This is a genomic window from Burkholderia sp. BE12 (assembly GCF_002959955.1).
GTDB lineage: Bacteria > Pseudomonadota > Gammaproteobacteria > Burkholderiales > Burkholderiaceae > Burkholderia.
Genome location: NZ_PREY01000023.1, coordinates 55,626 through 112,907, shown reverse-complemented (window position 1 = coordinate 112,907; position 57,282 = coordinate 55,626). Strand labels below are relative to the sequence as shown.

General features: G+C 69.1%; 49 protein-coding genes and 1 pseudogene (1 of these 50 cut by a window edge). 25 read left to right on the top strand and 25 right to left on the bottom strand.

Features of this window, described 5'->3' with window-relative positions:
* Together C4B30_RS24290 and C4B30_RS24285 are read right to left on the bottom strand one after the other, a co-directional pair.
* Window positions 1-2,986: pseudogene (locus C4B30_RS24290) on the bottom strand (DNA translocase FtsK); the annotation flags it as partial.
* 177 nt (window positions 2,987-3,163) lie between these two features.
* A complete protein-coding gene (locus tag C4B30_RS24285) occupies window positions 3,164-3,709 on the bottom strand; it encodes an META domain-containing protein (protein ID WP_027785050.1) in 546 nt (181 codons plus the stop codon).
* A 216-nt stretch (window positions 3,710-3,925) separates the two neighbouring features.
* On the opposite strand from C4B30_RS24285, the gene purT reads away from it, so the two are divergent.
* The 4 genes from purT (at window position 3,926) to C4B30_RS24260 (ending at window position 7,794) form a co-directional block, all read left to right on the top strand.
* Window positions 3,926-5,140 carry a formate-dependent phosphoribosylglycinamide formyltransferase gene (purT, locus tag C4B30_RS24280; RefSeq protein ID WP_027785049.1) on the top strand — a complete coding sequence of 405 codons (1,215 nt, stop codon included), beginning with the start codon at window positions 3,926-3,928 and terminating at the stop codon, window positions 5,138-5,140.
* 18 nt (window positions 5,141-5,158) lie between these two features.
* Window positions 5,159-5,344, top strand: a complete 186-nt coding sequence (locus C4B30_RS24275; protein ID WP_027785048.1) for a DUF6726 family protein — start codon at window positions 5,159-5,161, stop codon at window positions 5,342-5,344.
* A gap of 92 nt (window positions 5,345-5,436) precedes the next feature.
* A complete protein-coding gene (locus C4B30_RS24270; protein ID WP_027785047.1) occupies window positions 5,437-5,817 on the top strand; it encodes an MliC family protein in 381 nt (126 codons plus the stop codon).
* Window positions 5,818-6,210: 393 nt separating this feature from the next.
* Window positions 6,211-7,794: a DEAD/DEAH box helicase gene (locus C4B30_RS24260; RefSeq protein ID WP_034185431.1), complete on the top strand. Its 1,584-nt coding sequence runs from the start codon at window positions 6,211-6,213 to the stop codon at window positions 7,792-7,794.
* A gap of 260 nt (window positions 7,795-8,054) precedes the next feature.
* Here the strand turns inward: C4B30_RS24260 and gluQRS are convergent, their stop codons facing one another.
* Window positions 8,055-8,951, bottom strand: a complete 897-nt coding sequence (gene gluQRS / locus C4B30_RS24255; protein WP_027785045.1) for a tRNA glutamyl-Q(34) synthetase GluQRS — start codon at window positions 8,949-8,951, stop codon at window positions 8,055-8,057.
* A gap of 25 nt (window positions 8,952-8,976) precedes the next feature.
* Window positions 8,977-9,831 carry a sulfurtransferase gene (locus tag C4B30_RS24250; RefSeq protein ID WP_027785044.1) on the bottom strand — a complete coding sequence of 285 codons (855 nt, stop codon included), beginning with the start codon at window positions 9,829-9,831 and terminating at the stop codon, window positions 8,977-8,979.
* A 216-nt stretch (window positions 9,832-10,047) separates the two neighbouring features.
* Between C4B30_RS24250 and dnaE the strand changes: the two genes are divergently transcribed.
* From dnaE to C4B30_RS24235, 3 genes are all read left to right on the top strand, one after another.
* A complete protein-coding gene (gene dnaE, locus C4B30_RS24245) occupies window positions 10,048-13,581 on the top strand; it encodes a DNA polymerase III subunit alpha (protein WP_027785043.1) in 3,534 nt (1,177 codons plus the stop codon).
* Between the two features lie 313 nt (window positions 13,582-13,894).
* Window positions 13,895-14,983, top strand: a complete 1,089-nt coding sequence (locus C4B30_RS24240) for a glycosyltransferase family 9 protein (RefSeq protein ID WP_027785042.1) — start codon at window positions 13,895-13,897, stop codon at window positions 14,981-14,983.
* Between the two features lie 127 nt (window positions 14,984-15,110).
* Window positions 15,111-16,289, top strand: coding sequence for a glycosyltransferase family 9 protein (locus tag C4B30_RS24235; RefSeq protein ID WP_027785041.1), 1,179 nt, complete (start codon window positions 15,111-15,113; stop codon window positions 16,287-16,289).
* A 137-nt stretch (window positions 16,290-16,426) separates the two neighbouring features.
* On the opposite strand, the gene C4B30_RS24230 is transcribed toward C4B30_RS24235, so the two are convergent.
* From C4B30_RS24230 to C4B30_RS24220, 3 genes are all read right to left on the bottom strand, one after another.
* Window positions 16,427-17,707 carry an O-antigen ligase family protein gene (locus tag C4B30_RS24230; protein WP_027785040.1) on the bottom strand — a complete coding sequence of 427 codons (1,281 nt, stop codon included), beginning with the start codon at window positions 17,705-17,707 and terminating at the stop codon, window positions 16,427-16,429.
* A 133-nt stretch (window positions 17,708-17,840) separates the two neighbouring features.
* The gene (locus C4B30_RS24225) at window positions 17,841-18,683 is read right to left on the bottom strand and encodes a glycosyltransferase family 2 protein (protein ID WP_027785039.1); all 843 of its coding nucleotides are present in this window, start codon (window positions 18,681-18,683) and stop codon (window positions 17,841-17,843) included.
* Between the two features lie 119 nt (window positions 18,684-18,802).
* Entirely contained in the window at window positions 18,803-19,555 is a 753-nt protein-coding gene (locus C4B30_RS24220) for a glycosyltransferase family 2 protein (RefSeq protein ID WP_027785038.1), read from the bottom strand.
* 225 nt (window positions 19,556-19,780) lie between these two features.
* Between C4B30_RS24220 and msbA the strand changes: the two genes are divergently transcribed.
* Both msbA and C4B30_RS24210 read left to right on the top strand, forming a co-directional pair.
* Window positions 19,781-21,532, top strand: coding sequence for a lipid A export permease/ATP-binding protein MsbA (gene msbA / locus C4B30_RS24215; RefSeq protein ID WP_034185430.1), 1,752 nt, complete (start codon window positions 19,781-19,783; stop codon window positions 21,530-21,532).
* 93 nt (window positions 21,533-21,625) lie between these two features.
* The gene (locus C4B30_RS24210) at window positions 21,626-22,018 is read left to right on the top strand and encodes an RcnB family protein (RefSeq protein WP_027785036.1); all 393 of its coding nucleotides are present in this window, start codon (window positions 21,626-21,628) and stop codon (window positions 22,016-22,018) included.
* A 71-nt stretch (window positions 22,019-22,089) separates the two neighbouring features.
* Here the strand turns inward: C4B30_RS24210 and C4B30_RS24205 are convergent, their stop codons facing one another.
* From C4B30_RS24205 to upp, 14 genes are all read right to left on the bottom strand, one after another.
* On the bottom strand, window positions 22,090-22,656 hold the full coding sequence (locus C4B30_RS24205; protein WP_027785035.1) for an FUSC family protein: 567 nt from the start codon (window positions 22,654-22,656) through the stop codon (window positions 22,090-22,092).
* A gap of 41 nt (window positions 22,657-22,697) precedes the next feature.
* Window positions 22,698-23,957, bottom strand: a complete 1,260-nt coding sequence (locus C4B30_RS24200; protein WP_027785034.1) for an MFS transporter — start codon at window positions 23,955-23,957, stop codon at window positions 22,698-22,700.
* The gene (locus C4B30_RS24195; RefSeq protein ID WP_027785033.1) at window positions 23,954-24,919 is read right to left on the bottom strand and encodes a PRC-barrel domain-containing protein; all 966 of its coding nucleotides are present in this window, start codon (window positions 24,917-24,919) and stop codon (window positions 23,954-23,956) included. The genes C4B30_RS24200 and C4B30_RS24195 overlap by 4 nt, the downstream gene beginning before the upstream one ends.
* A 647-nt stretch (window positions 24,920-25,566) precedes the next feature.
* Complete coding sequence (locus tag C4B30_RS24185) at window positions 25,567-26,796, bottom strand: collagen-like triple helix repeat-containing protein (protein ID WP_027785032.1); 1,230 nt, start codon at window positions 26,794-26,796, stop codon at window positions 25,567-25,569.
* Between the two features lie 529 nt (window positions 26,797-27,325).
* Window positions 27,326-27,661 carry a YggL family protein gene (locus C4B30_RS24180; RefSeq protein ID WP_027785031.1) on the bottom strand — a complete coding sequence of 112 codons (336 nt, stop codon included), beginning with the start codon at window positions 27,659-27,661 and terminating at the stop codon, window positions 27,326-27,328.
* 127 nt (window positions 27,662-27,788) lie between these two features.
* Window positions 27,789-29,258, bottom strand: a complete 1,470-nt coding sequence (gene rng, locus C4B30_RS24175; protein WP_027785030.1) for a ribonuclease G — start codon at window positions 29,256-29,258, stop codon at window positions 27,789-27,791.
* A gap of 8 nt (window positions 29,259-29,266) precedes the next feature.
* Complete coding sequence (locus tag C4B30_RS24170) at window positions 29,267-29,899, bottom strand: Maf family protein (RefSeq protein ID WP_027785029.1); 633 nt, start codon at window positions 29,897-29,899, stop codon at window positions 29,267-29,269.
* Window positions 29,900-29,950: 51 nt separating this feature from the next.
* The gene (gene rlmH, locus C4B30_RS24165; RefSeq protein ID WP_006478222.1) at window positions 29,951-30,421 is read right to left on the bottom strand and encodes a 23S rRNA (pseudouridine(1915)-N(3))-methyltransferase RlmH; all 471 of its coding nucleotides are present in this window, start codon (window positions 30,419-30,421) and stop codon (window positions 29,951-29,953) included.
* Between the two features lie 18 nt (window positions 30,422-30,439).
* Window positions 30,440-30,883, bottom strand: a complete 444-nt coding sequence (gene rsfS, locus C4B30_RS24160; protein ID WP_006484266.1) for a ribosome silencing factor — start codon at window positions 30,881-30,883, stop codon at window positions 30,440-30,442.
* A gap of 4 nt (window positions 30,884-30,887) precedes the next feature.
* Window positions 30,888-31,544: a nicotinate-nucleotide adenylyltransferase gene (locus C4B30_RS24155; RefSeq protein WP_027785028.1), complete on the bottom strand. Its 657-nt coding sequence runs from the start codon at window positions 31,542-31,544 to the stop codon at window positions 30,888-30,890.
* 85 nt (window positions 31,545-31,629) lie between these two features.
* Complete coding sequence (hemF, locus tag C4B30_RS24150) at window positions 31,630-32,553, bottom strand: oxygen-dependent coproporphyrinogen oxidase (protein WP_027785027.1); 924 nt, start codon at window positions 32,551-32,553, stop codon at window positions 31,630-31,632.
* Window positions 32,554-32,671: 118 nt separating this feature from the next.
* On the bottom strand, window positions 32,672-33,949 hold the full coding sequence (gene purD / locus C4B30_RS24145) for a phosphoribosylamine--glycine ligase (protein ID WP_027785026.1): 1,278 nt from the start codon (window positions 33,947-33,949) through the stop codon (window positions 32,672-32,674).
* 102 nt (window positions 33,950-34,051) lie between these two features.
* Entirely contained in the window at window positions 34,052-34,780 is a 729-nt protein-coding gene (locus C4B30_RS24140; RefSeq protein ID WP_011352741.1) for a YebC/PmpR family DNA-binding transcriptional regulator, read from the bottom strand.
* 220 nt (window positions 34,781-35,000) lie between these two features.
* Window positions 35,001-35,651 carry a uracil phosphoribosyltransferase gene (upp, locus tag C4B30_RS24135; protein ID WP_006478229.1) on the bottom strand — a complete coding sequence of 217 codons (651 nt, stop codon included), beginning with the start codon at window positions 35,649-35,651 and terminating at the stop codon, window positions 35,001-35,003.
* Between the two features lie 209 nt (window positions 35,652-35,860).
* On the opposite strand from upp, the gene C4B30_RS24130 reads away from it, so the two are divergent.
* The 3 genes from C4B30_RS24130 to C4B30_RS24120 all read left to right on the top strand — a co-directional run bounded on the left by C4B30_RS24130 (window position 35,861) and on the right by C4B30_RS24120 (window position 38,247).
* A complete protein-coding gene (locus C4B30_RS24130) occupies window positions 35,861-36,640 on the top strand; it encodes an SDR family oxidoreductase (protein ID WP_027785025.1) in 780 nt (259 codons plus the stop codon).
* A 64-nt stretch (window positions 36,641-36,704) separates the two neighbouring features.
* Window positions 36,705-37,097 carry a methylglyoxal synthase gene (locus tag C4B30_RS24125; RefSeq protein WP_027785024.1) on the top strand — a complete coding sequence of 131 codons (393 nt, stop codon included), beginning with the start codon at window positions 36,705-36,707 and terminating at the stop codon, window positions 37,095-37,097.
* A gap of 175 nt (window positions 37,098-37,272) precedes the next feature.
* A complete protein-coding gene (locus C4B30_RS24120) occupies window positions 37,273-38,247 on the top strand; it encodes a quinone oxidoreductase family protein (protein WP_027785023.1) in 975 nt (324 codons plus the stop codon).
* A 172-nt stretch (window positions 38,248-38,419) separates the two neighbouring features.
* Here C4B30_RS24120 and C4B30_RS24115 read toward each other — a convergent pair whose 3' ends face one another.
* Window positions 38,420-38,887 carry a T6SS effector amidase Tae4 family protein gene (locus C4B30_RS24115; protein ID WP_027785022.1) on the bottom strand — a complete coding sequence of 156 codons (468 nt, stop codon included), beginning with the start codon at window positions 38,885-38,887 and terminating at the stop codon, window positions 38,420-38,422.
* 15 nt (window positions 38,888-38,902) lie between these two features.
* Window positions 38,903-39,256: a Rap1a/Tai family immunity protein gene (locus tag C4B30_RS24110; RefSeq protein ID WP_051421403.1), complete on the bottom strand. Its 354-nt coding sequence runs from the start codon at window positions 39,254-39,256 to the stop codon at window positions 38,903-38,905.
* Between the two features lie 830 nt (window positions 39,257-40,086).
* Here C4B30_RS24110 and kdpF point away from each other — a divergent pair.
* The 13 genes from kdpF to C4B30_RS24045 all read left to right on the top strand — a co-directional run bounded on the left by kdpF (window position 40,087) and on the right by C4B30_RS24045 (window position 54,690).
* Window positions 40,087-40,179, top strand: coding sequence for a K(+)-transporting ATPase subunit F (gene kdpF, locus C4B30_RS24105; protein ID WP_006752209.1), 93 nt, complete (start codon window positions 40,087-40,089; stop codon window positions 40,177-40,179).
* Window positions 40,176-41,981: a potassium-transporting ATPase subunit KdpA gene (gene kdpA, locus C4B30_RS24100; RefSeq protein ID WP_027785019.1), complete on the top strand. Its 1,806-nt coding sequence runs from the start codon at window positions 40,176-40,178 to the stop codon at window positions 41,979-41,981. The genes kdpF and kdpA overlap by 4 nt, the downstream gene beginning before the upstream one ends.
* A 54-nt stretch (window positions 41,982-42,035) precedes the next feature.
* Window positions 42,036-44,120, top strand: a complete 2,085-nt coding sequence (gene kdpB, locus C4B30_RS24095) for a potassium-transporting ATPase subunit KdpB (RefSeq protein ID WP_027785018.1) — start codon at window positions 42,036-42,038, stop codon at window positions 44,118-44,120.
* Window positions 44,121-44,145: 25 nt separating this feature from the next.
* Window positions 44,146-44,727 (top strand): potassium-transporting ATPase subunit KdpC, encoded by a 582-nt coding sequence (gene kdpC, locus C4B30_RS24090; RefSeq protein ID WP_027785017.1) that lies wholly within the window; start codon window positions 44,146-44,148, stop codon window positions 44,725-44,727.
* A gap of 152 nt (window positions 44,728-44,879) precedes the next feature.
* Window positions 44,880-47,759, top strand: coding sequence for a sensor histidine kinase (locus tag C4B30_RS24085; protein WP_027785016.1), 2,880 nt, complete (start codon window positions 44,880-44,882; stop codon window positions 47,757-47,759).
* A complete protein-coding gene (kdpE, locus tag C4B30_RS24080; RefSeq protein ID WP_027785015.1) occupies window positions 47,752-48,450 on the top strand; it encodes a two-component system response regulator KdpE in 699 nt (232 codons plus the stop codon). The genes C4B30_RS24085 and kdpE overlap by 8 nt, the downstream gene beginning before the upstream one ends.
* 152 nt (window positions 48,451-48,602) lie before the next feature.
* Window positions 48,603-48,884, top strand: a complete 282-nt coding sequence (locus C4B30_RS24075) for a DUF333 domain-containing protein (protein ID WP_027785014.1) — start codon at window positions 48,603-48,605, stop codon at window positions 48,882-48,884.
* Window positions 48,885-49,037: 153 nt separating this feature from the next.
* A complete protein-coding gene (sugE, locus tag C4B30_RS24070) occupies window positions 49,038-49,358 on the top strand; it encodes a quaternary ammonium compound efflux SMR transporter SugE (protein WP_006497024.1) in 321 nt (106 codons plus the stop codon).
* Window positions 49,359-49,557: 199 nt separating this feature from the next.
* A complete protein-coding gene (locus C4B30_RS24065) occupies window positions 49,558-50,175 on the top strand; it encodes a DUF4126 domain-containing protein (RefSeq protein ID WP_027785013.1) in 618 nt (205 codons plus the stop codon).
* The gene (locus C4B30_RS24060) at window positions 50,172-52,787 is read left to right on the top strand and encodes an ABC transporter permease (RefSeq protein ID WP_027785012.1); all 2,616 of its coding nucleotides are present in this window, start codon (window positions 50,172-50,174) and stop codon (window positions 52,785-52,787) included. Before C4B30_RS24065 ends, C4B30_RS24060 begins: the two co-directional genes overlap by 4 nt.
* A 42-nt stretch (window positions 52,788-52,829) precedes the next feature.
* On the top strand, window positions 52,830-53,240 hold the full coding sequence (locus C4B30_RS24055; protein WP_027785011.1) for a group II truncated hemoglobin: 411 nt from the start codon (window positions 52,830-52,832) through the stop codon (window positions 53,238-53,240).
* A gap of 104 nt (window positions 53,241-53,344) precedes the next feature.
* Entirely contained in the window at window positions 53,345-54,076 is a 732-nt protein-coding gene (locus C4B30_RS24050; protein ID WP_027785010.1) for an alanyl-tRNA editing protein, read from the top strand.
* Entirely contained in the window at window positions 54,073-54,690 is a 618-nt protein-coding gene (locus tag C4B30_RS24045) for a DUF924 family protein (protein WP_105133099.1), read from the top strand. The genes C4B30_RS24050 and C4B30_RS24045 overlap by 4 nt, the downstream gene beginning before the upstream one ends.
* A gap of 145 nt (window positions 54,691-54,835) precedes the next feature.
* Here the strand turns inward: C4B30_RS24045 and C4B30_RS24040 are convergent, their stop codons facing one another.
* Window positions 54,836-56,728 carry an ArnT family glycosyltransferase gene (locus tag C4B30_RS24040; RefSeq protein WP_027785008.1) on the bottom strand — a complete coding sequence of 631 codons (1,893 nt, stop codon included), beginning with the start codon at window positions 56,726-56,728 and terminating at the stop codon, window positions 54,836-54,838.
* Window positions 56,729-56,955: 227 nt separating this feature from the next.
* On the bottom strand, window positions 56,956-57,282 hold the end of the coding sequence (locus C4B30_RS24035; protein WP_027785007.1) for an SDR family oxidoreductase. It continues 435 nt past the right edge of the window; 327 of the gene's 762 nt are visible here — the last part of the coding sequence; its start codon lies beyond the right edge, outside the window; it ends in the stop codon at window positions 56,956-56,958.

Sequence of the window (57,282 nt, the reverse complement as noted above, 5' to 3'; positions counted from 1 at the left end):
GGGCGGGGGCGACCGGGGCCGGTTCGGCTGCCTCGATGGCTTCGGTGGCCGGTGCGCCAGTCGACGGGGTAGCGGGCGATGTCGGCGCGGAAACCGCGGCTGCCGGCATGGGCGAGAGGTTCGCGCCGGGGATGGGTGTCGCGTGCGGTGTCGCGGCCGGCGTTGCGCTCACGTCATGCAACATCGACCAGCTTGCCGACGACGCGGCAGGGGCGGGCGGTGTCGTGAACGTCTGGGCTGCGACTGCCAGGGGGACGGACGCGATCGCCGGAGCCTGCGTCGCAGCGGTTGCACCGATCGACATCGGCGATCCGGCCGCACCGGCAGGCGAGCCTGCGATCGGGTGAGCCGGAGCGGCGGCGGCCGTGGTCGTCGGCGAGATCACGCTGAAGGACGGTGACGCCGGGGCGGACGCGGTTGGCGACACGGGCAGGCTGACGGCCGGCTGCGGCGCGACCGTGCCCGATGAGCCGGATGTAGCGAAGATCGTCGTGCCGGTCGACGGGGTTGCCGTGTCGACCGGAAAGGCCGATCCCGACGCGGACGACGGTGCAGTGACGGGCGCTGACGTGAAAGTCGCGGGTGTCGCGGTGGCGGGCGCCTGCTCGGTCGAACCGAACGTCGAACCCGATGCGCCGGTCGCCGATGGCGTCACGGCGGGCGCATCGGTCGATGCGGGCGTCGAAGCGCGGGAGAGCGAACCGTAAGTCATGCCCGCGACACCGGCCGGCGCCGCCGACGCGGCGGAAGTAACGGGCGGTGCCGATGCGGCCGGTTGCGACGGCGAAGCGGACGCCGTGCCGGTTACGCCGACCGGTGCAACGGCGGCGACGACGGGCGCGATGCTCGATGCGGAAGCCGGTGCGGACGCTTGTGCGGTCGAACCATGAGCCGTGCCGGCCAGCGGCGATGCAGCGACGGCCGACGCTGTCGATGCCGCGGCAAACGGCTGAACCGCCGGTGATGTCGGCAATTCGGCGGAGACGGTCGTCTGTGTCGGGGTGGGCTGCGCCGACGAAGGTGTCCAATACGTGGGGGCGGGCGTCGCGCGTTGAGCGATGGCCGACAGCGGTGCAGCAGGCTCCGGCTCGACCGGCTTGCCGGCTTCCGGTGCGGGATTCGATACGGCCGGTGCGGACGTTGCCGCAATCGACGAAGAGGGCAGGGCAGCGAACGGAACGATGCCGTCGGCCGGCGGCTTCACGTCGGCGTGCGCATCGGCAGCCGGTTGACGCAGGTAGGCCGGTGCAACGCGATCGATTGCAGGCGCCGATCGTGCGTCGTCCTTGTCGTCAATATCGACCGACCCGGTCGGCTTGCCGGTGCCGAGGTCGCGAACCGCTGCATTGCCTGCTTGTGCGAACGCCGAATGAGCGGATATCGATTCCGCGGTATGTGCCGGCGACTCGGCAGTCGGGTTGTCGGTCGACACGTCGAGCGCGGAAACCGGCCGGCTGACGACATCTTCCCAAGGCGCGACGTCGATGGGGGCGTCGAACGACGGCGCGGCTGCGAACCCGAATGCCGGCGCGGCGGCCGCATCGTCGACGCGACGGATTTCGTCGTCGGCGTGATGCGCAAATGCGCGATCGTCGATGCTGGTATCCGGTCGCGCGGGCTGTGTTGCGTCGTCGGACGCCGGGGTGGACGAATCGACACCCGAAGCCTGCGCGATGCCGGATTCCGCCGGCATGAAGGCGTCGAGCACGATCGGCGCGCCGTCGTCGTAAGCGGGCGCGGCATCGTGTTCGGCCGGGCCATTGGCGTCCCGGGCTGCGATGTCGTGCGCCGCGGGGACGAACGCGTTCGACGCGGCCGCCGATGCCGGCGCGGCCGTGCTGCCAGCTGCCGCGGCTACGCCGGCCACGGCAACGGCTGCCGCCGCCGCGTGCGTGGCATCGGCCGGCGCGCCGCCGAGCGACGCCCATTGCGCGGTGCTGGCCTCGATCGAGCGCAGCGTGTCGTGAACGCTCGGCGCCGGCGTGATCGGCGCGGCCGGCTTCTCGGTCCACGCATAGAGCGGCGCGCGCGCCGGCGCCGGCGGCGCCTGGCGGCGTCGTGCCGCGTCCGGCGTCAGACCGGCTGCCGCCGATCCCGCGACCGGGCGCACCGGCGCACGCTGCGGCTGCGTACCGGCCGGTCGCGGCGTGACCGTGGCGCGCGGCGCCGTCTGCGTCAGCGTGGCGGTGGCCGGCCGCGCGGCGGTCGGACGCGGCCGGACGGGTTCGAATCCGACCGGAAGCGGAGCGGGCGCGGGGCGCGGCACTTGCGCGTTCGCCGCGGCGCGCGCGAGGCTGGCGGTGCTGCCGGTAGTCGGCGGCGGCATCGCGCTGGCCGGGATCGGCGCGGGCGTCGCCGGCGTGCGCTGCGGTGCGGTCGGCTTCAGCCAGCCCGACGGCGCGACGGGCTCGGCAAGGGGGCGGGGCGGCGTCTTGCTGCGCGGCTTCGGTCGCGCCTGCGGATCGGGTTTCCACACCGTCGGGCGCGAATACCGGCCGTTCTGGCGCGGCGCCATCGAGTTGACGGTGTGCGCGGTGGTCGGCTGCACGACGTCGTCGTCGCGATGCAGCGCGCTACGCGGCAGGTCGGCGATCCCGCGCGCGTCGTCGTCGCCGCCGTCGCGCGACAGCTTGACGCCGAACGACGTGTCGACCCACGCGGCGAACTGCCGCCAGCCGATGCCGGTCAGCCACGGCAAGCCGGCGAAGAACAGCACGACCATCGCGACCGGCGTGCCGATCGGGCCGAGCAGGTGAGCGAAGCCGGCCGAGCATGCATGGCCGAGCGCGTTCGTGTCGGGCCCGGACAGCGGGCTCGTCAGCGTGCAGCTTGCGACGAATACTGCGGTGAAGCCGAGCCACAGACGGATCGAGCCGCGGCCGGCGAGCCCGCCGCCGCCGGGCAGCATCGACTGCACGAGACGCCAGAAGAGAAGGAGGAACCAGACGGCGGAGATGCCGAACCAGCCGAAGACAACCGTGTGCATGCTTTGAAACTGGAGAGGGGCGGGGCGCGCGGGGCGCGACCCGCCGAGTTTAACCGGCCGGCGAACAAGACTCTAACGCGGCGTGATTTCGATTCACGCCGCGCGACGCACGTGGGTTGCACGTGCGCGTGGCGCGCCACGCGAAGGCGGTCGGTCGGCCTTCGCGCGCGCCTTACATCAAGGGCTCCGGTGCGTGAACGTCAGCGTTGCGCCGGCTTGGGTCACGATCTGCAATTGCTGGGGGGCGCGCATCTGCACGCCGGTCTTCTCGACGTGAGCGAGCGCGTCGAGGTACGCGGATTCGAGCTGGCCGCCGAGCGTGTTCGGGCAGGCCATTCGCGTACCGGCGAGCGGGCCGAAGCTCAGCAGGCCGTTCTTGATCGCGTAGGTGCCCATGTAGCGGTTGCAGCCCGAGAACCCGCTTGCGCGCCGGATGCCCGAGTCGGTCGACAGCGCGAGCTTGATCGGCTCGCCGTTGTCGCCGTGCGGGATCGTGCGTTGCGTGCCGTCGGCGTTCACCCAACTGGTGAGCTCCCAGTTCGTGTCGTCGAGCAGCTGGACGGCGGCCGGGTTGTACGGGTCGGGCGCGGGGGCGGCGGAATCGGGATGGGTCGGCATCGCACAGGCGGCGAGAAGCGTGGCAAGCGTCAACGCGCAAAGCGGCGCGCGCAACGGGCGAAGCAGGCCGGTGCGTGCGCGTGCGGCCGCGGACAGGTGGGACATGAGCCTCGTTCCTCTTCGGATTCTGATCAAGGCGTAAGAGTAACGCACCCGCCCCGCGGCAGGCGAGCCGACACTTCGCGCATGAAAACGTTCGCGGCCCGCCCGCGGGCCTCGCGCGACCCGGCGCGGGCGGGGCCAAACCGCCCAAACCGGCCCGGATGCCCGTGTTAACATCGAAGCCGTTTTCGTCCTCCAACAGAACCAGCGGGAAATCACATGCAGATCGGTCAGCGGCTCGGTACGCCGCTTTCGCCCTCGGCCACGCGCGTCATGCTGCTCGGCGCCGGCGAACTCGGCAAGGAAGTCATCATCGCGTTGCAGCGTCTCGGCGTCGAAGTCGTCGCGGTCGACCGCTATCAGGACGCGCCGGGCCATCAGGTCGCGCATCGCGCGCACGTGATCGACATGACGGACCCGGCCGCGCTGCGGGCCGTCGTCGAAGCCGAACGCCCGCACCTGATCGTCCCCGAGATCGAGGCGATCGCCACCGACGCACTCGCGGCGATCGAGGCGGCCGGCCTCGCCGAGGTGATCCCGACCGCGCGCGCGACGCAGCTCACGATGAATCGCGAAGGGATCCGCCGGCTCGCGGCCGAGGAGCTCGGCCTGCCGACTTCCCCGTATGCGTTCGCGGATTCGTTCGAGGCCTTCAGCGCGGCCGTCGCGAAGATCGGCATGCCGTGCGTCGTGAAGCCCGTGATGTCGTCGTCGGGCAAGGGGCAGTCGGTCGTGAAGACCGACGCCGACGTGAAACCCGCGTGGGACTACGCGATGGCGGGCGGGCGCGTGAACCACGGCCGCGTGATCGTCGAGGGCTTCGTCGATTTCGACTACGAGATCACGCAACTGACCGTGCGCGCGATCGATCCGGCGACGCTCGACACGCGCACCTATTTCTGCGAACCGGTCGGCCACGTGCAGGTGGCGGGCGACTATGTCGAATCGTGGCAGCCGCAGCCGATGAGCGCGGCGGCGCTCGAGAAGTCGCGCGAGATCGCACACAAGGTGACCGAGGCGCTCGGCGGGCGCGGGATATTCGGCGTCGAGCTGTTCGTGCGCGGCGACGACGTATGGTTCTCCGAGGTGAGCCCGCGGCCGCACGATACGGGCCTCGTCACGCTCGCATCGCAGCGCCAGTCGGAATTCGAGCTGCACGCGCGTGCGATTCTCGGGCTGCCGGTCGATCCGGCGCTCGGCACGCCGGCCGCGTCGGCGGTGATCTACGGCGGCCTCGACGAGCGCGGGATCGCGTTCGAAGGCGTGCGCGACGCGCTTGCGGTGCCGGGCGCGGACCTGCGCCTGTTCGGCAAGCCGGAAAGTTTTGCGAAGCGGCGCATGGGCGTCGCGCTGGCGACCGGTGCGACCGTCGACGAAGCCCGCGAACGCGCGAAGCGCGCTGCCGCGGCCGTCCGACCCGTGTCGGCGCGCTGACGGAACGAGGAGAGGACGATGACGTCGCGATGGTTGCGTATCGGAAAGCTGGGCGCCGCGCTGGCGCTCGTCGCGAGTCTCGCGGGCTGCGGCGTCGCGGCCGCGCCGTGCCGGGTGGCGTCGGCCGGGCTCAAGATCGTGCCGCTCGTCGGCCATATCGCCGCGGCGCCGACCGACGCGTGCGCGGACGTGATCGATCCCTGATCCCGGCAGCCGGCGCGATTTCCCGCCAATCCAGTCAACAATAACCGCGCCCCGCGAGGGCGCGTTTCCACCCGTCTCGTGAGAGGACCTGCATGATTCGCCAAACCGTCGCCGCGCTTGCGTTCGCCGGCACCGCCGTTTCCGTCGCGCATGCCGCGCAACTGACCGTCGAGGAGATCGACGCCGACGCGCGCCAGCAAACCGTCTACCAGTGCGCGAACCACAAGCCGCCCGTGCGCGTGTCGTACTGGCTCGCGGGCAACGGCCAGAGCTTCGCGCTCGTGCCGGTGGACGGCAAGCAGATGCTGTTCGTCGATACGGTGTCGGCGTCGGGCGCGCGCTACCAGGCCGGCCGCTATACGTGGTGGACGAAGGGCAAGGAAGCGACACTGCGCGACGAGATCGCCGACCCGCAGTCGCCGCCGCTGCTGGGCGACTGCGTGCAGATCGAGAAGAAAAAGAAGAAGGGCTGAGCGGCGGGCGCGCTCGCGGAGCGTATTCGGACCGGTTGTCCGGTTGTCCGGCTGCCGGGCTGAAGGCCCGATACGGGGCGGGCGACGGGCATGTCGGTACGGGATGTCTGGATCGAGCCCCTAATATTGTTCGCCGGCCGGTACGGATAGCCCGATCGGCCAGTTACCCGGCCGCACGGGCCCGAGGGGCACGCCGCGCGTGCGGCGGTCGTGGTCGTTCGCGGCGTTGTCACGGACAGATGCCCGCACGGTGCTACAATACGGCCCTTTCCGCCGGCATTCGCGCCGAACGGAGTCCGCACGGCTTGGCGTCCAGCGTTCGCATTGAACCGGTCCCAAACGCCAGAGCGGCGCCGCGCGGCGCGCCGCGGTTCCGTCTATTTCCGAATTGTGATGAGCGCAGGCCCGGCCGGCCTGACGCACGATGTCCCCGCCGCGCCTTTTGAGCGAAACGCCACCATGTCCGATTCTGTCGCCAAGCCCGTCGACGCAACCTTCGACCAATTCGGCCTTGCCGCCGATATCCTGAAAGCCATCGTGGAGCAGGGCTATACGACGCCGACGCCGATTCAGGCCCAGGCCATTCCGGTCGTGCTCGCCGGCCGCGACGTCATGGGCGCCGCGCAAACGGGCACCGGCAAGACCGCGAGCTTCTCGCTGCCGATCATCCAGCGCCTGCTGCCGCAGGCCAGCACGAGCGCGTCACCGGCGCGCCACCCCGTGCGGGCGCTGATCCTCACGCCGACCCGCGAACTCGCCGACCAGGTCGCCGCGAACGTGCACGCGTATGCGAAGCACACGCCGCTGCGCAGCGCGGTGGTGTTCGGCGGCGTCGACATGAACCCGCAATCGGCCGAACTGCGCCGCGGCGTCGAGATCCTGATCGCGACGCCGGGCCGCCTGCTCGACCACGTGCAGCAAAAGACGGCGAACCTCGGCCAGGTGCAGATCCTCGTGCTCGACGAAGCCGACCGGATGCTCGACATGGGCTTCCTGCCCGATCTGCAGCGCATCCTGAACCTGCTGCCGAAGGAGCGTCAGACGCTGCTGTTCTCGGCCACGTTCTCGGGCGAAATCAAGAAGCTCGCGTCGACCTACCTGCGCAACCCGCAGACGATCGAGGTCGCGCGCAGCAACTCGACGAACGCGAACGTCACGCAGATCGTCTACGACGTCGCCGAAGGCGACAAGCAGGCGGCCGTCGTGCAGTTGCTGCGCGATCGCGGCCTCAAGCAGGTGATCGTGTTCTGCAACAGCAAGATCGGCGCGAGTCGCCTCGCGCGCAACCTCGAGCGCGACGGCGTGGTCGCGTCGGCGATTCACGGCGACAAGACGCAGCTCGAGCGGATGCAGGCGCTCGACGCGTTCAAGCGCGGCGAAATCGAGGCGCTGGTCGCGACCGACGTGGCCGCGCGCGGTCTCGACATTGCCGAGCTGCCGGCCGTGATCAACTTCGACCTGCCGTTCAGCGCGGAAGACTACGTGCACCGGATCGGCCGTACCGGTCGTGCGGGGGCGACGGGTGACGCGCTGTCGCTGTGCAGCCCGAACGAGCGCAAGCAGCTCGCCGATATCGAGAAGCTGATCAAGCGTCCGCTCGAAGTGCAGACGCTCAGGCTCGACAAGCCGGCGCGCCAGCGTCACGACGAGCGCGGCGGTGAGCGCGGAGGCGAGCGTGCCGGTGAGCGCAGCAGCGAGCGTGGTGGCGAACGCGGTGGCGAGCGGGGCGGTCGGCGCGAGCGCGACGAGCATCGCGGTGCATCGGGTCGCCGGTCGGGCAGTTCCGAGCGTGGTGGCCATCATCGCCGCCACGAAGCGCCGGTCGACGATTTCTTCCTGAAACCGTACGAGCCGTCGGCGTCGGCGAAGCAGCCGGACGACACGTCGGCCGAGCAGCAGCCCGAGAAGAAAGGGCCGAAGCGTCAGGTCGCCGCGCTGCTCGGCGGGTTCGGAATGCCGCGCAAGCCGTCGGCGTAAGCGGGACGAAGCGGCAGGGCGGCACGTGAGTGCTGCCGGACAGGCGGGTGCATGCGACAAGCATGTGCCCGTTTTTCATTGGGCCGGACGATCGGGGCGGAGCGTGCGTGCGGGGGCGATTGCTTGTCGCGGGCTGGATATTTCGATGCGGTGTCGTGGCGGATGTGGCGCTCAAGTTTCCATCACGCGTTCATGCGATCGGATTCGACGCTGACCGATGCGGGAACGTAGTCGGCATGGGCCGGTGCCGTGCCCGCGATTCAACCGGCGCGCGGCCCGAAGCGACGCGCCCACGCATCGGTCGCGGCCGCGTGGAACGCGTCGATCGTATCGCCCGGTAGATCGCCATCGTTCGACAGTCCGAGATGTGCGGCCGCGGCCCGCAGCGCCGGCAGCGGATCGTTGCGTTCGAGCGCCGTCGCGCCGGTCTGCTTGCTGAGCTTTTCGCCGTTGGCATCGACGACGACCGGCACGTGCAGGTACTCGGGAGTCGGCACGCCGACGCAGCGCTGCAGATAGATCTGGCGCGCGGTCGAATCGAGCAGGTCGGCGCCGCGCACGACGTGCGTGATGCCGGCGTCGGCATCGTCGACGACGACCGCGAGCTGATACGCCCATTGGCCGTCCGCGCGTTTGAGCACGAAATCGCCGACTTCGGTCGCGAGGTTCTGCGATTGCGTGTGCTGCCAGCGATCGTCGAACGCGATGAGCGCGTCGTCGCCGTCCGGCACGCGCAGTCGCCATGCGCGCGCGGGCTTGCCGTGCAGACCGGTGCGGCAGGTGCCCGGATACGCGAGCGTCGTGTGGCGTTCATGGGCGGAGCGCAGCGAATCGGCGATTTCCTTGCGTGTACAGCCGCACGGATACACGAGCCCCGCCGCGACGAGCCGCTCGAGCGCGGCCGTGTAGGCCGCGTCGCGCGTACTCTGCCAGACGGGCGGCTCGTCGGGTGTCATGCCGAAATGGGCGAGCGTCGCGAGGATGTCGTCAGCCGCGCCGGGCGCCGTGCGGGGGCCGTCGAGATCCTCGATGCGCACGAGCCAGGTGCCGCCGTGCGCGCGTGCGTCGAGCCAGCTCGCGAGCGCGCCGACCAGCGAGCCGAAGTGCAGCGGGCCGGTGGGCGATGGCGCGAAGCGGCCGCGATAGCCGTGGTTCATCGGCGGGGCGCGGTGCGACGCGCCGTTACGCGGCGCTGGCTGCCGGTGCGCAGGCCGGGCACGACTTGCCGGACACGTAGCTCGGCGATTGTTGCGCTTCCGGCGTGACGACCGCGCGGCACGCGAAGCACGTGACGTTCTCGGTGGGCTGGAGCTGCGGGTTCAGCGCGGTGCGGTAGTCGAACACGAAGCAGTCGCCGTGATAGTGCGCGCCGCCGACTTCCTCGAAGTACTTCAGGATCCCGCCTTCGAGCTGGTACACGTTGTCGATGCCGATTTCCTTCATGTGGATCGCGGCCTTCTCGCAGCGGATGCCGCCGGTGCAGAACGACACGACCGTCTTGCCTTCGAGGTCGGCGCGGTTCGCGTCGATCACTTCCGGGAATTCGCTGAACTTGTCGATCCGGTAGTCGAGCGCGTTGTCGAACGTGCCGACGTCGACTTCGAACGCATTGCGCGTGTCGAGCATCACGACCGGGCGGCCGGTATCGTCGTGACCACGGTCGAGCCACGCCTTCAGCGTGCGCGCGTCGACGAACGGCGCACGGCCGAGTTCCGGCTTGATCGCGGGCTTCTTCATCGTGATGATCTCGCGCTTCAGGCGCACGAGCATGCGGCGGAACGGCTGCGAGTCGGACAGGCTTTCCTTGAACTGCAGCGTCGCGAACTTGCCTTCGAACAGCGGATCGTGGCGGATGTATGCGATGAACGCGTCGGCGGCTTCGCGCGTGCCGGCGACGAACAGGTTGATGCCTTCCGGCGCGAGCAGGATCGTGCCGCGCAGGCCGAGTTCGTTGCAGCGGGCGGTGACGAGCGGGCGCCATTGCTCGTTCGCGTCGAGCGAGACGAAGTGGTAGGCGGCGAGGTTGACGATGGTCATGATGGTCCGACGGGAAAACGGCCGCACGGCGGCCCGCAAAAAAGGGTGCGAAGCCGGGGCGTTGATTCGAAAAACCGTATTATCCCGCAAACGGCGCGGGCATCGGTACCCGGCCGATCGGCCAACCGCGCGACGCGTCGCCGCGTGCATCGGCCGAACGGCCAAAGCGGGCATTTTTTGGGCAGCCTGCGCGGCGAGGCGGCTACAATAGCGCCCATGTCAGATCCTCGCTTCGTCCATCTTCGCGTTCACTCCGAATTCTCGATCGCCGACGGCATCGTGCGCATTGACGACATCGTCAACGCGGCGGCCGCGGACGGTCAGGGCGCGCTCGCGCTCACCGATCTCGGCAACGCATTCGGTCTCGTCCGTTTCTACCAGGAAGCCCGCGGCAAGGGCATCAAGCCGATCGCCGGCTGCGACGTCTGGATTGCCAATCCCGACGACCGCGACAAGCCGTCGCGATTGCTGCTGCTGGTCAAGGACAAGGTCGGTTACCTGAATCTCTGCGAGCTGCTGTCGAAGGCATGGCTCACGAACCAGTACCGCGGCCGCGCGGAACTCGACGCGAGCTGGCTCGACGGCGAGCTCGCGCAGGGGCTGCTCGCGCTGTCGGGCGCGCAACAGGGCGATATCGGGCTCGCGCTGGCCGCGGGCAACGAAGACGCCGCGCGCCGTCACGCCGAGCGCTGGGCGCGGGTGTTTCCGGGCGGCTTCTACATCGAGCTGCAGCGTTACGGCCAGCCGGGCGCCGAGGCGTACATCCAGCAGGCCGCGACGCTCGCCGCGTCGCTGAAGCTGCCGGTCGTCGCGACGCACCCGACGCAGTTCATGACCGACGACGATTTCACCGCGCACGAGGCGCGCGTGTGCATCTCGGAAGGCGACATCCTCGCGAACCCGCGGCGCCAGAAGCGTTTCACGACCGACCAGTATTTCCGCACGCAGGACGACATGGTCGCGCTGTTCGCCGACCTGCCGTCGGCCATCGCGAACACGGTCGAGATCGCGAAGCGCTGCAACCTGAAGCTCGAACTCGGCAAACCGAAACTGCCGCTGTTTCCGACCCCCGACGGCATGTCGCTCGACGATTATCTGGTCCAGCTGTCGAAGGAAGGGCTCGAGACTCGCCTCGCGCAGTTGTATCCGGTCGAAGCCGAGCGCGACGCGCAGCGCGACACGTACTACAAGCGCCTCGAATTCGAGTGCGGGACCATCACGAAGATGGGCTTCCCCGGCTACTTCCTGATCGTCGCGGACTTCATCAACTGGGCGAAGAACAACGGCGTGCCGGTCGGCCCGGGCCGCGGCTCGGGCGCCGGCTCGCTGGTCGCGTACGCGCTCGGCATTACCGACCTCGATCCGCTGCGCTACAACCTGCTGTTCGAGCGCTTCCTGAACCCGGAACGCGTGTCGATGCCCGACTTCGACATCGACTTCTGCCAGCACGGCCGCGATCGCGTGATCCAGTACGTGAAGGAGAAATACGGCGCGGACGCCGTCTCGCAGATCGCCACGTTCGGCACGATGGCCGCGAAGGCGGCCGTGCGCGACATCGGCCGCGTGCTCGACCTCGGCTACATGTTCACCGACGGCGTCGCGAAGCTGATTCCGTTCAAGCCCGGCAAGCATGTGACGATTGCCGACGCGATGAAGGAAGAGCCGCAGCTGCAGGAGCGCTACGACCACGAGGACGAAGTGCACCAGCTGCTCGATCTCGCGCAGCGCGTCGAGGGCCTCACGCGTAACGTCGGGATGCACGCGGGCGGCGTGCTGATCGCGCCCGGCAAGCTGACCGATTTCTGCCCGCTGTACACGCAGGGCGACGACGGCGGCGTGGTCAGCCAGTACGACAAGGACGACGTCGAAGCCGTCGGCCTCGTGAAGTTCGACTTTCTGGGTCTCACCACGCTGACGATCCTCGACTGGGCCGAGCGCTACATTCGCCGCCTCGATCCGTCGAAGGCCGACTGGTCGCTCGCGCAGGTGCCGCTCGACGATCCGGCCTCGTTCCAGATTCTGAAGAAGGCCAACACGGTCGCGGTGTTCCAGCTGGAAAGTCGCGGGATGCAGGGCATGCTGAAGGATGCGCAGCCCGACCGCTTCGAGGACATCATCGCGCTCGTGTCGTTGTACCGTCCGGGTCCGATGGATCTGATCCCGAGCTTCTGCGCACGCAAGCACGGGCGCGAGAAGGTCGACTATCCGGATCCGCGCGTCGAACCCGTCCTGAAAGAGACCTACGGCATCATGGTCTATCAGGAGCAGGTGATGCAGATGGCGCAGATCATCGGCGGCTACTCGCTCGGCGGCGCGGACTTGCTGCGTCGCGCGATGGGCAAGAAGAAGCCCGAGGAGATGGCCAAGCACCGCGAGATCTTCGCCGAGGGTGCGGCGAAGAACGGCCTCACGCGCGAGAAGTCCGACGAGATCTTCGACTTGATGGAGAAGTTCGCGGGCTACGGCTTCAACAAGTCGCACGCGGCCGCGTATGCGCTGCTCGCGTATTACACCGCGTGGCTGAAGGCGCACCATCCGGCCGAATTCATGGCGGCCAACATGACGCTCGCGATGGACGACACCGACAAGGTGAAGATCCTGTTCGACGACTGCGTCGTGAACAACCTCGTCGTGCTGCCGCCGGACATCAACCAGTCGCATTACCGGTTCGAGCCGGTCGCGGAAGCCGACGGCAAGCGCTCGCGCACGATTCGCTACGGCCTCGGCGCGGTGAAGGGCAGCGGCCAGAACGCGATCGAGGAAATCCTGCGCGCCCGCGAGGAAAAGGCATTCACCGACCTGTTCGACTTCTGCGAACGGATCGATCGGCGCGTCGTCAACCGCCGCACGGTCGAGGCGCTGATCCGCGCCGGCGCGTTCGATTCGCTGAACCCGAACCGTGCGCAGTTGATCGCGTCGGTGCCGCTCGCGATGGAAGCGGCCGATCAGGCCGAAGCGAACGCGATGCAGGCCGGCCTGTTCGACATGGGCGCCGAGTCGCCGCATGCGCACGCGCTCGTCGACGAACCCGCGTGGGACGACAAGCGCCGTCTGCAGGAAGAAAAGGCCGCGCTCGGTTTCTACCTGTCCGGCCACCTGTTCGATGCGTATCGAGACGAAGTGCGCCGCTTCGTGCGACAGAAGGTCGGCGATCTGAAGGAGGGGCGCGACAAGCTCCTCGCCGGCATCATCGCGTCGCTGCGCACGCAGATGACCCAGCGCGGCAAGATGCTGATCGCGCTGCTCGACGACGGCTCGGGCCAGTGCGAGATCACGATCTTCAACGAACAGTTCGAGGCGAACAAGGCGCTGTTCAAGGAGGATGAGCTGCTGATCGTGCAGGGGCAGGCGCGCAACGATGCGTTCACGGGCGGCATTCGCTTCACGGCCGATACCGTGATGGATCTCGAGCGCGCGCGCAGCCGCTATGCGCAGGCCGTGCGGCTGACGATGAACGGCAACGCCGACGCGGTCGCGCTGCGCCGCGTGCTCGAGCCGCACGTGTCGAAGGACGATCCGGCCGCGGCGAAGGTGGTCGAAGCGCCCGCGCCGCGCGGCGGCGGCCGCGATGGCGGTCGGCGTCCGCAGGCGCCGCTGCCGAACGGGCTTGCAGTCCAGATCCACTACAGCAACGCGCGCGCGCAAGGCGAAATGCGTCTGGGCGACGCCTGGCGAGTGAAGCCGAGCGATGTGCTGCTGGCGGAGCTGCGTGCGACGTTCGACGGCAGCGTCGTCGAAATCACGTACTGACCGCACCCCGCTTCGGCGGGTGTCGCGTACAGGCGGCCCGTTGCATCGCCATCGCGCGATGCGGCGGGCCGTTTTCACGTGCGAGGGTAATTGGGTCTTGGGCTGGCCATCCGGACGCTATACAATCCCGCGCTGACCATACGAACGGGGCGCCAGCCACCGGTTCGCACGGCGAGCGCCGCCGCGCCGGTAGCATGCATAAACAGGAGCGGGTCCATGCCGGCGCGTGGCAACGCTCGCCAGCGCCGCCTTCGACCGGGATGCCGTGGAACGGCCCGCCGCGACGATAAAAACTGATTGTCACCACATGACCATGGCCAATGGAAACCCGCCGCAGCGGATCCTCGTGATCCGGATCGATTTTCTGGGCGACATGCTGTGCACGACGGCGTTTCTCCGCGCGCTGAAGGCGCGCTGGCCGGGTGCGGAGCTGCATGTGGTCGCGAACCGCTACAACGCGGCCGCGCTGGCCGGAAACCCGCACGTGCACACGATCCACACCTACGTGTACAGCCGCCAGTGCGAGCGCAACGACCGTCCCGGCCGGATGCGTGCATTTTTCGACCGGCTGCGACTCGTGCGCCGTCTGCGCCGCTTGCGGTTCGACCTCGTGATCGTGCCGAACGGCGGCATGCATCGCAGCAGCATGCAGTTCGCGCGCCAGCTTCGCGCGAAGGATTGCCGCTGGCACGATGCCAGGACCGAATTCGACGATCGCAAGCCCGAGCATGTCGCGCAGCGGCCGATGTGCCACGAAGCGTTGTCGGGTTTCCGCCTGGTGCCCGAACTCGGTTGCGCCGATCTCGACCGTCTTGAGCTGTCGGTTCATCCCGATCGCGCGCTGCAGGAAGCGTGGCATCGTCTGCTCGGTGCGCGCACGAAGCGGCGCGTCGGGCTGTTCGTGTCGAACAAGGCGGTCGAGCGCCGCTGGCCCGCCGACCGCTGGCGCGACCTCGGCGAGCGGCTCGCCCCTGTCGCGGATGTCATCGTGTTTCGCGATCCGGCCATCGGCCAGGCTGCCGAAGACGAGCTATGGCGCGACGTGAATGCACGGCATGTCGCGCCTGCGTCGGTCGCCGAACTGGTGGCGGCCGCGAGCCTGCTCGACGCGATCGTCTCGGCCGACAGCGCGCCCGTCCATCTTGCGTCGGCGCTCGGCGTACCGGTGGCCGCACTGTTCGAGGACCGTCCCGAGAAATACCTGCGCTGGCATCCGCTTGGCGTGCCGCACGTGATCCTGCGCGCGGGCCCGACCGTCGATGCGATCGGCGTCGATGCGGTCGAGCGCGCGGTGCGCCACCTGCTGCCGGAGGGAGGCCATCGCGACGATGCTGCGGCCGACACGGCGCCCGAGCAGCCGGCCGCCGCCACGGCGCCCGCGATCGTGACGATCGCTTCGTAGCGCCGCGCGCACCGCACCGCTGGCAGGGCCGCATCGCGGTAGCCTGCACGGCCGGTGCGCGACGCCGCGCCGCCTGCTGCAAAATCCTGTACATTGCCAGCCTTGTTCAGCCAGCCAGACGATCGCCGTGGCCCTGTTTTCTTCCGTCCGTCCGCCCAGAACCATACTCGTTGCCGCGCCGCGCCGTATCGGCGACGTGCTGCTGACGACGCCGCTCGTAAGATCGCTGAAGGCCCGCTGGCCGGACGCGCAGATCGACATGCTGGTGTTTCGCGGCACCGAGGGCGTGCTCGAGCACAATCCGGACGTGCGGCGCGTGATCGTGGTCGCGCAGCGCGCGGGATTTGGCGAGCGGTTGCGCGACGCGCTGTCGATGTGGCGCCGCTACGATCTCGCGTGCGCGGCGCTGAGTTCCGACCGGCCGCGTTTCTATAGCTGGTTCGCCGGCCGCAAGCGGGTCGGCCTCGTCGACCCGAACCGCGTCACGTGGCTCACGCGGATGATGCTGAACGGGATCGCGATCAATCACCACGAATCCGCGCATACGGTCGTCAGTACGCTCGCACTCGCGCCGGTGATCGGCATCGAGCCGGTGTCCGAGGTCGTCGCGCCCGGCATCGGCGACGATCCCGCGCGGCGCGCGCGTTTCGACGCGTGGCTCGCCGAGTCGCCCGCGATCCGCGCCGGCAAGCCGCTGGTCGTGCTGCATCCGTATCCGATGTTCCGTTACAAGCAATGGCGGCTCGACGGCTGGGTCGAAATGATCGGCTGGCTGCGCGAGCAGGGCTTCGCGGTCGCGTTGTCGGGCGGGCCGGCCGACCGAGAGCGCGAGTATGCGGAGGAGGTCGCGACCGAGGCGGGCGGCGACGTGCTGAACCTGGTGGGCCGCCTGACGTTCGGCGAGAGCGCGGAGCTCGTACGGCGCGCGCGGCTCTTCATCGGGCCCGACACCGGCGCGACGCACGTCGCGGCCGCGACCGGCACCGACACGATTGCACTGTTCGGGCCGTCCGACCCCGTGCGCTGGGGGCCGTGGCCGCAGCACTGGCCCGCGACCGCGAATCCGTGGTCGCTGCGCGGCTCGGGCCGGCACGGGAACGTGTGGCTGCTGCAAGGGGAGGGCGATTGCGTGCCGTGCCGGCACGAAGGCTGCGAGCGTCATGTCGACAGCCGCAGCGACTGCCTCGTCCATCTCGGTGCGCAGCGCGTGAAGGCCGCGGCTGCCGAGATGCTCGGGCTGAATTCGCCGGGCCCGGCCGACATCGTCGTCGACACGTCGCGGCTGCGCCGCGCCGGATCCGACTGACGCACGGCAAACGCGCGTTTTGCTTCGTTGGCAGGGCGCGTGTTTCGCGGCGAACCAAGCGGCTCCCCGGCATCGACGGTGGATGTCCGCTGCCGCCGAACCGGTCGGCACGGCAGCGGAACGTATGCCGGCGTGCGTTACATGCTGCGCCGGATCGCCGACGTTTCGCGCGGCAGCGCTTCGCCGCGTTCGCCGCAACCGAGCAGGATGCCGGCCAGCAGCACGATCAGGTGCCCTTCGGCGAAATCGAGCAGCAGCGAATTCGCGAGACTGCCGATCGCGAAGATCGCGAGCCATGCGAGCAGCAAGTGCCGCGAGCGCGGATCGACCGTGCGGCTGCCGCGCGCGATCTGCACGATCAGGTTGATGAACAGCAGCACGCCGAGCGAGCCGAGCTGCACGGCCATCAGCAGGTATTCATTGTGCGGGTTCGACGTGAGCTGGCCTTCGGCCGCCGTCTTGCCGGCCGTGAGCTTCTCGAATTCGGATTCGAGGCCGCCCGCGCCGTAGCCGATCACGGGGCGCTGGCGATACAGCTCGAACCCTTTCTTGTACCACTCGAGGCGCAGCCCGGTCGACGTGGCCGCATCGCTCTGCCGGTATTGCTGCACTTCCGTTACGACCTTCGTCAACCGGCCGTTGTGAACCGTGCAGGCGGCGACCACGAGCGCGGCGCCGACGAGGACGAGCATGCCGGCGGCGAGCCCTGCGCGCAAGGCGGACTGCCGGCGCAGCAACAGCACGAAACGCACGGCGACGACGAGGATCAGCAACAGCGCGATCACCTGCCCCGTGCGTCCTTGCAGCATCACGAACACGTTGACGAGCGACCACGCGGCGATGCCCGCATACGCGGCACGGGCGGGCATCGTGCGGGCCGCCAGCGCGAGATCGGCTGCCTGGTAAAAGAGCAACGCCCCGAACATGCCGGCGGCGATGTGGTTTTTGAACACCCATGCGCGCGACAGCGGCAACTGGGTCGCATGCGCCGGCCCGATCGCGGTCAGCCCAAGGTAGTTGGTCGTCGACAGCAGCAGGATCACGCACAGCGTGCCGAACCAGCAGCGCCGCACGATCGGCGCCCAGTTCGAATGACGGAACGCGAGCACGGCGAACGGCAGCAGCAACAGCTTGTCGTACTTCGCGACCCAGTTCCACGCCTTGTTGTGCGGCGCGACCGTATAGGTGACGCTCACGGCCAGCGCGGCCAGAATGAGCAGCGCCGCGAGCGAAGCCGGCTCGGTGACGAACGAGCGCAGGTCGCGCCAGAATTCGGGGGAGATCACGAGCGCGACGGCGAACAGGCCGCAGAACACGTTGGTCAGCGCGGTCGAGACGGGCACCATGCAGAGCGCGGCGACGGCGAATGCACGGGCGGCGGTCAGGCGCCGCGTGGCGGGAGTGGAAAACGAAAGCATCGGAACCTGTCGTATGGACGAATGCGGCTCGCGGACAGCGTGCACCGCGCCGCGCGCCCCGGCGGGAGATCCGGGACGAACGGCGCAGTATACGCGAAGCAGGACAGGTTTCCGTGCGGTTTTCGGGGCGCGATCAGCTGAATGCGCGCTTGATCCGCGAGCGCAACAGAGCGCGCTTGAGGCGGCCTTCCACGGCCGGCGTATCGAGCGCGATCCGCGTGCCGAGCGGCTCGCCGCGATGCAGGTAGTAGCGGTCGAACGTCGCCTGGGTCATGCCCCATTTGTTCAGAAACTGGCGGCGGCCGTCGTTCTTGACGATCTTGCCGGTGCTCTTCTGCTGGAAGTGGTACACGAGGCTGTCGCCGACACCGATGAAGATCCGGCAGCCGGCGTCCCAGAATTTCATCGAGAAGTCGTTGTCGCTGCTCATGCCCGGCGACAGCTCGCTGCTGTAGCCGCCGATGCGGTTCCACCAGTCGCGGTGCACGAGCGTCGGCGGCCAGGTCGAGCCGAGCCAGTCCGCGCGCGCCAGCTTCGGGGTCGCGGCGACGAGGCCCGCCGCGTCGAATTGCTCGGCGTCGCGGCCGAAATTGCTGACGACCACGCATGGGTTGCGCGTGTCGACCGGCTCGATCATCGTGCCCGACAGCATGAACAGATCGGTCGGCATCTGTTCGATGCGGCGCACGAGCGCCGTGTCCCAGCCCGGGCAGCAGAACATGTCGTCGTTCATGTAGACGACGTAGTCGCGCGCGGCGCGCGCCGCGGCCAGGTTGACCGCATGGCAGATGCCGATGTTGGTCGGCGACGCGGTGTGTTCGATCCCTTCGTTGCGCACCCAGTCGAGCGTGCCGTCCGAGCCGTCGTTCACGTGCACGATGATCTGGTGGTCGTACGCGGAATGCCGGCGCAGGCTGTCGACGACGAGCTTGAGGTACGGCAGGTTGTTCCAGGTCGGGATGATGATGGAGAACATGGCGGTCGGATTCGGTGGTCGTCGTGGCGGGCGGCGCGCGGCGCAGCCGCTCGGGCGGGCACGCGCGGTGCGCGCAACCCGGCATTGTAACGCCGGGCCGGCCGCGCGCCGGCGGGCGCCTAGCGGGCCGGTTCGTGACCGAGCTTCAGGAAACGGTAATACACGGTTTCCGCGTTGAACACGGCAATCATGAAGCCGGCGCGGCCGTCGAGGAACCCGCGCCGCAGCACGTAGGTGCGCACGAACGCCCAGGCGCCGCGGCCGAGCGCCTTGCCGAAGCCGCCGCGCTGGCCGGCCGCGCGGCGCTGGCGCGCGCCGGCCGTCGAATACGCGTCGAGCTTGCGCACGACCGTTTCGAAATCCTCGTACGAGTAGTGCATCAGCTTGCCGGGCAGGCGCTGCGCGGCGGTCTCGAACACGAGGCGCTCGTGCACGAGATCGTCCGAGAACCGCGCGGTGCCGCGCCGGAACAGCCGCGGCACCCAGTCCGGATACCAGCCGCTGTGATGGATCCACTGGCCGCAGAAGCTCGACAGCCGGTCGAGCGCATAGACCTGCGCGGCCGGCGCGCGGATCGCGTCGCGGATCGACCGCGCGAGTTCCGGCGTGACGATTTCGTCGGTATCGAGCGAGAGAATCCAGTCGGTGCCGAGCGCGTCGAGCGCGCGGTTCTTCTGCGGGCCGAAGCCCGGCCAGTCGCGCTCGACGATCACGCGCGCGCCGTGCGCCTGGGCGATCGCGACGGTATCGTCGGTGCTGCCGCCGTCGACGACGACGATATCGTCGGCGAACGACAGCGCATCGAGACACTGCGCGAGCCGCGCGGACGCGTTGAGGGCGATGAGGGCGACGCCGAGGGAGGGTTCAGCCATGAAATCGTCGGAAAGGCGGAGAAAACGGTGAGCGGCAGTATACCGTCGGGCCGGCCGCCGGCCGCATCGGCGATGGCCGTGCCGGCGGGGGCGGTGCAGCTATAATGTTGAGCCCTTTTCGGCACCCGCCCGACGAGGGCGCACACCCGGGCGGCCACGCGCCGGGCGCCGCATCGCGGCTCAAGAAGGATTGCCTTGGAAACCCAGAACACTCTTCGCAAACCGATGGACGGCACCGGCACCTCGCCGGTGACGGTCCTCAAGCGCCTGTGGCCGTACATCCGGCCGCTCATCGGCATCGTGGTGCTCGCCGTGGCGACGATGGGCGTCGTCGCGGCCACCGAAGCCGGTATCCCGGCGCTGCTCAAGCCGCTGCTCGACCACGGCTTCGGCTCGCACGGCAGCGACCGCGCGAAGTGGTACGTGCCGATCGCGGTGATCGGCCTCGCGCTCGTGCGCGGCGTATCGCAGTACGCATCGAATTACCTGCTCAACTACGTATCGAACCGCATCCTGCTGCAGCTGCGGCTCGAGATGTTCCAGCGGATGCTCCACACGGGCGCGTCGTTCTTCCAGCGCGAAACCGCGAGCACGGTGATCAACGCCATCGTGTTCGAGGTCAACCAGATCCTGTCGGTGCTGACGGGCGTGATGGTCACGCTCGTGCGCGACTCGCTGACGGTGATCTTCCTGCTCGGCTACCTGTTCTACCTGAACTGGCGGCTCACGCTGATCGTCGCGGTGATCCTGCCGGGCATCGGCTGGCTCGTCAGCAAGATCAACCGCCGGCTGCGCCGCCTGAATCGCGAGCACCAGACGCTGACCAACGAGCTGTCGTACATCGTCGAGGAGACGGTCGGCGGCTACAAGGTCGTCAAGGTGCACAACGGCGAAGCGTACGAGATGGACCGCTTCACGGCGATGAGCAAGCGCCTGCGCGGCTACGCGATGCGCATGACGATCTCGGGCGGCCTCGCGCAGCCGCTCACGCAGTTCCTCGCGTCGATCGCGCTCGCGGTCGTGATCACGATCGCGGTCGTGCAGTCGTCGAACGACCAGACGACGGTCGGCGGATTCGTGGCGTTCGTCACGTCGATGCTGCTGGTGATCTCGCCGCTCAAGCATTTGATCGACGTCAACCAGCCGCTGCAGCGCGGGATGACGGCCGCCGAGCTGATCTTCGGGCTGATCGACGAGCCGGCCGAGCCGCGGGGCGGCGGGCGGCCGCTGTCGCAGGCGCGCGGCGAGATCGAGTTCCGCGCCGTGTCGTTCGACTACGGCGCGGCCGAACGGCCGACGCTCGACCGCATCTCGTTCAAGGTCGCGCCGGGTGAAATGATCGCGCTGGCCGGCCCGTCCGGGAGCGGCAAGACGACGCTCGTGAACCTGCTGCCGCGCTTCTTCGACCCCACGGACGGCACGATCCTGGTCGACGGCGTGCCGGTGCCCGACTACGATCTCCACGCGCTGCGCAGCCAGATGGCGATGGTCAGCCAGGACGTCGTGCTGTTCAACGACACGATCGCCGCGAACGTCGCATACGGCCAGACACCCGACCGCGCGCGCGTGCAGGCCGCGCTCGAGGCCGCGAACCTCGCCGATGCGGTCGCCGCGATGCCCGACGGGCTCGATACGCTGGTCGGCGGCAACGGGATGCGGTTGTCCGGCGGCCAGCGCCAGCGGCTCGCGATTGCGCGCGCGATCTACAAGGACGCGCCGATCCTGATCCTCGACGAAGCGACGTCGGCGCTCGATTCGGAGTCGGAGCGCCACGTGCAGGCCGCGCTCGAGCGGCTGATGGAAGGCCGCACGACGCTGGTGATCGCGCACCGGCTGTCGACGATCGAGCGCGCGGACCGCATCCTCGTGCTCGAGGCCGGCAAGATCGTCGAGGAAGGCAGCCACGACGAACTCCTGCGCCACGGCGGCCTCTACGCGCACCTGCACCGGATCCAGTACCAGCAGCAGGCGGCGTGACGCGCGGTCATGCGGCCGCGATGCCGTGTGCTAGTCTTCATCGGGCAGTCCCGGTCGTTTCTTGTTCGACGCGACACCACGGAGGGAAGGACAATGAAGAAGATGCACGGCATGATGCTGGCCGCACTGATCGCGGTGGGCTGCGCCGCCACCGCGGCGATGGCGCAGGATCACGGCAACCACGACAATCGCGATGATCGCGGCGGCCCCGGCATGCAGCGCGGCCACGGCCCGAAACACGTGCCGCCGGGCCAGGCGATGCATCGGGACGACGACGTGCCGCCCCGCTGGGCCGACCAGCCGCGCCGCGACTGGCACAGGGGCGACCGGCTGCCGGACGAGTTCCGCGATCGCCAGTACGTGGTCGACGACTGGCGCGGCTACCACCTGAGTGCGCCGCCGCGCGGCTACCACTGGGTCGGCGTCGGCGGCGACTACCTGCTCGTGCAGATCGGCTCGGGCATCGTGCTGCGGGTCGGTCCGTAACCCGGTTCGTACCCGTTACGCAGCGTTCCGATCGTTCATCCGGCTGCCGGGCGCGTTGCCCGACAGCCGCGTCACTTTGCCGCCGCGCGGCGGAACCAGCGCCGCTCGATTCTCGACATCACCCAGCACACACCCAGCGCGCACACCGTGCCGAGCGTCACTTCGCCGAGCCGGATCAGCGGAACGTCCCACAGCGGGCCATTGCCCGGGAACAGCAGCACGATCGTCGCGGTCACGCCGCCGAGCCGTGCCGCGCTGCCGATGTTCAGGCACCAGCAGCAGACGATCACGACCGCGACCGTGATCGCATACGCGACGAGGCGATCGCCGCCCAACGCCGCACCGGCGAAACCGAGGATGCCGCCGACCATCGCGCCGATGAACTGGTCGCGCGACAGCGACATCGTGTCCGAGTAGTTGTGCTGCGTGACGGCGATCGCGGTGATGGCCGCCCACACGGCCTGCTCGGTATGCATCGCGCGGCCGATCGCATACGCGAGGCACGCGCCGCAGACGGCCTGCAGCGCCATCAGCCCGCCTTGCGCGAGCCGCTCGCTGAATGACAGCCCCTTGAACAGATCGAAGATCGACTGCTGAATCTGCTGGCGGGCTTCGTTGAGTGTCCTGATCGTATCCATCGTGCATCGGCCGAGAAGCGGGGAGCGGTGGCGCGTCGCCGTCAATGCGCCTGTTCGGGCGAGGCGGCCGCCGGTTCGCCGGCCGTCGCATCGCCGTTCTCGACGCGGGTTTCCGGCATCACGAGCCAGACCAGCAGCACCGCGAGCGCACCGGCGGCCGCGAGCCCGAAGAAGCTGACCGCGTTGCCGAAGTGATCGGCGACGTAGCCGGCCACGGCGGTGCTGAGCGTCGCTCCGATCCCGGCCGCGAGCCCGAACAGCCCGATACACAGGTTGTAGCGGCCCTTGCCGCCCGCGACGTCGGCCGCGATCAGCGGCAGCATCACGCCGAACACGGCCGCGCTGATGCCGTCGAGCATCTGCACCGGTACGAGCAGGTAGGGGCTGCTGACGCCGGCGAACAGCAGCGCGCGCACCGGCAGTGCGGAGAAGCCGAGCAGCAGGATCGGCCGGCGCCCCCAGCGCTGCGCGGAGCGGCCGACCCACGGCGACAGCATCGCGACGATCGCCTGCGGCACGATGATGCACGCGGCGATCACGAGCTGCACGTTTTCGCCCATCCCGGCCGTGACTTCGCCGGCCGCGAGGTTCAGCATCGCGGCGTTCGACAGATGGAACAGCACGACGCAGGCCGCGAAGATCAGCATCCGGCGGTCGCGCAGCAATTCGAGCAGCGTTTCGCGCTCGCCGGTTTCGTCGAGGTCGTCAGGCTTCGACGACTGTGGAATCACCTGGTGCGTCGGCTGGATCATCGCGAGCGCGAACAGCGCGGGCAGGGCCAGCACGGCGGTCAGCCAGAACACCGCGCGCGCGGAGAAGTATTCGCCGGTCAGCCCCATCAGGCCCGCCGCGACCGCACTGCCGATCGACGCCCAGCGCGCGTTGCGGCCGAGCCGGTCGCCGAGGTCGGCGCGACCGACGAGCGAGAACGAGATCGCGGCCATCGCCGGCACCAGCATGCAGCTCGCGAAGCCGTGGAACACCTCGGCGGCGATCACCGGCACGATCGTCGGGCTCGATGCGAGCAGGACCGCGGACAGGATGATGGCCGCGATCGCCCACGCGGCCGCGCCTTTCTTGTTCTTCAGCGCGTCGACGGCCGCGCCGCCCGGTACCTGGCTGACCATCGCGCTGATCGTGCCGATCGACAGCACCATGCCGATCTCGCCCTGCGTCCATTTGTGCGACGCGAGGTAGGACGCGATGAACGGACCGAACCCGGTTTGAACGTTTGCAACGAAAAAGTTGAGCCAGTCGAGGGAGCGCAGACTGCGAACGCTGACGGAATGCTTGATCGTCATCGGGTGGCACTCGCAGACGAAGCCGGCGCGGCCGGGGCAACAGGCGGGAAGACCGCGACGATCGGCTTGTCGGCCGCGTACGGCGGCGATGCCTTGATCTGGGCGTCGTTCAGGTCGAGCTGCGGGTGCAGCGCCTTGTCGCGCGTGACGAAGCGCAGCGCGCCCCAGCTCGCGGCGATCGACCGGCGGTCGGTATTGACGAGCCCGCCGAGGTCGAGCACGACGGCCTGCGGCTGTGCGCCGCGGTCGATCAGCACGTCGACGATGCGGCCGATCTTCGTGCCGTTCGGGCGCTCGACATCGCTGTCGAGCATCGGCAGTCGCGTCGCCGGCGACGCCGCGGGCGAACCCGACAGCGGCACGGCCTTCGGTCGCGCGGCCGGCGGCAGGTCGCCCGACGGCACGTCGAGCACGATCGGCTCCTGTTTGCCGCCCGGCGTGAAGCGGAACACGTTCCACGGGAAGATGACCTTGCGGTCGCCGATCCCCATGAAGCCCTGCAGGTTGACGATCATTTCGCGCGGCTTGCCGCTCGCGTCGACCACCATGTCGACCGCGCGGCCCACTACCTTGCCGTTGCGTCGCGCGACTTCGCTGTCGAGCAGCGCATGGATCTGGGTGCGGTCGAGCGCGCGCGTCGCGACGAGCGGCGGGGGCGGAGGCGGCGGCGGGGTCGGCGATTCGGGGCGCTGCACGGGCTTCGGCCGCGTCACCTCGCGGTGCGGCTTCTTCGGCGCTTCCGGTTCCTCCGGTTGCGTCGGCGCGGGCACGGGCGGCATCGTCAGCGGCTCGCCGGCGGTTTCCTCGACAGGCTCGACGAGCGCCTCGCTGATCGGCGCGGGCGGGTTCTGGACCGGCAGCAGCCCGCAGCCGGACAGCAACGCTGTGACGGCGAGAATCAGGAAGACCGTCGAGGACGGCAACGACTTGCGGGATGCGGGAAACGGGAGTCCGCCGCTCATTGACACTCACTCCATGGGTCGGGGGCGGCCCGAAGGCACGCGGCTGGCGATGGATGGCGGGTGCGGGCGGCGCACCACGCGAGGTGAGAGTTTAACGTGTCTTGCTTTCAGGACCGATTTCGACGGCGGATCGCAGGCGAGTGCGCGGGCAAGATGAAAGGGGGCGGGGCCGGACAGCGTTCGCAGACCGTGAGGAGAAGGAGCGCGCGAGTGGAGCGGCGGCGCCAGCTTGACGGCGGCAACATCGAACTCGGCTGCCCCGGCACGTTCACGGTGAAGTCGGCGGGCTATTCGCGGGGTGGTCCCGTCTTGCCGGGCGGTTTCGACGCCGGCTTGGCTCTTGGCTCAGTGCTAGGCTCGGCACTTGGCGCTCGGCGCTCGGCGCTCGGCGCTCGGCGCTCGGCGCTCGGCGCTTGGCTCGGCGTTTGGCTCGGCGTTTGGCTCGGCGTTTGGCTCGGCGCTTGGCTCGGCGTTTGGCTCGGCGTTTGGCTCGGCGCTTGGCTCGGCGTTTGGCTCGGCGTTTGGCTCGGCGTTTGGCTCGGCGTTTGGCTCGGCGTTTGGCTCGGCGTTTGGCTCGGCGTTTGGCTCGGCGTTTGGCTCGGCGCCCGCCCGTCGACGACGAGGCGGGCGCCGCGCGTGCCGTTCGCTTACTTGACCAGCGCGCCGAGTGTCGTCGTCACCGGGGCGAGCAGCCCGCCGCCGGTTTTCGCGATGGCACCGCCGCCGGTGCCGCCCGTCAGCCCCGCAACCGGCGAGCCGCCGGCCGCGCCCGACACGGCGCCCGTCACGGTGCCGACCGCCGACGTGAGCGCGCCTGCCGGATTGCTGCCGCCCGTCGCACCGCCCAGCGCGCCGGTGGCGGTCGATACGAGCCCGGTCACCGGCGCGAGCGGGTTCATCGCCGCCGCGCCGCCGCCGAGCAGTGCCGTGCCGGCGGTTGCCACCGTGTTACCGGTGGCCGTCACGACGTTGCCGACGCCCGTCGTCAACGGATTGCCGCCGGTCTTCGCGATCGTCGTGCCGGCGCTCGCGATGCCGTTGCCGACCGTCGTCACGAGATTCGTGAGCGGCGCGCCGAGCGGCGTGCTCGATGCGACGGTCTGCGTGACCGAGCCGACCGTCGACGTGATCGGCGTGATCGCCGAGCTCGCGGCGCCCGTGACCTGCGCGACGGGCCCCGTCGACAGTTGCGTGCCGAGCGTCGCGCCGCCGCCGGCGAGGGTGTTGCCGAGCATCGTGATCGCGCCGCCGACCGGCGACGTGACGGGCGCCAGCGGCGCCAGCGCCGACCCGCTCGCGCCGAGGCTCGATACGACGCCGCCCGTCGCGGCCACCGCGTTGCCGAGGTCCGTGACCACGCCGCCCGTGCTCGCGACGGTCGTGCCGACCGGGTTCGACGATGCGCCGAGCTGGCCGAGACCCGAGCCGAGGCCGGTACCGAGCGTCGTGACGGCCGCGCCGGCATCCTGCACGACGGTGCCGAGCCCTTGCGTGGTCGACGCACTGGTGCCCGGCAGCGACTGGCCCGCAATCGTCGTGCCGACGCCCGATACCGCGCCGCCCGCGGCCGTCACGATATTGCTCGACGCGTCCACGGTCTGGCCGAACGCATTGGCGGACGTGCCTGTGCCCGACGTGCCTGTGCCCGAGCCGCTGCCCGTGCCGCCGACGGTCGAGCCGCTGCCGGAACCGCTCCCGGAGCCGTTGCCCGTGCCGCCCGTCGTGGCCGTCGTGTCGCCCGAACCCGATCCGGAGCTGCCCGTGCCCTGGCTCAGCGAGCCGGAGCCGCCGCACGCGGACAGCGATACCAGCGTCGCAACGCCCGCAGCGATCAAAATCATTCGGAGTCCTGCTTGATGGATGGCTTGCGTGTTCATGTCGTCCTCGTCTCGATTGAAGGAATGGGTCAGGCGGCCTTCACGTGCGTCGCTGTGTCGCCGCCGCGAAAGCGAAGCGGCGGGCACCTCGGTTGTCGTCTCCCTGATTGACCTGTCGCCGTGTCGCGTTGTCACCTGGTTGGGAATCCGGAACGCCTGCCGGCCGCGCGGTTTGCATTCTTTCGTATTGCTTGCCGATCGAGCCGAAATTCGTAGGATTCTTTGCGATCAGAGTAGGCTCACCGACGCAAGACTTCCTTTAACCATCGTTAAATTGAAGTAAGCGTCCGTTTCATGGCCGGAATCGGGAAAAGCCCTGTCGACACGGCGCGAGGGATGTGGGTCGGTTGGGCCGCGCAGCGGGCGGGCGACGGGGGAAGTGTGGCGGGAGAGAGACGGGAGAGAGACGGGAGAGAGGCGGGAGAGAGATGGGCGTGTGGCGGGAGAGAGGCGGGCGGCGACGTCCGGACCCGGCCCTCATGGCGGGCAGGCGCGAACGTCGCCGGGGGTACGTCGGGAAAACGGAAGATCAGGCGTCCGGATACCACGCGTCGGTGAATTCGCTGACCTTGACGTCGGTCAGTTCCGGACGGGCGGCCAGCCAGCCGCGCACGAGTTCGCGGTCGGCGTCGGTCGTCGTGCCGCGCGGCGCGCCGGAGATCACGTACGCGCCGATGCCTTCGTCCGCGGACGCGACGGTCAGCAGCCCGTTCGCTTCGACGAAGTCGATGAACGCGTCGATCAACTGGCCGCGCTCGAGGTCAGTCATTTCGTTGCGGTAATGTGCGGTCGCGTTGAACGCGAGTTCCTGGAATTCGCCGATGTGGAGTTTCTTGCGCTGGCGGCGGTTGTGGCCTTGGCTCATGGTGTGTGGTGAATGCGAAAAGGGTCGATGAAAAGGGCGGCGGCGGGTGCTGGCGCGGCATACGCGAACAGCCCGGCCGCCGCATCGGGGCGCCGCGCGGCGCTGCCGGCGGCGGATGGGCGGAACGTTACATCAGCACGATATCGTACTGCTCCTGGCTCAGATTCGACTCGACCTGCAGCGACACGGGCTTGCCGATGAAGTCGATCAGCATCGCGAGATGCTGCGATTCCTCGTCGAGGAACAGGTCGATCACCTGCTGCGCGGCGATCACGCGAAACTCGCGCGGGTTGAACTGCCGCGATTCGCGCAGGATCTCGCGCAGGATGTCGTAGCACACGGTGCGCGACGTCTTCACCTGGCCCTTGCCCTGGCAGGTCGGGCACGGTTCGCACAGCACGTGCGCGAGCGACTCGCGCGTGCGCTTGCGCGTCATCTCGACGAGCCCGAGCTGCGAGAAGGTATTGACCGTCACGCGCGTGCGGTCGCGCGACAGCGCCTTCTTGAGCTCGGACAGCACCGCGTCGCGATGCTCGGCGTTCTCCATGTCGATGAAGTCGATGATGATGATCCCGCCGAGGTTGCGCAGCCGCAACTGTCGCGCGATCGTGTGCGCGGCCTCGAGGTTGGTCTTGAAGATCGTGTCGTCGAAGTTGCGCGCGCCGACATAGCCGCCGGTGTTCACGTCGATCGTCGTCATCGCCTCGGTCTGGTCGATCATCAGGTAACCGCCCGACTTCAGGTCGACGCGGCGCGACAGCGCGCGCTGGATCTCCGTCTCGATGTTGTACAGGTCGAACAGCGGCCGCTCGCCCGTGTAGTGATGCAGCTTCGGGCTCACGGCCGGCGTGAACTCGCCCGCGAATTCCGCGAGGCGCTGGTAGGTCTCGCGCGAATCGACCTGGATGCGCGTCGTGTCGTCGTTCGCGAAATCGCGCAGCACGCGCTGCGCGAGATCGAGATCCTGGTACAGCAGGCTCGTCGCCGGCAGCCGCTGCGCTTGAGCGACGATCGTCGCCCAGGTCTTGCGCAGATAGGTGACGTCGCCGGCCAGCTCGTCGGAGGTGGCGTCCTCGGCGATCGTGCGCACGATGTAGCCGCCTTTCTCGTCCGGCGGGATCACGGCCGTCAGGCGTGCGCGCACGGCCTCGCGCTCGGCTTCGCTCTCGATCTTCTGCGAGATGCCGATATGCGGCTCCTGCGGCAGGTAGACGAGCGTGCGGCCCGCGATACTGACCTGGGTCGACAGCCGCGCGCCTTTCGTGCCGATCGGATCCTTGATCACCTGCACCATCAGCGTCTGCCCCTCGAACACGATCTTCTCGATCGGCTGGTGCGGCGTGGCCGACTGCGGCTCGCCCGCGAGGCGCGGATGCCAGATGTCGGCGACGTGCAGGAACGCCGCGCGCTCGAGGCCGATGTCGATGAACGCCGACTGCATGCCGGGCAGCACGCGCACGACCTTGCCGAGATAGATGTTGCCGACCCGCCCGCGCGACAGCGTGCGCTCGACGTGAAGCTCCTGCACCGCGCCTTGCTGGACGAGTGCGACCCGCGTTTCCTGCGGCGTGAGGTTGATCAGGATTTCTTCGTTCATGGTGGGATTCAGAAGGAGATGCGCGCGGTGCGTAGCAGCGCGGCAGTCTCAAAAAGGGGCAGACCCATGATACCCGAATGGGAACCGTCGATTCGCTCGATGAATTCGGCCGCGCGGCCCTGGATCGCATACGCGCCGGCCTTGCCGAACGGCTCGCCGGTTTCGACGTAGCGCGCGTACGCGTCGCGCGACGCGGCCGCGAAGCGCACCGACGAGCGCGACAGCGCGGGCGGCAGCAGTTCGCCGCCGGCGTCGATCACGGCGACGGCGGTCAGCACCGCGTGTTCGCGGCCGGCGAGGCGGGTGAGCATCGCGAGCGCATCGTCGGCGTCGGTGGGCTTGCCGAGGATCGCGCCGTCGATCGTCACGGTCGTATCGGCCACCAGCACCGGCGCGGCCGGCTTGCCGCTCGCGACGAGGCGCGCACGCGCGGCCTCGGCCTTCGCGACGGTCACGCGCCGCACGTACGCGTCGGCGGCTTCGCCGGGCAGTTCGGCCTCGAGCGCCTCGGCGTCCTCGTCGGGGCGCGGCAGCAGCAGCTCGAAGCGTACGCCGATCTGCTGCAGCAGCTCCTGGCGGCGCGGGCTTTGCGAAGCGAGGTAAAGGATCGGGAAAAGCGCGGGGGACGTGCTGGACGGCATGGTGTCGTTATCTCGTTGAGCGCGCGCGGCGCGCGTCTCGAGGACGACACGTCATGCGCGGTGGTAGGGGTGATTCTGCGTGATGCTCCACGCCCGGTAAAGCTGTTCGGCGAGCAGAACGCGCACCATGCCGTGCGGCAGCGTCATGCTCGAGATGCGCAGCAGCACGTCGGCGCGCGCTTTCAGGTCCGGATCGAGCCCGTCGGCGCCGCCGATCACGAACGCGACGTCGCGGCCGTCCTGCTGCCAGCCGGGCAGCGCCTGCGCGAGCTGCATCGTGGTCCAGTCGCGGCCGCGCTCGTCGAGCGCGACGAGGCGCGCGCCCTTCGGCAGCGCGGCCTCGATCTTCTGCCGTTCGGCCGCCATCACGCTTTCGGCGCTGCGGCCGCCCGAACGCAGTTCAGGCTTGATTTCGCGCAACTCGATGCGCAGTTCGGGCGGCATCCGCTTCGTGTATTCGTCGAAGCCGGATGCGATCCAGCCCGGCATCTTGTGGCCGACCGCGAGGATGAAAAGCTTCATCGGGAGACGCGCGACGGCTCAACGGCGGCGGGCGGCCGTCTTGCGTGCCGGGCGTGCGGGCGCTTCTTCCTCTTCCTCGTCGTCTTCGCTCGCCGTCGCGAAGCCGTTGCCCTTGCCGCCGCCGAGCTTCATCCGCACGGGCTTGTCGCCCCAGATTTCCTCGAGGTTGTAGTACTGGCGCAGCGCCGGTTGCAGGATGTGCACGACCGCGTCGCCGCAGTCGACCAGCACCCATTCGCCGGTGTCCTCGCCTTCGGAGCTGACGACGTCGCCGCCGGCTTCCTTGACCTTGTCGCGCACGTTCGACGCGAGAGCCTTGGTCTGGCGGTTGGAGGTGCCCGATGCGACGACCACGCGGTCGAACAGTTCGGTCAGGTGGCTGGTGTTGAACACCTTGATGTCTTGCGCCTTGACGTCTTCGAGGGCGTCGACGATCACGCGCTGCAGTTTGCGAATATCCATGGATTCAGGAATGGTAGAGGCGATGTTGAAGAATATAGGCCCATACGGCGGCCGGCACATGTTCGGCCGACGCGTCGGGCATTTGCGCATGGCGTGCGATGCATTCGCGCAGGTGCGTGCGAATGTCGGTCGCGGCGATGTCGAACGAAAGGGTCGTATCGATCAGCAGGCGGCCCGCCGGCGTGGCCTTGAGCACGTCGGCGCCGGCCTGCCGCGCGGCGATTTCCCGCGCGACGGCCGGCGGCGCCGTGCCGAGCTCGAAGCCCGGACGCGTCGACACGCCGATGTGCGCGTAGTCGAACAGCGTGCGCCAGTCGCGCCACGTATCGAGGCGCACGAGCTGATCGGCGCCGATCAGCAGCGACAGCGACGCATCGGGGCCGATCCGCTCGCGCCAGCGCGCGAGCGTCTCGGCCGTGTAGGTCGGGCCGGTGTGCTCGATCTCGTCGGTGGCGACGGTCACGGTCACGCCCGGCACGGACAGCGTGCCGGCGGCCGCGCGCGTCATCGCGAGCCGGTGCTCGGCGGCCGACACGTCGCGCTTCTGGTACGGCTGCCCGGCGGGCAGCAATACGAGTTCGGTCAGGTCGAGCAGCCCGGCGAACCGGCGCGCGAGCGCGAGATGGCCGTCGTGGATCGGGTCGAAAGTACCGCCCAGCAAGCCGATACGGCGCGGCAGCGGGGCGGGGCGGGCGGTGGTGTCCAGAAAAACGCGTCCTTTCGTTGGGGCAGCGGGGCGCGCGGGCTCAGGCCCAGTCGCGCGGCACGAGGAAGTCGCTGGTCAGGCGCGCTTCAGGCGAACCCGGCTCGGGCTGCCAGTTGTAGCGCCAGTTCGCGACCGGCGGCATCGACATCAGGATCGACTCGGTCCGGCCGCCGCTTTGCAGGCCGAACAGCGTGCCGCGGTCGAACACGAGGTTGAATTCGACGTAGCGGCCGCGGCGGTATGCCTGGAAGTCGCGTTCGCGCTCGCCGTACGGCAGGTCGACGCGGCGCTCGACGATCGGCAGGTAGGCCTGCAGGAACGCATCGCCGACGCTTTGCATCATGTCAAACGAGCGTTCGAAACCGGGTTCCGAGAAATCGTCGAAGAAGATCCCGCCGATGCCGCGCATCTCGTTGCGGTGCTTCAGGAAGAAATATTCGTCGCACCATTGCTTGAAGCGCGGGTAGAGCTCGATGCCGAACGGGTCGAGCGCGTCCTTGCAGGTCTGGTGGAAATGCCGCGCGTCGTCCTCGAAACCGTAAACCGGTGTCAGATCCATGCCGCCGCCGAACCAGAACACGGGCGCCTCGCCCGGTTTCGTCGCGATCAGCATCCGCACGTTCATGTGCACGGTCGGGCAGTACGGATTGCGCGGGTGCAGCACGAGCGACACGCCGAGCGCCTCGAAGCCGCGGCCGGCCAGCTGCGGGCGCGCGGCGCTCGCCGACGGCGGCAGCGCGTCGCCCGCGACGTCGGAAAAGCCGATTCCCGCGCGTTCGAACACGCGGCCGCCTTCGAGAATCCGCGTGCAGCCGCCGCCGCGCAGGCGTTCGGCCGGCCCGCGCTGCCACGTGTCGGTCGCGAGCGGCGTGCCGTCGAGCGCGCCGAGCGCGTCGGCGATCCGTGTCTGCAGGCCCTGGAGGTACGTGCGCACACGCGCCACGTCGTAGGTCGAATCGGTCATGTCTGGACTGGCTGCCCCCGCCCTGAGCGGGGGCCGAAAAAAAGGCGTCTGCCGGGCATTCTATCGAACCCCGGCAGACGGGCCGCCGCCGCGAGGGCGCGGGGCGGCGATGGCGACGTCACGTGCTCTTGCGGTTGAGCGCGCGAAAGCCGATGTCGCGGCGGTACTGCATGCCTTCGAAATTGATCTGGTTGATCGTGTCGTAGGCATGCTGCTGCGCTTCGCGCACCGAATCGGCGAGGCCGACCACGCACAGCACGCGGCCGCCGGACGTCGTCAGCTTGTCGCCGTCGAGCGTCGTGCCCGCATGGAACGTGACCGCCTGTCCGGTTTCCGCCGGGATCCCGTTGATGCGGTCGCCCTTGCGCGGCGCGTCCGGGTAACCGTGCGCGGCCAGCACGACGCCGAGCGCGGTGCGACGATCCCAGTCGAGCTCGACCGTGTCGAGCGTGCCCGCGATCGCCTGCTCGACGACCTTCGAGAAGTCGCTCTTCAGGCGCGCCATGATCGGCTGCGTTTCCGGGTCGCCCATCCGGCAGTTGAACTCGAGCGTGCGCGGATTGCCGTCCTTGTCGATCATCAGGCCCGCGTACAGGAAGCCCGTGAAGCGGATGCCGTCCTTCTCCATCCCGCGCACGGTCGGCATGATGATTTCGCGCATCACGCGTGCGTGCATCTGCGGCGTGACGATCGGCGCGGGCGAATACGCGCCCATGCCGCCGGTGTTCGGGCCGCGGTCCTCGTCGAGCAGGCGCTTGTGGTCCTGGCTGGAAGCCAGCGCCAGCGCGTGCTTGCCGTCGACCATCACGATGAAGCTCGCTTCCTCGCCGTCGAGGAATTTCTCGATCACGACGCGCGCGCCGGCGTCACCCAGCTTGTTGCCCGACAGCATCATGTCGACGGCGGCGTGTGCCTCTTCGAGCGTCATCGCGACGACGACGCCCTTGCCGGCCGCGAGGCCGTCGGCCTTCACGACGATCGGCGCACCCTTCGCGTCGATGTACGCATGGGCAGCGGCCGCGTCGGCGAAGGTTTCGTAATCGGCGGTCGGGATGCCGTGGCGCTTCATGAACGCCTTCGCGAAATCCTTCGAGCTTTCGAGCTGCGCGGCTTCGCGGGTCGGGCCGAAGACCTTCAGGCCGCGTGCGCGGAACAGGTTGACGATGCCGGCCGCGAGCGGTGCTTCCGGCCCGACGAGCGTGAACGCGACGCCTTCGCGTTCCGCGAAATCGGCGAGTTCGTCGAGCGACGTGATGTCGACGTTCTTCAGACGCTCGTCCTGCGCCGTGCCGCCATTGCCGGGCGCGACGTAGACCATCTGGACGCGCGGCGATTGCGCGAGCTTCCACGCCAGCGCATGTTCGCGGCCGCCGGAGCCGACGACGAGTAGTTTCATGGGATTCCCCGCAGACTAGAAAACAGGGCGGCCGGCACGCTCAGGCGCGCCGGCCGCGGAATCGGTCGGGCCGCCGCCGCGACAGATGCGGCGGCCGGCATTTCATTCCTCGACGATGACGGCGTTCGTATACACGTCCTGCACGTCGTCGAGGTTCTCGAGCGCGTCCAGAAGCTTCTGCATCTTCGCCGCGTCGTCGCCGGTGAATTCGACTTCGTTCTGCGGCTTCATCGTCACTTCGGCGAGTTCGGCCTTGAAGCCGCCGGCTTCGAGCGCGTCCTTCACAGCCGAGAACGCCTGCCAGTCGCACAGCACTTCGATGGAGCCGTCGTCGTTCGTGTTCACGTCGTTCGCGCCGGCTTCGAGCGCGGCTTCCATCAGCGCGTCTTCCGAGGTGCCGGGCGCGAACAGGAACTGGCCGACGTGATCGAACATGAACGCGACCGAGCCGTCGGTGCCCATGTTGCCGCCGAACTTCGAGAATGCGTGACGGACTTCCGCGACCGTGCGGGTGCGGTTGTCGGTCAGCGTGTCGACGATGATCGCCGCGCCGCTGATGCCGTAGCCTTCGTAACGGATCTCTTCGTAGTTCGCGCCGTCCGCGCCGCCGACGCCGCGATCGATCGCGCGCTTGACGTTGTCCTTCGGCATGTTCGCGTCGGCTGCCTTGTCGACCGCGAGACGCAGGCGCGGGTTCGAGTTGACGTCGCCGCCGCCGAGGCGCGCCGCGACCTGGATTTCCTTGATGAGGCGGGTCCAGATCTTGCCGCGCTTCGCGTCGGCCGCTGCCTTCTTATGCTTGATGTTGGCCCATTTCGAATGACCAGCCATACCTTTCTCCGTGCCCGGGCGCGCAGCGCGGGCGATTGTTGCGATGTGTCGTTGAATCGGCGGCCGTTTCGGCGGGCATGAAGCCGCGGGGCCGCGCGTGTCGAGTGGAGCGTGATTTTATCACGCGGCGACCGCCGGTTCGGGGCCGCCGCGCATGGCCGAACGGCCGGGGCGGCCGTCGCGGCCGCGCGGCACGACGGCGCCGGCCCGCTCGATTCGATCAGTTCTTGGTGCCGAACAGGCGGTCGCCGGCGTCGCCCAGGCCCGGCACGATGTACGCGTGCTCGTTCAGGTGCGAGTCGAGCGACGCGACGAACAGCTTCACGTCGGGGTGCGCGTCCTGGAACACCTGCACGCCCTCCGGCGCGGCGACCAGCGCGACGAACATGATGTTCGCGGCCGGCACGTTGCGGCGCTTGAGCACGTCGACCGCGTGCACGGCCGAATAGCCGGTCGCGACCATCGGATCGCACAGGATGAAGATGCGGTCTTCCAGGTCCGGCAGGCGCACCAGGTATTCGACCGGACGGTGGTCTTCGGCGCGGTACACGCCGATATGGCCGACGCGCGCGGACGGCACCAGGTCGAGCAGGCCGTCCGACATCCCGATGCCCGCGCGCAGCACGGGCACGATCGCGAGCTTCTTGCCCGCGATCACCGGCGCGTCGACCGCCACCAGCGGGGTTTCGACCCGCTTGGTCGTGATCGGCAGGTTGCGGGTGATCTCGTAGCCCATCAGCAGCGTGATCTCGCGCAGCAGTTCGCGGAACGTGCGCGTGGACGTGTCCTTGTCGCGCATGTGCGTGAGCTTGTGCTGGATCAGCGGGTGATCGGTGATGAAGAGGTTCGGGAAACGGCTGTCCTGTTTCATGACGGGGCGCCTTGGCGGCAAAAGGGGATCGGGGGCGGCGGCGGGCACGGGCCGGCCGTCGCTTATGGCCGCAATTTTACCAAGGCGCGCCGCGCGATCCGGATATTATCGACGTCTCACGACAATCCGCGTGCCGGGCACGCCCGTTCGCCCGCCGACCGGCGGCAACGCGGGGCCGCGCCGGCACGCGCGCCACCAGGGAAGCGACGATGGATCTCGGCATTGAAGGAAAGACCGCGCTCGTGTGCGCGGCCAGCAAGGGCCTCGGGCGTGGCTGCGCGCAAGCGCTGGCCGCGGAGGGCGTGAACCTCGTGATCGTCGCGCGCACGCGCGACACGCTGGAGGAAACCGCGGAAGAGATCCGCGCCGGCGCGAACGTGTCGGTCACGGCGGTCGCCTGCGACATCACGACACCGGACGGCCGCGCGGCCGCGCTCGCCGCGTGCCCGCAGCCGGACATTCTCGTGACGAATGCCGGCGGCCCGCCGCCCGGCGATTTCCGCGATTTTTCCCACGACGACTGGATCCGCGCGCTCGAGTCGAACATGCTGACGCCGATCGAGCTGATCCGGGCGACCATCGACGGGATGATCGGCCGGGGCTTCGGCCGGATCGTCAACATCACGAGTTCGGCCGTGAAGGCGCCGATCGACGTGCTGGCGCTGTCGAACGGTGCGCGCTCGGGGCTGACCGGCTTCGTCGCGGGGCTGTCGCGCAAGGTCGCGGGGCAGGGCGTGACGATCAACAACCTGCTGCCGGGGCTGTTCGACACCGACCGGATCGCGACGACGCTCGCCGCGTCCGCGAAGGCGCAGGGCGTGACGCTCGACGAGATGCGTGCGCGGCGCACCAGGGACATCCCGGCCGGCAGGCTCGGCACGCGCGAGGAATTCGGCGCCGCATGTGCGTTCCTGTGCAGCGTGCATGCCGGCTATATCACCGGGCAGAACTGGCTGCTCGACGGCGGCGCGTATCCGGGCACGTTCTGATGCGCGCGCATCCTCGCCGATAACGACCGAACGACGACAACCGAACGACAAAGGAACTGGAGAGATGAGCAAACCCCGCATCGCACTGATTGCGCACGACGCGAAGAAGGACGAGATCGTCGCACTCGCGGGCCAGTACCGCGAGACGCTCGCGCAATGCCGGCTCGTCGCGACCGGCACCACGGGCGGCCGCATCGCCGCCGCGCACGGGCTCGAGGTCGAGCGCAAGCTGTCGGGGCCGCTCGGCGGCGACCTGCAGATCGGCGCGGAACTGGCCGACGGCCGCGTCGACGTCGTCGTGTTCCTGCGCGATCCGATGACCGCGCAGCCGCACGACCCCGACATCACCGCGCTCGTGCGCGCCTGCGACGTGCACGACGTGCCGGTGGCGACGAACGTCGCGACCGCGCGGATGCTGCTCGACGATCTGGCGCGGAACATGCAGGACGTTTGCTAGGCGCAGGCGGCGGCCGATTGTCCCTGCTCGCGGCAGGGCCATGCACGGTTGGCCGCCACGCGCGAGAATCGAGCGTCGCGCCGCGCGTCCGCCGCCGGTTTCCGCATCCATCGGCCGGCCCGCGCATCGGCGACCCGAATTTTCACTGACCGATCGAGAGACGAGGAGCGAAACGATGCCGAAAGCAATCCGATACGACCAGCCGGGCGGCCCGGACGTGATGAAGTGGGTCGACGTCGACGTCGACGCGCCGAAGGCCGGCGAGGTGCGCATCCGCCAGCATGCGGTCGGGCTCAACTACATCGACGTGTATTTCCGCACGGGCCTGTATCCGCAGCCGCTGCCCGCGGGCATCGGGATGGAGGCGGCCGGCGAAGTGACGGCCGTCGGCGACGGCGTGAGCGCATTGAAGGCCGGCGATCGTGTCGCCTACGTCGCGCAGCCGCCGGGCGCGTATGCGCAGGAGCGCGTGCTGCCGGCCGAGAAGCTCGTGAAGCTGCCCGACGGTATCAGCTACGACGATGCGGCATCCGTGATGCTGCAGGGCCTGACCGCGCACTATCTGCTGCGTCGCACGTACCCGGTGAAGGCCGGCGACACGATCCTGATCCATGCGGCGGCCGGCGGCGTCGGGCTGCTCGCGTGCCAGTGGGCGAAGGCGCTCGGCGCGACCGTGATCGGGACGGTCGGCTCGGACGAGAAAGCCGCGCTCGCGAAGGCGCACGGCTGCGATCATCCGATCGTCTATACGCGCGAGAACTTCACGCAGCGCGTGAAGGAGATCACCCACGGCGCGGGCGTGCCGGTCGTCTACGATTCGATCGGCAAGGACACCTATATCGGCTCGCTCGACAGCCTCGCGCCGCTCGGCTACTTCGTCAGCTTCGGCAACGCGTCGGGTCCGCTGCCGCCGATCGACTCGAAGGAATTCTCGTCGCGCGGCTCGCTGTTCTTCACGCGGCCCACGCTGTTCTCGTACATCGCGAAGCGCGCCGATCTCGAAGCCGCGGCCGCCGAGCTGTTCGACGTGATCCTGTCGGGCAAGGTGAAGACGAGCATCAACCAGCGCTATCCGCTCGCGGAAGTCGGCCGCGCGCATGCGGATCTCGAGGCGCGCAGGACCACCGGCTCGACGATCCTCGTTCCCTGATTCCGTTTTCCGCACTGACGCCGTTCGTCCCGCCTGCACATTTCCCGCACGACCAGCGGTGCGCCGGGTGGGCTGTCAGGACGACGGCACCGCGTCGCGTGTCGGCGGCGACGCCCGGACCGCGATTCGCCTGTATGTCACGAAACCCGGAGGCGGATGGGAGCGTTGCCGATCACCTTAGCGGCCAGAACCAAACCTCGGACGCTTCCCAGTAACAATCCGAGCCGCAGACGGCCTGGCCGCCGTCAATCAGGTCGATGTGGCCGCCCCGGCCATTCATGTATCCCGGTATATTCCAGAAGGCCACTGCGCCCTTTCTGTTGCCGATGCCAGCCACCGCATCGTGTCGCCGAAGCGCCTCGGCCTTGCCGAAATATGCGGGCTCCGCCAGCAGCTTTGCCAGCCTGGCTTGGCCCGGCTCGATGCGCCGGCCCCGGTACGGTCCTTTCTGAATGACCAACCCGCCGCGCACCGTTATCCCGCTCTTGACGAGTGCCAGACTGACTCGAATGGCGCACGTATTCACATACGAAGAATCAGGAACCAGGTCTTGCCGACCCAGCTCTTGATAAAGCGTTTCTCTCGAAACGGTCTTGTTGCTTTGGTAGTGGCCCTGCAGTACAGAAAAAGGCGGTTTCAAATCGGTATTCCTCGATTAACGACACGGGTATTTTTGTCGCAGGGCATTGACGATGAGGCCTGCTGCGCCGGCCTTCAGTGCGTCTCGCGGAAGCTTCCTGAGCTCGCCGAGCACGTCTGAATCGATTTCTCCCGATTTGACGCGTCCAGTGCCGCACCAATCCTTGCCTTCGGTGGCATCTGCCACGCCCGCTAGATAGCCGGTCATGACGTGACGTTCGGCGTTCGCGTACGGGCCGTTGTCGGTACGGCTCATGCTGTCGACCAGCCGGGCACCGTCGACGCGCGGCACTGTGGTTCCATGTGCGATCCCGACAATCGCCGACAACAACGCGAAAACGAATTTATTTCGGATCGGAAAGACGGTCATTGCATGTCACTCGCAAGTTCGGAAAAAAGCATGGCGCAGCTGCCATCTCGCAAATCCGTGTGGCTGAGACCCGGATAGTCGATCTCGTCTAGGTCGACCTCGCCGATTCTGGCACGGCGTGTGACGAAGCGGTGTTGGCCATTCGTCGCGCGCCGGGGAAATGCCGCGCCAGATGCCGCCGGAGCGCCACGCCAGACGGGCGAGCGCCGTGAATGACGGCATGGGCGGGACGACGCGAAGAGACGCTGGGGCGACAGTACTGCTGCCTATCAAATCAATTTTCGTCATTTGAACGATCGCGAAATTCCACTGGCCGGACAAGGTGGAAAGTCGTTCGACGAGCGGGCGACGATCGAAACGTGGCGAATTGTTGCGAACGCAATCCATGCCGGGAGCGTCGGAACCGTCGACATTTATGCCGCGATCGCATCCCGGAAATCGAAGTCGGAGTATTGCCGCTCTGATTTTCGGGCAGCGCCGTTTGACTTTCGGGACCATGCATATCGATGGCTGCGAAGGGGGCGTGTGATTGCGGACGACGCGCGAGAAGCGCGCGGTGCGACCCTCCGCGTGCGTCGCGGCCCGATCGACGCCCACATGTTCGTCGAACGGCATTTCCAGCTTGTTTACGCTTTTTTTATACCCCTCCTATCACCTTTGACCCGCCCTTTACGTGCATTCCCATAACGTTCCAGTCGTCTGATTTCGACGACGGAGAACACAAAAATGGATGGGGTATTCATCGGCGCCCTGGTGCTTTTCACCGTGCTGATCCTCGGTTTGGTTGCCGGTTGCGAGAAGCTCGTGCAATACGGTCGCGGGGGGCGGGCATGACCTGGATGCTTTGGCTGGCGGGCGCATCGACAGCCCTGCTGTTCGCGTATCTCGTCTTTGCGCTGCTGCGCGCGGAGGACATCGAATGAACGCGAACAACCTGTTGCAGATGCTGCTGTTCATCGTCGTGCTGCTGGCGGCGGCCGTGCCGGTCGCGCGCTACCTGACGGCGGTGATGGACGGCAGCTCGCGCGTCGTGCGCGTGTTCGGGCCGCTCGAACGCGTGCTGTACCGCATCGCCGGCGTCGACGCCGGCAGCGAGATGAACTGGAAGCGGTACGCGATCGCGACGATCGCATTCAACGCGCTCGGCGCATTGTTCCTCTACGGCCTGCTGCGCCTGCAGGGCTTTCTGCCCGGCAACCCGCAGCGGTTCGGCGCGATGACGGTCGACGGCGCGTTCAACACGGCCGTCAGCTTCGTCACCAACACGAACTGGCAGGACTACACGCCGGAGCAGACCGTCAGCTACCTGACGCAGATGCTCGGCCTGACCGTGCAGAACTTCCTGTCGGCGGCGACCGGCATCGTCGTCGTGATCGCGCTGGTCCGCGGCTTCGCGCGCCACACCGCGCAGACGATCGGCAACTTCTGGGTCGACCTCACGCGCGTGACGCTGTACGTGCTCGTGCCGATGGCGATGATCGTCGCCGCGCTGCTGATGAGCCAGGGCGTGATCCAGAACATGAAGGTGTACCAGGACGTGCCGGTGCTGCAGGCGGGCACCTATGCGGCGCCGAAGCTCGACGCGCAGGGCAACCCGGTGAAGGACGAGAAGGGCAACGCGGTCACGGTGCCGACCCCGCTCACGAAGCAGACGCTCGCGATGGGCCCGGTCGCCTCGCAGGAAGCGATCAAGATGCTCGGCACCAACGGCGGCGGCTTCTTCAACGCGAACTCCGCGCACCCGTACGAAAACCCGACGCCGTTCGCGAACTTCATCGAGATCTTCGCGATCCTGATCATTCCGGCCGCGCTGTGCCTGGTGTTCGGCCGCGTGATCGGCGACCGCCGGCAGGGCATCGCGGTGCTCGCGGCGATGACGGTCGCGTTCGCGGTCGCGGTCGGCGTCGAGATGAGCGCCGAGCAGGGCGGCAACCCGACGCTTGCCGCGCTGCACGTCGACCAGTCGGCGAGCGCGCTGCAGCCGGGCGGCAACATGGAAGGCAAGGAAACCCGCTTCGGGATCGCGCAGACCGGCATCTTCACGGTCGCGACGACGGCCGCGTCGTGCGGCGCGGTCGACACGATGCACGATTCGCTGACGCCGGTCGGCGGCCTCGTGCCGATGCTGCTGATGCAGCTCGGCGAGGTGGTCTACGGCGGGGTCGGCTCCGGCCTCTACGGGATGCTCGTGTTCGCGCTGCTCGCGGTGTTCGTCGCCGGCCTGATGATCGGCCGCACGCCCGAATACGTCGGCAAGAAGATCGAGTCGTACGAGATGAAGATGGTGTCGATCGTCGTGCTGCTCACGCCGCTGCTGGTGCTGGTCGGCACGTCGATCGCGGTGTTGGCGGACGCCGGCAAGGCCGGCATCGCGAACCCGGGTCCGCACGGCTTCTCGGAAATCCTCTATGCGTTCAGCTCGGCCGCGAACAACAACGGCAGCGCGTTCGCGGGCCTGACGGTCGGCACGCCGTTCTACAACTGGATGACCGCGATCGCGATGTGGTTCGGCCGCTTCGGCACGATCGTGCCGGTGCTGGCGATCGCCGGCTCGCTCGCCGCGAAGAAGCGCATCGCGGTGACGGGCGGCACGCTGCCGACCCACGGCCCGCTGTTCGTCGTGCTGCTGCTCGGCACCGTGCTGCTGGTGGGCGCGCTGACCTACGTGCCGGCGCTCGCGCTCGGCCCGGGCGTCGAGCACCTGATGATGTGGCTGGGCGCGTGACGCGCGCCCGCATGGCGACACATTGAAAAGACTGAAGAGCTTGAAGAGATCGCAATGACTCAACATTCCGCAACACGATCCATGTTCGATCCGGCGCTGCTGCGCCCGGCGATCGTGGATTCGTTCAAGAAACTCACGCCGCGCACGCAGTTCCGCAACCCGGTGATGTTCTGCGTGTACGTCGGCAGCATCCTGACCACGATCCTGTGGATCGCGGCGCTCGCCGGCCAGGCCGAGGCGCCCGCCGGCTTCATCCTCGCGATCGCGCTGTGGCTGTGGTTCACGGTGCTGTTCGCGAACTTCGCCGAAGCGCTCGCGGAAGGGCGCTCGAAGGCGCAGGCCGCGTCGCTGCGCAGCGCGAAGAAGGACGTGATGGCGAAGAAGCTCAACGAGCCGCATCCGAAATCGCCGATCCGCATCACGACCGCGTCCGACTTGCGTAAAGGCGACGTCGTGCTGGTCGAGACCGGCGACGTGATCCCGGCCGACGGCGAGGTCGTCGACGGCGTCGCGTCGGTCGACGAATCGGCGATCACCGGCGAATCTGCGCCGGTGATCCGCGAATCGGGCGGCGACTTCTCGTCGGTGACGGGCGGCACGCGCGTGCTGTCGGACTGGATCGTCGTCAAGGTCACCGCGAACCCGGGCGAGGCGTTCCTCGACCGGATGATCGCGATGGTCGAAGGCGCGAAGCGCAAGAAGACGCCGAACGAGGTCGCGCTGACGATCCTGCTCGTCGCGCTGACGATCGTGATGCTGCTCGCGACCGCGACGCTGCTGCCGTTCTCGACGTTCGCGGTCGACGCGATGAAGGCCGGCCACATGGTGACGATCACCGTGCTGGTCGCGCTGCTCGTGTGCCTGATCCCGACGACGATCGGCGGCCTGCTGTCCGCGATCGGCGTGGCCGGGATGAGCCGGATGATGCAGGCGAACGTGATCGCGACGTCGGGCCGCGCGGTGGAAGCGGCCGGCGACGTCGACGTGCTGCTGCTCGACAAGACCGGCACGATCACGCTCGGCAACCGCCAGGCGTCGATGTTCGTGCCCGCGCCGGGCGTGACCGAGGAAGCGCTGGCCGACGCCGCGCAACTGTCGTCGCTCGCCGACGAAACGCCGGAAGGCCGCAGCATCGTCGTGCTCGCGAAGGAGCGCTTCAATATTCGCCAGCGCGACATGGCGCAGCTGCACGCGACGTTCCTCGGCTTTTCCGCGCAGACGCGGATGAGCGGCGTCGATCTGCCCGGCCGCGAGATCCGCAAGGGCGCGGCCGACGCGATCCGCCGCTACGTCGAGACCCACGGCAGCCGCTTTCCCGAAGAAGTGCGCCGCGCGGTGGACGACGTCGCGCGCCGCGGCAGCACGCCGCTCGTCGTGGCCGACCTGCAGGAAGGGGCGGCGCGCGTGCTCGGCGTGATCGAGCTGAAGGACATCGTGAAGGGCGGCATCAAGGAGCGTTTCGCGGAACTGCGCAAGATGGGCATCAAGACCGTGATGGTGACGGGCGACAACCGGCTGACGGCCGCGGCGATCGCGGCGGAGGCGGGCGTCGACGATTTCCTCGCGGAAGCGACGCCGGAAACCAAGCTCGCGACGATCCGCGAGCACCAGGCGGCCGGGCGCCTCGTCGCGATGACGGGCGACGGCACCAACGACGCGCCGGCGCTCGCGCAGGCGGACGTCGCGGTGGCGATGAACACCGGCACGCAGGCGGCGAAGGAAGCCGGCAACATGGTCGACCTCGACTCGAACCCGACGAAGCTGATCGAGATCGTCGAGATCGGCAAGCAGATGCTGATGACGCGCGGGTCGCTGACCACGTTCTCGATCGCGAACGACATCGCGAAGTACTTCGCGATCATCCCGGCCGCGTTCGTGACGACCTACCCGCAACTGCGCGTGCTCGACATCATGCACCTGACGTCGCCGGCGTCCGCGATCCTGTCGGCGGTGATCTTCAACGCGCTGATCATCGTCGCGCTGATCCCGCTCGCGCTGAAGGGCGTGACCTACCGGCCGCTCGGCGCCGCGTCGCTGCTGCGCCGCAACCTGCTGGTCTACGGCCTCGGCGGCGTGCTGCTGCCGTTCCCGTTCATCAAGCTGATCGACATGACGCTTGCTGCACTCGGCTGGGCCTGAGCCGGCCGTACTTGAAGGAACTCTCATGAAAACGTTGATTCGTCCGCTCGTCGTGCTCTTCGTCGTACTGACCGCCGTGACGGGGCTCGCCTACCCGGCCGTGATGACCGTGTTCGGTCAGGCCGTGTTCCCGTCGCAGGCCAACGGCAGCCTGATCGAACAGGACGGCAAGGTCGTCGGCTCCGCGCTGATCGGCCAGTCGTTCGACGCGCCGAGGTATTTCTGGGGCCGGCTGTCGGCCACCGCGCCGATGCCGTACAACGCGGCCGGCTCCGGCGGCTCGAACCTCGGCCCGCTGAACCCGTCGCTCGCCGATCAGGTGAAGGCGCGCATCGCCGCGCTGCGCGAAGCGGGCACCGACCTGTCGAGGCCGGTGCCGGTCGATCTCGTGACGGCGTCGGCGAGCGGCCTCGATCCGGAGATCACGCCGGCCGCCGCCGCGTACCAGGTCGAGCGCGTCGCGACGGTGCGCAACCTGGCGCCGGACGCGGTCGCGCAACTCGTCGCCGCGAACACGACGGGTCGCCAGTTCGGCGTGCTCGGCGAGCCGCGCGTGAACGTGCTGAAGCTGAACCTCGCGCTCGACGCGGCGCAGGCCGCGCACTGACCGATCGCGCGTGCCGACCGGTATCCGGCGCGGCCTGAACCGCGCCGGATACGCTTTCCCCGACGGCGTTCGCGCCGTCTTTGCCTTTTGCGGCGATTTGGAACCACAATGCTCGTACCCGCGCGCATCCGGGCGCTCCGCTTTTCTCACGCATGAACCGTCCCGATCCAGACCAACTTCTCGACAAGCTGCAGCGTGACGAAGAAAAGCAGCGGCGCGGCCAGCTCAAGATCTTCTTCGGCGCGTCCGCCGGCGTCGGCAAGACCTACGCGATGCTGCAGGCCGCGCGGCAGCGCCGGCAGGAAGGCGTCGACGTCGTCGTCGGCATCGTCGAGACCCACGGCCGCGGCGAGACCGCCGCGCTGCTCGACGGCCTCGACGTGCTGCCGCCCGCCCGCATCGACCATCGCGGCCGCGCGCTCGCCGAATTCGATCTCGATGGCGCACTCGCTCGCCAGCCGCAACTGATCCTCGTCGACGAGCTCGCGCATTCGAACGTGCAGGGCGCACGGCACCTGAAGCGCTGGCAGGACGTCTACGAGCTGCTCGACGCGGGCATCGACGTGTATACGACCGTCAACGTCCAGCACCTCGAAAGCCTGAACGACGTCGTCGGCGCCATCACCGGCATCCGCGTGTGGGAGACCGTGCCCGATCGCGTGTTCGACGCGGCCGACGAAGTCACGCTCGTCGACCTGCCGGCCGAGGAGCTGCTCGAGCGCATGCGCGACGGCAAGGTCTATCTTGCGCAGCAGGCCGAGCGCGCGGTGCGCAACTTCTTCCGCAAGGGCAACCTGATCGCGCTGCGCGAGCTGGCGCTGCGGCGCACGGCCGATCGCGTCGACGCGCAGATGCGCGAGTACCGCGCCGATCGTTCGATCCAGCGCATCTGGCAGGCGCGCGAGCGGTTGCTCGTGTGCGTCGGCCCGGGCGCCGAGGCGCCGACGCTCGTGCGCGCGGCCGCGCGGCTCGCCGCGAGCCTGAAGGCCGACTGGATCGCCGTGTATGTCGAGACGCCGCGCCTGCAGCGGCTGCCCGACGCGCGGCGGCAGCGCACGCTCGACGCGCTGAAGCTCGCGGCCGAGCTCGGCGCGGAGACGGCCACGCTCGCCGGCGCCGACGCGGTCGCCGCGCTGATCGGCTATGCGAAGGTGCGCAACGTATCGAAGCTCGTCGCGGGCGGCTCGCCGAAGGTCGGGCTCGCGCGCCGCTTCGCGCGGCCATTCGGCGAGCAACTGGCGGAACGCGCGGGCGACGTCGACCTGATGCTGATCCGCGCATCCGCGAGCGACGAGGCGCGCGCCGCGCCGCTGGACGCGCGGGCACGCGACTGGCGCGATGCGTTTGCGCAGTTCGGCACGCATCGTTCGCCGCCGCGCCATTACGCGTATGCGGCCGCGATCTGCGCGGCGATCACCGTCGTCGCGAGTGTCGTGTCCGGGCGGCTCGACCTCACGAACCTCGTGATGCTGTACCTGCTCGGCGTGGTGTTTTCGGCCGTGCGGCTCGGGCGCGGCCCGGGCGTGCTGCAGTCGTTCCTGTCGGTGGCTGCGTTCGATTTCTTCTTCGTGCCGCCGCGCATGTCGTTCTCGGTCAGCGACACGCAATACCTGCTGACCTTCTTCGGGATGCTGCTGACGTCGCTCGTGATCAGCCACCTGACGTCGACGCTCACGCGCCAAGCGAGCGTCGCGCAGCGCCGCGAGCGCCGCACCGGCGCGATCTACGCGATGGCGCGCGAGCTTGGCGCGGCGCTGACGACCGAGCAGATCGTCGAGATCGGCAGCCGCCACGTGGGCGAGGTGTTCCGCGCACGCGTCGCGTTCCTGCTGCCCGACAGCGCGGACCAGGTGCGGCAGAAGATCGAGGAGCCCGATGCGGCCGTCACGCTGACGGGCGCGGAGCTCGACAGCGACGTCGGCCAGTGGGTGTACGACCAGCAGAAGCCGGCCGGGCGCGGCACCGACACGCTGCCGGCGACGGCCGCGCTGTACCTGCCGCTGAAAGCGCCGATGCGCACGCGCGGCGTGCTCGCGGTCGCATCGCGCGAGCCGCGCGAACTCGAGGTGCCCGAGCAGCAGCGGATGCTCGACGCATTCGCCGCGCAGATCGCGCTCGCGCTCGAGCGCGTGCATTACGTCGAGATCGCGCGCGACGCGCTCGTCAACATGGAGTCCGAGCGGCTGCGCAACTCGCTGCTGTCGGCGATCTCGCACGATCTGCGCACGCCGCTCACGACGATCGTCGGTTTTTCGTCGATGCTCGCGAACGGGCGCGCGGCCGCGCAGGCGGGCGACGCCGCGGCGGCCGGGCGCCTCGCGCAGCGCGAGGGCGAACTCGTCGACGCGATTCACGACGAGGCGCTGCGCATGACGGGCATCGTCACGAACCTGCTCGACATGGCGCGGCTGCAGGCCGGCAGCCTGCAGCTCAAGCGCCAGTGGTCGCTGCTCGAGGAAACCGTCGGCGCCGCGCTCGCCACATGCCGGCGGGTGCTCGCGCGCCATCCCGTGCGCGTCGCGCTGCCGGCCGACCTGCCGCTGCTGGAGATGGACGCGGTGCTGATGGAGCGGCTGTTCACCAACCTGTTCGAGAACGCGGCGAAGTACACGCCGCCCGATACGTCGCTCGACATCGGCGCGGAGCGCGTGACCGACGACGGACGCCCGTTCGGGAACCCGTTCGGGAACCCGTTCGGGAACCCGTTCGTGCGCGTGCACGTCGACGATCACGGCCCCGGCTTGCCGGCCGGCATGGAGGCGCGGATTTTCGACAAGTTCACGCGCGGCGAGAAGGAATCGGCGACGCCCGGCATCGGGCTCGGGCTTGCGATCTGCCGTGCGATCGTCGAGGCGCACGGCGGTAAAATCGGCGCGCTCAACCGCACTGCGCCCGACGGCCACGTGACGGGCGCGCGCTTCTGGTTCACGCTGCCGGTCGATACGCCGCCGGCCGCGCCGCCCGTACCCGACGACGAATCCGACCTGCCGGGCGCATCGCCCCCATCCGAGTCATTGCCAGACCATGAGTGAACCCAGCCTGACCGTCGTCCTGATCGAGGACGAAAAGCAGATCCGCCGCTTCGTGCGTGCCGCGCTCGAAGAGGAGGACATCGCGGTGTTCGAGGCCGAGACGGGCAAGCAGGGGCTGATCGTCGCGGCGACACGCAAGCCCGACCTCGTGATCGTCGACCTCGGCCTGCCGGACACCGACGGCCTCGACGTGATCCGCGAGCTGCGCGGCTGGTCCGAGGTGCCGGTAATCGTACTGTCCGCCCGCACGCAGGAAGAGGAGAAAGTCGCGGCGCTCGACGCGGGCGCCGACGACTACCTGACCAAGCCGTTCGGCGTGTCCGAACTGCGTGCGCGGATTCGCGCGCAACTGCGCCGGCGCAACCAGGGCGGCGCGAACGAGTCGCCGAAGGTGGCCTTCGGCGCCGTGACCGTCGATCTCGCGCTGCGTCAGGTGTGGCGCGACGACGCGATCGTGCACCTGACGCCGCTCGAATACCGGCTGCTCGCGACGCTCGTGCGTCACGCGGGGCGCGTGCTCACGCACCGCCAGCTGCTGCGCGACGTGTGGGGGCCGTCGCACGTCGAGAGCCATCACTACCTGCGCATCTACATGGCACACCTGCGCCAGAAGCTCGAGGCCGATCCCGCGCAGCCCGAGCACATCGTCACCGAGACGGGCGTCGGCTACCGGCTCGTCGGCGCCGTGTGACGGGTGGCGCGCGGCGCGGCACGCGGCCAGAATGCCGCGCGCCGGCAAGGTTGCGCCGGCGCGACAGTCTCCCGAGCGCCGCCGGCCTTGCACACCGGCTGCGCAATCCCCGCTATCCTGAACGTTCCGCGAACGAAAACGAGGAGCGTGCAATGTCCGTCCGTCTGGTCGTCATCTGTGCGCTGGCGCTGGCCATGCCCCGCGCGTTCGCCCAGCCGCTGCCGCCCGGGCAGCAGCCGCCCGGGCAAGCGGCGCTGGCCAATCCCGCGTCGGTCAACTGCGAGAAGCTCGGCGGTCGCCACGTGGTCCGCAGCCTGCCGCGCGGGCAGGTCGGCATGTGCATGTTCAAGGATGGCCGCGTGTGCGAGGAGTGGGCGTTGTACCGCGACGACCGCTGCGTCGGCGGCGTCGCGCCGAAGCGCGTGGCGAACTGACCGCGTCGGGCCGATCGCGCCCCGCATCGGCCGCGGGCGTGGCCGGCAGCCGCCAGGTCCGTAAGCCGCTTGTTATACTCGGCGCCGCCCGGGGACGACCCCGGGTCATTCGCTTCAACGGGGACGGCCCCATCCGATACGGAGTACGTCGAGATGGCGTGGGTATGGTTGTTGATCGCCGGTTTGCTGGAAGTGGCCTGGGCGGCCGGCCTGAAATCGTCGGACGGTTTCACGAAGCTCGGTCCGTCGGTGTTTACGATCGTGACGGCGCTGGCCAGCTTCGGGCTGCTCGCGGTCGCGATGCGCCAGTTGCCGCTCGGCACCGCGTACGCGGTGTGGACCGGCATCGGCGCGGTCGGCGCGTTCGTGTTCGGCATCGTGATGATGGGCGAGGCGCTGACCGTCGCGCGCGTCGCGAGCGCGGCGCTGATCGTCGCGGGGCTGGTCGGCCTGAAGCTGTCGTCGGCCGCCTGACGACGGCATCCCGGGCGCCGCGCCGCCGCGGAATTGCGCCGGTCGCCCGGCCGGCCTGTCTATAATGGAAAGCATTCGGGCCTGAACACCGTCGTGCTGCTCGCGGCACGCGGTGCCGGTCGCCACGCGCCGCGCGGCCGGTCTGTCCGACCCGATCCGATCAATCGGCAAAGCGCACGGAAAGTGCAAGGAGAGGGCCATGATCGAAGCCATTTCGCTCGGCGCGGGACTCGCGTGGGCGAGCGGCCTGCGCCTGTACCTGACGGTGCTGATCGCCGGCGTGCTGGCGCGGTTCGGCTGGCTCCATCTGCCCGACACGCTGGCCGTGCTGATGTCGCCGTGGGTCATCGGCGCCGCGGCCGTGCTCGCCGTGACCGAATTCCTTGCCGACAAGATTCCCGCGTTCGACTCGCTGTGGGATGCCGTGCATACCTTCATCCGCATTCCGGCCGGCGCCGTGCTCGCGGCCGGCGCGCTCGGCCATGCCGATCCGACCGTGCTGGCGGTCGCGGGGCTCGCCGGCGGCTCGCTCGCCGGCGCCGCGCACGTGGCGAAGGCCGGCACGCGCGCGCTGATCAACCTGTCTCCCGAACCGCTTTCGAACTGGGTCGCGTCGTCGACCGAGGACGGTCTCGTGGTCGGCGGGCTCGCGCTCGCATTCTTCGTTCCGCTCGCGTTCCTCGTGCTGCTCGCCGCGTTCATCGCGGCGTCGGCATGGGCGCTGCCGCGCCTGTGGCGCGGCGTGTCGGGCGGTTTTCGCGGGATGGCCAACCACATGGTGTCGCGGCTCAATTCGATCGGAGGGAAACGCGATTGAAGGGGCCGCAACAGGCGGCACAGCCGCCGGCCGGCCAACCCGGCCATGACGGGCGCGCGCATGCGGGCCGCTTCGGGCTGCGCGACCTGATCCGCCAGGCCGCCCGGATGACCGCGCGCGACTGGCGCGCGGGCGAACTGACGCTGCTGGTCCTCGCGCTGGTGCTCGCGGTCGCGGCGCTGACGAGCGTCGGCTTTCTCGCCGACCGGCTGCGCCAGGGGCTCGAGCGCGACGCGCGCCAGATGCTCGGCGCCGATTTCGTCGTGCGCGCCGATCGCCCCGTCGATCCGTCGTTCGACCGGCAGGCTCGCGTGCTCGGCCTGCGTACCGCGACGACGGCCATCTTCCCGAGCATGATCGCGTCCGCCGCGGGCGGGCAGGCCGCCGATGCGGCGCCGTCGCGCCTCGCGGCCGTGAAGGCCGTGTCGCCCGGCTATCCGCTGCGCGGCGCGGTCGATATCCTGCCGGCCGGCGCGGCCGTCGCGCGGAAGGCGACCGCGATTCCCGCGCCCGGCACCGTCTGGGCCGACCCGGCGCTGCTCGACGCGCTGCACCTCAAGGCGGGCGATACGGTGCGCGTCGGGCTGCGCACGTTCACGGTCGCGGCCTCGATCTCCCGCGAACTCGATCGCGGCTTTTCGTTCGTCAATTTTTCCCCGCGGCTGATGATGCGCGCGGACGAGCTCGCCGCGACGGGGCTCACGGGCTACGGCAGCCGCGTCACGTACCGGCTGCTGGTCGCCGGCGACGCACCGGCCGTCGCGCGCTTCGAAGCGTATGCACACGCGCGCGTCGACGGCGGGAAACTGCGCGGCGTCGGGCTGGAGTCGTTGCAGGAAGGGCAGCCGCAGGTGCGGCAGACGCTGGATCGCGCGCGCCATTTCCTGACGCTCGTCGCATTGCTGACCGCGCTGCTCGCGGCGGTCGCGATTGCGATGGCCGCGCAGCGCTACATGCGGCGCCATCTCGACGGCGGCGCGACGATGCGCTGCCTCGGCGTGAGCCGCCGCACACTCGGCGCGCTGTTCGCGCTCGAATTCGTCGGCATCGGAATCGTGTCGGGCGCCGCGGGCGCGGTGCTCGGCTACGGCGGTCACTGGGCATTGCTGGCCGCGCTCGGCGGCCTGATCGACGTCGTGCTGCCGCCGCCCACGTTGTGGCCGGCGGTGATCGGCATGGGCGCCGCGCTCGTGCTGCTGCTCGGCTTCGCGCTGCCGCCGCTCGTGCCGCTCACACGCGTGCCGCCGGTGCGCGTGCTGCGGCGCGAGTGGGGCGATGCGTCGCGCACCGCGTGGGCCGCGTATGCGATCGGCGTCGTGCTGTTCGCGGGGCTGCTGATCGTGGCCGCCGGCAACCTGAAGCTCGGCCTGATCGTCGCGGGCGGCTTTGCCGGCGCGCTGGTCGGGTTCGCGCTGATCGCCCGGCTCGTACTGTTCGCCGCCGCGCGCGCGGTACGCAATGCGCGCGTGGCCGCGGGCGTCGGCTGGCGTTATGCGCTGGCGTCGCTGCATCGGCGCGGCACGGCCAGCGCGCTGCAGATCACCGCGCTCGCGCTCGGCCTGATGTGCCTGTTGCTGATCGCGATCACGCGCAACGACCTCGTGGCGGGCTGGCGGCAGTCGACGCCGCCCGATGCGCCGAACCAGTTCCTGATCGACATCCAGCCCGACCAGCGCGCCGATGTCGCCGCCTATCTGGCCGCGCACGGCGTGCGCGACGCCATCCCCGCGCCGATGGTGCGCGGCCGCCTCGTCGCGATCAACGGCAAGCCGGTGAATCCGGACGCGTACCCGTCCGAAGAGGCCCGCCGGCTCGTCGATCGCGAATTCAACCTGTCGTATACGACCGAGCTGCCGTCCGACAACCGGATCGTCGAAGGCGACTGGTTCGGTACCGCGGCCACGCCGCAGATCTCGATCGAAGCCGGCCTTGCGAAGACGCTGAACGTGAAGCCGGGCGACACGCTGCGCTTCGACGTGACGGGGCTGACGGTCGATGCGCCCGTCACGAGCGTGCGCAAGCTCGACTGGGGTTCGTTCCGCGTCAACTTCTTCGTGCTGATGCCGCCGCCGGTGCTGAAGGATTTTCCGGCCGTCTACCTGACGAGCTTCCATCTGCCGGCATCGGACGCCGCGCTGCTCGATCCGCTGATCGCGCGCTACCCGAACCTGACCGCGATCGACGTCGCGCCGATCCTCGCGCAGTTGCAGCGGATGATGCTGCAGGTGGTGGGGGCGGTGCAGTTCCTGTTTGCGTTCACGCTCGCGGCCGGCGTGCTCGTGCTGTACACGGCGCTCGCCGGCTCGCGCGACGAGCGCGTGCGCGAGGCCGCGCTGTTGCGCGCGCTCGGCGCGTCGCGCGCGCAGGTCAATGCGGTGCAGCGCGCGGAATTCATCGTGGTCGGCGCGCTGGCCGGCGCGCTGGCGTCGGCGGGCGCGATCGCGGTCGGCTGGGTGCTCGCGTCGCGCGTGTTCGATTTCCAGCTCGCCGTCGATCCGTGGCTCGTGCCGGCCGGCATCGCGGCCGGCGTCGTCTGCGCCGGTGCGGCCGGCTGGCTGAGCCTGCATAATGTGTTGCGGCGCCCCGCGCTGCAGTCGCTGCGCGACGCCTGAGCGTCGCCCGCAGCCCGAAGATCCCGTTTTCCGACTATCCGTATGACCGATGTGAATGACGATGCGCCGTCGCAGCCGACGGCGTTCGAGCTCGTGGGCGGCGAAGCCCGCGTGCGCGAAATGGTGGACCGCTTCTACGACCTGATGGACCTCGAGCCCGAGTTCGCGCAGATTCGCGCGCTGCATCCGCCGTCGCTCGACGGGTCGCGCGACAAGCTGTTCTGGTTCCTGTGCGGCTGGCTCGGCGGCCCCGACCACTACATCGGCCGGTTCGGCCATCCCCGGCTGCGCGCGCGGCACCTGCCGTTCCCGATCGCGTCGGTCGAGCGCGACCAGTGGCTGCGCTGCATGGCGTGGGCGATGGAGGATGTCGGGTTGCCGGAGCCGCTGCGCGAGCGGCTCATGCATTCGTTCTACGACACGGCCGACTGGATGCGCAACCGGCCCGGTTGATCGACCGGTACGCCGCTGCCTGCGCGCGGGACGATCTGCGTCTGGGCGCATGGGCAGCCCGGCGCGACACTGGCCGTTTCCCCCATCGATACGAGGCTCCCCCGATGACGACACAAGCGCTGTTTCGCGAAGACGCGTACCTCACGCGATGCGAGGCGATCGTCCAGGCCGTGGGCGACGACGGCATCCGCCTCGACCGCACGGTGTTCTATCCGCTCGGCGGCGGCCAGGCCGGCGACGCCGGCACGCTGACGCTGCCCGACGGCGGCACGATCGCGATTGCCGATACGCGCAAGGCGAAGTTCGACGGCGCGACGCCCGACGACGCCGTGCACGTGCCCGCGCCGGGCCAGGAGGCGCGCGTCGCGACGCTTGCTCCCGGCACGCGTGTGGTCGCCGCGATCGACTGGCCGCGCCGCTACCGGCACATGCGCCTGCACACGGCCGCGCACCTGATGTGCGCGGTGCTGCCGTACGCGGTCGACGGCTGCAGCGTGACGGCCGACTACGTGCGGCTCGATTTCGCGACGTCCGACGCGATCGACCGCGACGACGTCGAGCGGCGCCTCGCGGGCCTCGTCGACGGCGCGCATCCGGTCACGACCGAATGGATCACCGACGACGAGATGGCCGAGCGGCCCGAACTCGTGCGCACGATGAGCGTGAAGCCGCCGATGGGCCTCGGCCGCGTGCGGCTGCTGCGCATCGAAAACGTCGACCTGCAGCCGTGCGGCGGCACGCATGTGCGCAACACGTCCGAAATCGGCGGGCTGCGGGTCGCGAAACTGGAAAAGAAGAGTGCGCGCACACGGCGCCTCGTACTGGAGTTTGCATGACGATCGATAGCGGGAAAGCGGGCGCGGCGGTGCTGGATCCGCAAGCGCGCGAGATTCTGGATTTCTGGTTCGGCGAACCGGGCTCGGCCGAATTCGGGCAGGAACGCAAGATCTGGTTCAACGGCGGCGCGGCGTTCGACGACGTGCTGCGCACGCGTTACGGCGCGCTGCTCGACGCCGCGTGCGCCGGCGCCTGCGATCACTGGGCCGATTCGCCGGAGGGTGCGCTGGCGTTGATCGTCGTGCTCGACCAGTTCTCGCGCAACATCCATCGCGGCACGCCGCGCGCGTTTGCCGCCGATCCGAAGGCGCTCGCGCTCGCCCGCCGCCTCGTCGCTGCCGGCTGGGATGCGCAACTGCCGAGCGGACATCACCGTGCGTTCGCATATCTGCCGTTCGAGCACGACGAATCGGTCGAGAGCCAGCGCGAGGCCGTGCGCCTGTGCGCGGGCATCCGTGACGAGGCCGGATGCGAGAGTTATCACCGCTTCGCGTTGCTGCATGCGGCGATCGTCGAGCGCTTCGGCCGCTTTCCGCACCGGAACGCGATTCTCGGTCGCGCGTCGACCGACGAGGAAACGGTGTTTCTGCGGGAGCCCGGCTCGTCGTTCTGACGATCGGACATCGGTGTGGCGACGGAAGGGGCGGCGAGCCCGCCGACGCCGGCGGGTTCGTGCCGGCCGGCATCGCGCAAAGCGCGCGGCCGGTGCCGAAGCGGAAACTAAAGGCGGGCAGGACGGCGCATCGCGCCGCCCGATGTCATTGCAGGTGCTGTTCGGGCGTGCGCACGTAGACGCGCAGCAGTTCCGTGTTGTCGCCCGGGCGGGCGCCGGTCCAGAACAGCTTCCATTCGTTGCCGGGCGCCGGATCGACGGCCCGCACGCCCTGCACGATCATCCACGTGCAGCGCGTCGTCTTCGCGTCGTCGATCGGCGTGTGCTGGATGCCGGAGAAGTAGTACAGCATCGGCGCTTCCGATTCGCCGAGCCCGTGCAGGCTCGCCATGCAGTCGCCGTCGTTCCATTCGAGCGCGAGATGCGCGTTCAGGTCGTCGAACACCGAGCGATAGCTCTTCGCGACGTCGAGCCACGGCAGCAGCAGCGTATAGATGAGCCCCCACGCGACGAGCGCGCCGGCGCCCCACGACAGCGCGCCGCGCCACAAGCCGGTCGTGCGCAGCTTCGGCAGCAGCGTCAGCCAGCCGACCGTCAGCGCGAGCGCGCCGGTCACGAGCGCGGGCTGGATCGGCATCGTCCAGTCGAGCGGCAGCCACCGGCCGAGCAGCGCGAGATCGGCGCGCGACGCGGCCGGATCGGCCATCACCGCCCAGATCGCCCACGCGAGCACGACGACCGTGCCGAACAGGATACGGCTCAGGTAATCCCACGCGAGATGCAGCCGGCGCGGCAGGCGGTCGATCGCCTGCGCGGCGACCAGCGCGAGCGGTGCGAAGAACGGCAGGATGTAGAGCTGGCGCGACGTCGCGGACACCTGCAGCACCACGAGCCCGATGCCGGCGAACAGCACGGGCAGCGCGATGCGTGGTGCGTGCCAGTCGCGCCATGCGCCGCGGGCGAGCGCGACGATCGCGAGCGGGGCGACCGGGAAGCCGACGAGCACGAACGCGCGCAGGATGAAGAACGGCTTGTCGTTTTCGGCGCCCAGTTCGGGAACGGAGAAGCCGAAGAAGCGGCCGACGTTGTTGTCCCAGAACCACGTCATGAACAGCGTTTCCGAGCGCAGGAACAGGGCGGTCGGCCAGATCAGCGCGAACGGCGCGAACACGAGCGCGGCAATGCCGAGCGCGCGTGCGAACGAGCGGGTGCGGCAGGCCGGATAGAGCACCAGCGTGCAGACGAGCGTGGCCGCGAACACGAGCGGCACGAACAGCCCCTTCGCCATCAGCGCGATGCCGACGCCCGCGCCGAAGATCGGCGCGGCCCAGCGGCTCGCCGGATGCGCCGGCAGCCCGTGCCGCATCTGCTGTGCACGCGCGACGTGCTGGATCACGAGTTCGAGCAGCCCGCAGAACCCCATTGCCGTGCCGGCAAACAGCGCGACGTCCGTCATCATGTCGTGTACGTGCTTGATGACGACGAGCGTGCCCGCGCTCAGCACGACCGGGCCGAGCACGCGCAGGTCGAACCAGCTGTCCGCCCGGCTGGCCACGCGGGCCGCGCGCGCGATGAAGCCGAACGCGAGCGCGGCGAACAGGGCGCTCGCGAGGCGCGCCGCGTCGTGCAGCGGCATCACGCGCTGCAGCAGCCACGCGAGGCTGGTCGCGACCCACGCGTAAAGCGGCGGCTTTTCCATGAATGGCAGGCCGGCATTGGTCGGTACGACGAAGTCGCCGGTTTCGAGCATGTGCTGGATGATGCCGAACGTGTAGGTTTCGTCCTGTTTCCACGGATCGTGTCCGAGCACGCCGGGCAGCGTGTACGCGCACACCAGTGCGGCGACGAACAACCAGGCGCGCCAGCCGAGCAGCAGCGAGCGCTCGCGCGGGGTGCCGATGGCGGCGGTCGAAGCGGCGACGGGCGTGCCGCCGACGTCGAGCGTCGCGACGATGTCGGTATCGGCGGTCGAGCGGGTGTGCGCGGCCGGGGCGGGCACGGGCGTGCGTCGCCGGTTGGGCGCTGCGGTTCCAGGCATGGAAAAGATCTCGGGTCGAGTCGAGCCGGTCCGCGACATGGGCAGGACCGATAAGGGGCTACATCCGGGTAACGGACGGCGTGTTTAAGACACCTGTCTGAATGTCCGCTAGTAGAGCACGGAATTGTTACGGACGTTTACTGAAACTGTCACGGAATTGTGGAGATTTGTGGCGCCGTGACCACGGGGCGGTTTTCGACCGCTGTATTGTTGCGCCGCGCGTCAGCTTAGCGGCCGCCGCCGACGTCGAGCAGGGCGCCCGTCGTGTAGGACGCCATATCGCCGAGCAGCCAGACGATCGCCTCGGCGATCTCCTGCGCTTCGCCCGCGCGGCCGAGCGGTGTCTGCGCGCCGAGACGGGCCGCCCGGCCCGGCTGGCCGCCGCTTGCATGAATTTCGGTCTCGATCAGGCCGGGGCGCACCGCGTTGACGCGCACGCCGTGCGGGCCGAGTTCCTTTGCCAGGCCGATCGTCAGCGAATCGACCGCGCCTTTCGAGCCCGCGTAGTCGACGTACTCGTTCGGCGAGCCGAGCCGCGACGCGATCGACGACAC

Excerpts from the sequence above, each read along its gene's own strand:
- C4B30_RS24195 (WP_027785033.1), bottom strand. The coding sequence starts at position 24,919 with ATGAGCGGCGGACTCCCGTTTCCCGCATCCCGCAAGTCGTTGCCGTCC.
- kdpF (WP_006752209.1), top strand. The coding sequence starts at position 40,087 with ATGACCTGGATGCTTTGGCTGGCGGGCGCATCGACAGCCCTGCTGTTC.
- C4B30_RS24075 (WP_027785014.1), top strand. The coding sequence starts at position 48,603 with ATGTCCGTCCGTCTGGTCGTCATCTGTGCGCTGGCGCTGGCCATGCCC.
- msbA (WP_034185430.1), top strand. The coding sequence starts at position 19,781 with ATGGACGGCACCGGCACCTCGCCGGTGACGGTCCTCAAGCGCCTGTGG.
- C4B30_RS24110 (WP_051421403.1), bottom strand. The coding sequence starts at position 39,256 with ATGACCGTCTTTCCGATCCGAAATAAATTCGTTTTCGCGTTGTTGTCG.
- C4B30_RS24085 (WP_027785016.1), top strand. The coding sequence starts at position 44,880 with ATGAACCGTCCCGATCCAGACCAACTTCTCGACAAGCTGCAGCGTGAC.
- upp (WP_006478229.1), bottom strand. The coding sequence starts at position 35,651 with ATGAAACAGGACAGCCGTTTCCCGAACCTCTTCATCACCGATCACCCG.
- gluQRS (WP_027785045.1), bottom strand. The coding sequence starts at position 8,951 with ATGAACCACGGCTATCGCGGCCGCTTCGCGCCATCGCCCACCGGCCCG.
- C4B30_RS24205 (WP_027785035.1), bottom strand. The coding sequence starts at position 22,656 with ATGGATACGATCAGGACACTCAACGAAGCCCGCCAGCAGATTCAGCAG.
- C4B30_RS24140 (WP_011352741.1), bottom strand. The coding sequence starts at position 34,780 with ATGGCTGGTCATTCGAAATGGGCCAACATCAAGCATAAGAAGGCAGCG.
- purD (WP_027785026.1), bottom strand. The coding sequence starts at position 33,949 with ATGAAACTACTCGTCGTCGGCTCCGGCGGCCGCGAACATGCGCTGGCG.
- C4B30_RS24250 (WP_027785044.1), bottom strand. The coding sequence starts at position 9,831 with ATGACCATCGTCAACCTCGCCGCCTACCACTTCGTCTCGCTCGACGCG.
- C4B30_RS24270 (WP_027785047.1), top strand. The coding sequence starts at position 5,437 with ATGATTCGCCAAACCGTCGCCGCGCTTGCGTTCGCCGGCACCGCCGTT.
- C4B30_RS24230 (WP_027785040.1), bottom strand. The coding sequence starts at position 17,707 with ATGCTTTCGTTTTCCACTCCCGCCACGCGGCGCCTGACCGCCGCCCGT.
- C4B30_RS24210 (WP_027785036.1), top strand. The coding sequence starts at position 21,626 with ATGAAGAAGATGCACGGCATGATGCTGGCCGCACTGATCGCGGTGGGC.
- C4B30_RS24040 (WP_027785008.1), bottom strand. The coding sequence starts at position 56,728 with ATGCCTGGAACCGCAGCGCCCAACCGGCGACGCACGCCCGTGCCCGCC.
- C4B30_RS24065 (WP_027785013.1), top strand. The coding sequence starts at position 49,558 with ATGATCGAAGCCATTTCGCTCGGCGCGGGACTCGCGTGGGCGAGCGGC.
- C4B30_RS24050 (WP_027785010.1), top strand. The coding sequence starts at position 53,345 with ATGACGACACAAGCGCTGTTTCGCGAAGACGCGTACCTCACGCGATGC.
- hemF (WP_027785027.1), bottom strand. The coding sequence starts at position 32,553 with ATGACCGATTCGACCTACGACGTGGCGCGTGTGCGCACGTACCTCCAG.
- kdpA (WP_027785019.1), top strand. The coding sequence starts at position 40,176 with ATGAACGCGAACAACCTGTTGCAGATGCTGCTGTTCATCGTCGTGCTG.
- kdpE (WP_027785015.1), top strand. The coding sequence starts at position 47,752 with ATGAGTGAACCCAGCCTGACCGTCGTCCTGATCGAGGACGAAAAGCAG.
- C4B30_RS24225 (WP_027785039.1), bottom strand. The coding sequence starts at position 18,683 with ATGTTCTCCATCATCATCCCGACCTGGAACAACCTGCCGTACCTCAAG.
- rng (WP_027785030.1), bottom strand. The coding sequence starts at position 29,258 with ATGAACGAAGAAATCCTGATCAACCTCACGCCGCAGGAAACGCGGGTC.
- C4B30_RS24285 (WP_027785050.1), bottom strand. The coding sequence starts at position 3,709 with ATGTCCCACCTGTCCGCGGCCGCACGCGCACGCACCGGCCTGCTTCGC.
- rlmH (WP_006478222.1), bottom strand. The coding sequence starts at position 30,421 with ATGAAGCTTTTCATCCTCGCGGTCGGCCACAAGATGCCGGGCTGGATC.
- C4B30_RS24260 (WP_034185431.1), top strand. The coding sequence starts at position 6,211 with ATGAGCGCAGGCCCGGCCGGCCTGACGCACGATGTCCCCGCCGCGCCT.
- purT (WP_027785049.1), top strand. The coding sequence starts at position 3,926 with ATGCAGATCGGTCAGCGGCTCGGTACGCCGCTTTCGCCCTCGGCCACG.
- C4B30_RS24045 (WP_105133099.1), top strand. The coding sequence starts at position 54,073 with ATGACGATCGATAGCGGGAAAGCGGGCGCGGCGGTGCTGGATCCGCAA.
- kdpC (WP_027785017.1), top strand. The coding sequence starts at position 44,146 with ATGAAAACGTTGATTCGTCCGCTCGTCGTGCTCTTCGTCGTACTGACC.
- sugE (WP_006497024.1), top strand. The coding sequence starts at position 49,038 with ATGGCGTGGGTATGGTTGTTGATCGCCGGTTTGCTGGAAGTGGCCTGG.
- C4B30_RS24120 (WP_027785023.1), top strand. The coding sequence starts at position 37,273 with ATGCCGAAAGCAATCCGATACGACCAGCCGGGCGGCCCGGACGTGATG.
- C4B30_RS24125 (WP_027785024.1), top strand. The coding sequence starts at position 36,705 with ATGAGCAAACCCCGCATCGCACTGATTGCGCACGACGCGAAGAAGGAC.
- C4B30_RS24055 (WP_027785011.1), top strand. The coding sequence starts at position 52,830 with ATGACCGATGTGAATGACGATGCGCCGTCGCAGCCGACGGCGTTCGAG.
- C4B30_RS24220 (WP_027785038.1), bottom strand. The coding sequence starts at position 19,555 with ATGGCTGAACCCTCCCTCGGCGTCGCCCTCATCGCCCTCAACGCGTCC.
- kdpB (WP_027785018.1), top strand. The coding sequence starts at position 42,036 with ATGACTCAACATTCCGCAACACGATCCATGTTCGATCCGGCGCTGCTG.
- C4B30_RS24180 (WP_027785031.1), bottom strand. The coding sequence starts at position 27,661 with ATGAGCCAAGGCCACAACCGCCGCCAGCGCAAGAAACTCCACATCGGC.
- C4B30_RS24170 (WP_027785029.1), bottom strand. The coding sequence starts at position 29,899 with ATGCCGTCCAGCACGTCCCCCGCGCTTTTCCCGATCCTTTACCTCGCT.
- C4B30_RS24130 (WP_027785025.1), top strand. The coding sequence starts at position 35,861 with ATGGATCTCGGCATTGAAGGAAAGACCGCGCTCGTGTGCGCGGCCAGC.
- C4B30_RS24200 (WP_027785034.1), bottom strand. The coding sequence starts at position 23,957 with ATGACGATCAAGCATTCCGTCAGCGTTCGCAGTCTGCGCTCCCTCGAC.
- C4B30_RS24275 (WP_027785048.1), top strand. The coding sequence starts at position 5,159 with ATGACGTCGCGATGGTTGCGTATCGGAAAGCTGGGCGCCGCGCTGGCG.
- C4B30_RS24240 (WP_027785042.1), top strand. The coding sequence starts at position 13,895 with ATGGCCAATGGAAACCCGCCGCAGCGGATCCTCGTGATCCGGATCGAT.
- rsfS (WP_006484266.1), bottom strand. The coding sequence starts at position 30,883 with ATGGATATTCGCAAACTGCAGCGCGTGATCGTCGACGCCCTCGAAGAC.
- dnaE (WP_027785043.1), top strand. The coding sequence starts at position 10,048 with ATGTCAGATCCTCGCTTCGTCCATCTTCGCGTTCACTCCGAATTCTCG.
- C4B30_RS24185 (WP_027785032.1), bottom strand. The coding sequence starts at position 26,796 with ATGAACACGCAAGCCATCCATCAAGCAGGACTCCGAATGATTTTGATC.